At 40.5% G+C, this 57,671-nt stretch carries 53 protein-coding genes, 1 riboswitch and 1 other annotated feature (2 of these 55 cut by a window edge); of the genes, 15 read left to right on the forward strand and 38 right to left on the reverse strand.

Annotated elements, in window-relative coordinates; all coding sequences use genetic code 11:
- From pyk to dnaE, 7 genes are all read right to left on the reverse strand, one after another.
- Nucleotides 1-1,722 carry the 5' portion of a pyruvate kinase gene (gene pyk / locus AKG34_RS17550; protein ID WP_053347275.1) on the reverse strand. It extends 39 nt beyond the left edge of the window, so only the first 1,722 of its 1,761 coding nucleotides appear in the window; the start codon lies at nucleotides 1,720-1,722; the stop codon falls past the left edge of the window.
- Between the two features lie 140 nt (nucleotides 1,723-1,862).
- The gene (pfkA, locus tag AKG34_RS17555) at nucleotides 1,863-2,822 is read right to left on the reverse strand and encodes a 6-phosphofructokinase (protein WP_053347276.1); all 960 of its coding nucleotides are present in this window, start codon (nucleotides 2,820-2,822) and stop codon (nucleotides 1,863-1,865) included.
- A gap of 270 nt (nucleotides 2,823-3,092) precedes the next feature.
- Nucleotides 3,093-4,091, reverse strand: coding sequence for an acetyl-CoA carboxylase carboxyl transferase subunit alpha (gene accA / locus AKG34_RS17560; RefSeq protein WP_053347277.1), 999 nt, complete (start codon nucleotides 4,089-4,091; stop codon nucleotides 3,093-3,095).
- Nucleotides 4,088-4,951, reverse strand: a complete 864-nt coding sequence (gene accD, locus AKG34_RS17565) for an acetyl-CoA carboxylase, carboxyltransferase subunit beta (RefSeq protein ID WP_053347278.1) — start codon at nucleotides 4,949-4,951, stop codon at nucleotides 4,088-4,090. Before accD ends, accA begins: the two co-directional genes overlap by 4 nt.
- 90 nt (nucleotides 4,952-5,041) lie before the next feature.
- Nucleotides 5,042-5,671, reverse strand: coding sequence for a FadR/GntR family transcriptional regulator (locus tag AKG34_RS17570; RefSeq protein WP_083450830.1), 630 nt, complete (start codon nucleotides 5,669-5,671; stop codon nucleotides 5,042-5,044).
- Between the two features lie 5 nt (nucleotides 5,672-5,676).
- Nucleotides 5,677-6,918 carry an NADP-dependent malic enzyme gene (locus tag AKG34_RS17575; RefSeq protein WP_053347279.1) on the reverse strand — a complete coding sequence of 414 codons (1,242 nt, stop codon included), beginning with the start codon at nucleotides 6,916-6,918 and terminating at the stop codon, nucleotides 5,677-5,679.
- Between the two features lie 111 nt (nucleotides 6,919-7,029).
- A complete protein-coding gene (gene dnaE / locus AKG34_RS17580; protein ID WP_407946265.1) occupies nucleotides 7,030-10,389 on the reverse strand; it encodes a DNA polymerase III subunit alpha in 3,360 nt (1,119 codons plus the stop codon).
- A 181-nt stretch (nucleotides 10,390-10,570) separates the two neighbouring features.
- On the opposite strand from dnaE, the gene AKG34_RS17585 reads away from it, so the two are divergent.
- Both AKG34_RS17585 and ytrI read left to right on the forward strand, forming a co-directional pair.
- Complete coding sequence (locus AKG34_RS17585; protein WP_053347281.1) at nucleotides 10,571-10,906, forward strand: sporulation membrane protein YtrH; 336 nt, start codon at nucleotides 10,571-10,573, stop codon at nucleotides 10,904-10,906.
- Nucleotides 10,903-11,409 carry a sporulation membrane protein YtrI gene (gene ytrI, locus AKG34_RS17590; protein ID WP_053347282.1) on the forward strand — a complete coding sequence of 169 codons (507 nt, stop codon included), beginning with the start codon at nucleotides 10,903-10,905 and terminating at the stop codon, nucleotides 11,407-11,409. The genes AKG34_RS17585 and ytrI overlap by 4 nt, the downstream gene beginning before the upstream one ends.
- Before the next feature lie 154 nt (nucleotides 11,410-11,563).
- Here ytrI and AKG34_RS17595 read toward each other — a convergent pair whose 3' ends face one another.
- Entirely contained in the window at nucleotides 11,564-12,502 is a 939-nt protein-coding gene (locus tag AKG34_RS17595) for a DHH family phosphoesterase (RefSeq protein WP_053347283.1), read from the reverse strand.
- 169 nt (nucleotides 12,503-12,671) lie between these two features.
- Between AKG34_RS17595 and AKG34_RS17600 the strand changes: the two genes are divergently transcribed.
- A complete protein-coding gene (locus tag AKG34_RS17600) occupies nucleotides 12,672-12,974 on the forward strand; it encodes a YtpI family protein (RefSeq protein WP_053347284.1) in 303 nt (100 codons plus the stop codon).
- A 32-nt stretch (nucleotides 12,975-13,006) separates the two neighbouring features.
- Here the strand turns inward: AKG34_RS17600 and AKG34_RS17605 are convergent, their stop codons facing one another.
- From AKG34_RS17605 to AKG34_RS17610, 3 genes are all read right to left on the reverse strand, one after another.
- Nucleotides 13,007-14,326, reverse strand: a complete 1,320-nt coding sequence (locus AKG34_RS17605) for a DRTGG domain-containing protein (protein WP_053348150.1) — start codon at nucleotides 14,324-14,326, stop codon at nucleotides 13,007-13,009.
- Between the two features lie 71 nt (nucleotides 14,327-14,397).
- The gene (locus AKG34_RS27140; RefSeq protein ID WP_082527709.1) at nucleotides 14,398-14,622 is read right to left on the reverse strand and encodes a hypothetical protein; all 225 of its coding nucleotides are present in this window, start codon (nucleotides 14,620-14,622) and stop codon (nucleotides 14,398-14,400) included.
- 289 nt (nucleotides 14,623-14,911) lie between these two features.
- Nucleotides 14,912-15,592, reverse strand: coding sequence for a metal-dependent hydrolase (locus AKG34_RS17610; RefSeq protein ID WP_053347285.1), 681 nt, complete (start codon nucleotides 15,590-15,592; stop codon nucleotides 14,912-14,914).
- A gap of 120 nt (nucleotides 15,593-15,712) precedes the next feature.
- On the opposite strand from AKG34_RS17610, the gene AKG34_RS17615 reads away from it, so the two are divergent.
- Both AKG34_RS17615 and AKG34_RS17620 read left to right on the forward strand, forming a co-directional pair.
- Nucleotides 15,713-16,810, forward strand: a complete 1,098-nt coding sequence (locus AKG34_RS17615) for a M24 family metallopeptidase (RefSeq protein WP_053347286.1) — start codon at nucleotides 15,713-15,715, stop codon at nucleotides 16,808-16,810.
- 96 nt (nucleotides 16,811-16,906) lie between these two features.
- Nucleotides 16,907-17,362: a universal stress protein gene (locus AKG34_RS17620; RefSeq protein ID WP_053347287.1), complete on the forward strand. Its 456-nt coding sequence runs from the start codon at nucleotides 16,907-16,909 to the stop codon at nucleotides 17,360-17,362.
- Nucleotides 17,363-17,412: 50 nt separating this feature from the next.
- Here AKG34_RS17620 and argH read toward each other — a convergent pair whose 3' ends face one another.
- Both argH and AKG34_RS17630 read right to left on the reverse strand, forming a co-directional pair.
- Nucleotides 17,413-18,792: an argininosuccinate lyase gene (gene argH / locus AKG34_RS17625; RefSeq protein ID WP_053347288.1), complete on the reverse strand. Its 1,380-nt coding sequence runs from the start codon at nucleotides 18,790-18,792 to the stop codon at nucleotides 17,413-17,415.
- Nucleotides 18,789-19,994 (reverse strand): argininosuccinate synthase, encoded by a 1,206-nt coding sequence (locus tag AKG34_RS17630; protein WP_053347289.1) that lies wholly within the window; start codon nucleotides 19,992-19,994, stop codon nucleotides 18,789-18,791. The genes argH and AKG34_RS17630 overlap by 4 nt, the downstream gene beginning before the upstream one ends.
- A gap of 216 nt (nucleotides 19,995-20,210) precedes the next feature.
- On the opposite strand from AKG34_RS17630, the gene AKG34_RS17635 reads away from it, so the two are divergent.
- Complete coding sequence (locus AKG34_RS17635; protein ID WP_053347290.1) at nucleotides 20,211-20,525, forward strand: hypothetical protein; 315 nt, start codon at nucleotides 20,211-20,213, stop codon at nucleotides 20,523-20,525.
- Nucleotides 20,526-20,582: 57 nt separating this feature from the next.
- On the opposite strand, the gene AKG34_RS17640 is transcribed toward AKG34_RS17635, so the two are convergent.
- The 9 genes from AKG34_RS17640 to sppA form a co-directional block, all read right to left on the reverse strand.
- A complete protein-coding gene (locus tag AKG34_RS17640; RefSeq protein ID WP_053347291.1) occupies nucleotides 20,583-21,095 on the reverse strand; it encodes a MogA/MoaB family molybdenum cofactor biosynthesis protein in 513 nt (170 codons plus the stop codon).
- The gene (locus AKG34_RS17645) at nucleotides 21,092-21,934 is read right to left on the reverse strand and encodes an EcsC family protein (protein ID WP_053347292.1); all 843 of its coding nucleotides are present in this window, start codon (nucleotides 21,932-21,934) and stop codon (nucleotides 21,092-21,094) included. The genes AKG34_RS17640 and AKG34_RS17645 overlap by 4 nt, the downstream gene beginning before the upstream one ends.
- Before the next feature lie 248 nt (nucleotides 21,935-22,182).
- Nucleotides 22,183-23,397, reverse strand: a complete 1,215-nt coding sequence (locus AKG34_RS17650; protein ID WP_053347293.1) for an acetate kinase — start codon at nucleotides 23,395-23,397, stop codon at nucleotides 22,183-22,185.
- Between the two features lie 180 nt (nucleotides 23,398-23,577).
- The gene (locus AKG34_RS17655; RefSeq protein WP_053347294.1) at nucleotides 23,578-24,564 is read right to left on the reverse strand and encodes a class I SAM-dependent methyltransferase; all 987 of its coding nucleotides are present in this window, start codon (nucleotides 24,562-24,564) and stop codon (nucleotides 23,578-23,580) included.
- Between the two features lie 425 nt (nucleotides 24,565-24,989).
- On the reverse strand, nucleotides 24,990-25,490 hold the full coding sequence (gene tpx, locus AKG34_RS17660) for a thiol peroxidase (RefSeq protein ID WP_053347295.1): 501 nt from the start codon (nucleotides 25,488-25,490) through the stop codon (nucleotides 24,990-24,992).
- Between the two features lie 183 nt (nucleotides 25,491-25,673).
- Nucleotides 25,674-26,138, reverse strand: coding sequence for a GerW family sporulation protein (ytfJ, locus tag AKG34_RS17665; protein WP_053347296.1), 465 nt, complete (start codon nucleotides 26,136-26,138; stop codon nucleotides 25,674-25,676).
- A 15-nt stretch (nucleotides 26,139-26,153) separates the two neighbouring features.
- A complete protein-coding gene (locus AKG34_RS17670; RefSeq protein WP_053347297.1) occupies nucleotides 26,154-26,846 on the reverse strand; it encodes a DUF2953 domain-containing protein in 693 nt (230 codons plus the stop codon).
- Nucleotides 26,847-26,946: 100 nt separating this feature from the next.
- Entirely contained in the window at nucleotides 26,947-27,489 is a 543-nt protein-coding gene (locus AKG34_RS17675; RefSeq protein ID WP_083450831.1) for an RDD family protein, read from the reverse strand.
- Between the two features lie 12 nt (nucleotides 27,490-27,501).
- The gene (gene sppA / locus AKG34_RS17680; protein ID WP_053347298.1) at nucleotides 27,502-28,503 is read right to left on the reverse strand and encodes a signal peptide peptidase SppA; all 1,002 of its coding nucleotides are present in this window, start codon (nucleotides 28,501-28,503) and stop codon (nucleotides 27,502-27,504) included.
- Between the two features lie 205 nt (nucleotides 28,504-28,708).
- On the opposite strand from sppA, the gene AKG34_RS17685 reads away from it, so the two are divergent.
- Nucleotides 28,709-29,509 carry an NAD kinase gene (locus AKG34_RS17685; RefSeq protein WP_053347299.1) on the forward strand — a complete coding sequence of 267 codons (801 nt, stop codon included), beginning with the start codon at nucleotides 28,709-28,711 and terminating at the stop codon, nucleotides 29,507-29,509.
- A gap of 41 nt (nucleotides 29,510-29,550) precedes the next feature.
- Here AKG34_RS17685 and AKG34_RS17690 read toward each other — a convergent pair whose 3' ends face one another.
- The 5 genes from AKG34_RS17690 to AKG34_RS17710 are packed head-to-tail and all read right to left on the reverse strand — an operon-like array spanning nucleotide 29,551 to nucleotide 33,146.
- A complete protein-coding gene (locus AKG34_RS17690; protein WP_053347300.1) occupies nucleotides 29,551-30,321 on the reverse strand; it encodes a TatD family hydrolase in 771 nt (256 codons plus the stop codon).
- Between the two features lie 18 nt (nucleotides 30,322-30,339).
- Nucleotides 30,340-31,083, reverse strand: a complete 744-nt coding sequence (locus AKG34_RS17695; protein ID WP_053347301.1) for an ABC transporter ATP-binding protein — start codon at nucleotides 31,081-31,083, stop codon at nucleotides 30,340-30,342.
- Nucleotides 31,067-31,849, reverse strand: a complete 783-nt coding sequence (locus AKG34_RS17700) for an ABC transporter permease (RefSeq protein WP_053347302.1) — start codon at nucleotides 31,847-31,849, stop codon at nucleotides 31,067-31,069. Before AKG34_RS17700 ends, AKG34_RS17695 begins: the two co-directional genes overlap by 17 nt.
- Entirely contained in the window at nucleotides 31,846-32,130 is a 285-nt protein-coding gene (locus AKG34_RS17705) for a thiamine-binding protein (protein ID WP_053347303.1), read from the reverse strand. Before AKG34_RS17705 ends, AKG34_RS17700 begins: the two co-directional genes overlap by 4 nt.
- A gap of 11 nt (nucleotides 32,131-32,141) precedes the next feature.
- Nucleotides 32,142-33,146 (reverse strand): ABC transporter substrate-binding protein, encoded by a 1,005-nt coding sequence (locus tag AKG34_RS17710; protein WP_053347304.1) that lies wholly within the window; start codon nucleotides 33,144-33,146, stop codon nucleotides 32,142-32,144.
- Nucleotides 33,147-33,277: 131 nt separating this feature from the next.
- Nucleotides 33,278-33,387: riboswitch (TPP riboswitch) on the reverse strand.
- Nucleotides 33,388-33,605: 218 nt separating this feature from the next.
- Between AKG34_RS17710 and AKG34_RS17715 the strand changes: the two genes are divergently transcribed.
- Nucleotides 33,606-34,433: a protein-glutamine gamma-glutamyltransferase gene (locus AKG34_RS17715; RefSeq protein ID WP_083450832.1), complete on the forward strand. Its 828-nt coding sequence runs from the start codon at nucleotides 33,606-33,608 to the stop codon at nucleotides 34,431-34,433.
- A 161-nt stretch (nucleotides 34,434-34,594) separates the two neighbouring features.
- Here the strand turns inward: AKG34_RS17715 and rarD are convergent, their stop codons facing one another.
- The 7 genes from rarD to ezrA form a co-directional block, all read right to left on the reverse strand.
- A complete protein-coding gene (rarD, locus tag AKG34_RS17720; RefSeq protein ID WP_053347305.1) occupies nucleotides 34,595-35,524 on the reverse strand; it encodes an EamA family transporter RarD in 930 nt (309 codons plus the stop codon).
- Between the two features lie 79 nt (nucleotides 35,525-35,603).
- Nucleotides 35,604-37,205, reverse strand: coding sequence for an amidohydrolase (locus AKG34_RS17725; protein WP_053347306.1), 1,602 nt, complete (start codon nucleotides 37,203-37,205; stop codon nucleotides 35,604-35,606).
- A gap of 144 nt (nucleotides 37,206-37,349) precedes the next feature.
- A complete protein-coding gene (mbcS, locus tag AKG34_RS17730) occupies nucleotides 37,350-38,933 on the reverse strand; it encodes an acyl-CoA synthetase MbcS (RefSeq protein WP_053347307.1) in 1,584 nt (527 codons plus the stop codon).
- 134 nt (nucleotides 38,934-39,067) lie between these two features.
- Nucleotides 39,068-39,274, reverse strand: coding sequence for an alpha/beta-type small acid-soluble spore protein (locus tag AKG34_RS17735; protein ID WP_053347308.1), 207 nt, complete (start codon nucleotides 39,272-39,274; stop codon nucleotides 39,068-39,070).
- Nucleotides 39,275-39,356: 82 nt separating this feature from the next.
- Complete coding sequence (gene thiI, locus AKG34_RS17740; protein ID WP_053347309.1) at nucleotides 39,357-40,568, reverse strand: tRNA uracil 4-sulfurtransferase ThiI; 1,212 nt, start codon at nucleotides 40,566-40,568, stop codon at nucleotides 39,357-39,359.
- Nucleotides 40,565-41,713, reverse strand: a complete 1,149-nt coding sequence (locus AKG34_RS17745) for a cysteine desulfurase family protein (protein WP_053347310.1) — start codon at nucleotides 41,711-41,713, stop codon at nucleotides 40,565-40,567. Before AKG34_RS17745 ends, thiI begins: the two co-directional genes overlap by 4 nt.
- Nucleotides 41,714-42,047: 334 nt before the next feature.
- A complete protein-coding gene (ezrA, locus tag AKG34_RS17750; RefSeq protein WP_053347311.1) occupies nucleotides 42,048-43,742 on the reverse strand; it encodes a septation ring formation regulator EzrA in 1,695 nt (564 codons plus the stop codon).
- Nucleotides 43,743-43,910: 168 nt separating this feature from the next.
- Here ezrA and hisJ point away from each other — a divergent pair, with 168 nt between their 5' ends.
- Complete coding sequence (hisJ, locus tag AKG34_RS17755) at nucleotides 43,911-44,714, forward strand: histidinol-phosphatase HisJ (protein ID WP_053347312.1); 804 nt, start codon at nucleotides 43,911-43,913, stop codon at nucleotides 44,712-44,714.
- Nucleotides 44,715-44,728: 14 nt separating this feature from the next.
- On the opposite strand, the gene refZ is transcribed toward hisJ, so the two are convergent.
- On the reverse strand, nucleotides 44,729-45,373 hold the full coding sequence (refZ, locus tag AKG34_RS17760; protein ID WP_053347313.1) for a forespore capture DNA-binding protein RefZ: 645 nt from the start codon (nucleotides 45,371-45,373) through the stop codon (nucleotides 44,729-44,731).
- 153 nt (nucleotides 45,374-45,526) lie between these two features.
- On the opposite strand from refZ, the gene AKG34_RS17765 reads away from it, so the two are divergent.
- Nucleotides 45,527-46,006 (forward strand): free L-methionine (R)-S-oxide reductase MsrC, encoded by a 480-nt coding sequence (locus tag AKG34_RS17765; protein WP_053347314.1) that lies wholly within the window; start codon nucleotides 45,527-45,529, stop codon nucleotides 46,004-46,006.
- Nucleotides 46,007-46,047: 41 nt separating this feature from the next.
- Here the strand turns inward: AKG34_RS17765 and AKG34_RS17770 are convergent, their stop codons facing one another.
- Nucleotides 46,048-47,922, reverse strand: a complete 1,875-nt coding sequence (locus AKG34_RS17770; protein WP_053347315.1) for a sensor domain-containing diguanylate cyclase — start codon at nucleotides 47,920-47,922, stop codon at nucleotides 46,048-46,050.
- A gap of 486 nt (nucleotides 47,923-48,408) precedes the next feature.
- On the opposite strand from AKG34_RS17770, the gene rpsD reads away from it, so the two are divergent.
- Nucleotides 48,409-49,011, forward strand: a complete 603-nt coding sequence (rpsD, locus tag AKG34_RS17775) for a 30S ribosomal protein S4 (RefSeq protein WP_053347316.1) — start codon at nucleotides 48,409-48,411, stop codon at nucleotides 49,009-49,011.
- A 105-nt stretch (nucleotides 49,012-49,116) separates the two neighbouring features.
- Here rpsD and tyrS read toward each other — a convergent pair whose 3' ends face one another.
- Nucleotides 49,117-50,373, reverse strand: coding sequence for a tyrosine--tRNA ligase (tyrS, locus tag AKG34_RS17780; protein WP_053347317.1), 1,257 nt, complete (start codon nucleotides 50,371-50,373; stop codon nucleotides 49,117-49,119).
- Nucleotides 50,374-50,443: 70 nt separating this feature from the next.
- Nucleotides 50,444-50,660: a binding site (T-box leader), on the reverse strand.
- A gap of 146 nt (nucleotides 50,661-50,806) precedes the next feature.
- Between tyrS and AKG34_RS17785 the strand changes: the two genes are divergently transcribed.
- On the forward strand, nucleotides 50,807-53,818 hold the full coding sequence (locus AKG34_RS17785; RefSeq protein ID WP_083450833.1) for a transglycosylase domain-containing protein: 3,012 nt from the start codon (nucleotides 50,807-50,809) through the stop codon (nucleotides 53,816-53,818).
- 197 nt (nucleotides 53,819-54,015) lie between these two features.
- On the opposite strand, the gene acsA is transcribed toward AKG34_RS17785, so the two are convergent.
- Nucleotides 54,016-55,734 carry an acetate--CoA ligase gene (gene acsA / locus AKG34_RS17790; protein WP_053347318.1) on the reverse strand — a complete coding sequence of 573 codons (1,719 nt, stop codon included), beginning with the start codon at nucleotides 55,732-55,734 and terminating at the stop codon, nucleotides 54,016-54,018.
- 350 nt (nucleotides 55,735-56,084) lie between these two features.
- On the opposite strand from acsA, the gene AKG34_RS17795 reads away from it, so the two are divergent.
- The 3 genes in view from AKG34_RS17795 to AKG34_RS17805 are tightly spaced (at most 27 nt apart) and all read left to right on the forward strand, a layout consistent with a single transcriptional unit that may run on beyond the window.
- A complete protein-coding gene (locus AKG34_RS17795) occupies nucleotides 56,085-56,717 on the forward strand; it encodes a GNAT family N-acetyltransferase (RefSeq protein WP_053347319.1) in 633 nt (210 codons plus the stop codon).
- Nucleotides 56,718-56,744: 27 nt separating this feature from the next.
- A complete protein-coding gene (locus AKG34_RS17800; protein WP_053347320.1) occupies nucleotides 56,745-57,395 on the forward strand; it encodes an acetoin utilization AcuB family protein in 651 nt (216 codons plus the stop codon).
- Nucleotides 57,388-57,671, forward strand: the start of a protein-coding gene (locus AKG34_RS17805) for an acetoin utilization protein AcuC (RefSeq protein ID WP_053347321.1). It continues 898 nt past the right edge of the window; only the first 284 of its 1,182 coding nucleotides appear in the window; its start codon is at nucleotides 57,388-57,390; the stop codon falls past the right edge of the window. Before AKG34_RS17800 ends, AKG34_RS17805 begins: the two co-directional genes overlap by 8 nt.

A 57,671-nucleotide genomic window follows, 5' to 3' on the forward strand; every position in this document is an offset into this window, starting at 1 on the left:
ACTAGCATCGACCGTAATTCTTTGTTTATCCTTAAAGATTTTGGTCGCATCTTCTGCTCCAACGATAACCGGAATGCCCAAAGTGACTCCCACAACAGCTGCATGGCTTGTCAAACCGCCTTCTTCAGTAATCAATGCAGCACACTTTTGAATTGCCGGCATCATATCCCGATCAGAACCAATTGTAACTAATACAGATCCTTCAGTTACTTTTTCCAAAGCTTCCTTGGAATTCCTAGCTATAACCACTTCACCTTTCGCAGATTTCCTGCCGATTCCTTGAGCCTTCAAAAGAACCTCTCCTAATACATGAATTTTCATCAAGTTAGTCGTTCCTGTTTCACCTACAGGCACACCAGCTGTAATGACGACTAAGTCTCCATGGGATACTAATCCGGAATGCAGACTTTCATCGATTGCCGTTTGGAGCATTTCATCCGTGGTCGTCGCTTTTGGTCCAATCTGCGGGTAAACTCCCCAGGCCAATGCAAGTCTTCTTGAAACATGATCATTAGATGTAACAGCGATAATCGGTGCCTTAGGACGATATTTAGAAATCATCCGTGCCGTATGACCGCTCTCGGTAGGCGTAATGATTGCGCCGACATTTAGATTAAGCGCCGTATGGGCAACAGACTGGCCAATAGCATCCGTGACATTATGACGATTCACTTTGCTTCTTACTGATAATATTTCCCGATAATCAAGGGCTGTTTCTGCACGAGAAGCAATGTTATGCATCGTTTGAACGGCCTCAACAGGGTAGGTCCCAGCTGCTGTTTCACCGGAAAGCATGATGGCATCAGTTCCATCAAAAATGGCATTGGCCACGTCACTTGCTTCTGCACGGGTCGGCCGTGGGTTACGCTGCATCGAATCGAGCATTTGCGTAGCTGTAATAACTGGTTTCCCGGCATTGTTACATTTTTTGATCATTTGTTTTTGGACTAGTGGCACTTCTTCTGCAGGAATTTCCACTCCTAGGTCTCCGCGAGCTACCATCAAACCATCTGACACTTCCAGGATTTCATCAAGACGGTCGACGCCTTCTTGATTTTCAATTTTAGGGATGATTTGAATATGTTCCGCTCCATTCTGTTGCAGAAGTTCACGCACTTCTAGGACGTCAGATGCCCTACGAACAAAAGAGGCAGCAACAAAGTCAATTCCCTGTTCAATTCCAAATAGGATGTCCTGTTCGTCTTTTTCCGTGATGCCTGGTAGGTTAACTGAAACACCTGGCACATTTACACCTTTTTTGTTTTTAAGTGTTCCACTGTTTAAAATTTTCGTATGGATTTCTTTTTTGACTTCATCCACCTTTAACACTTCAAGACCAATTAAACCATCATCTAACAAAATTCTGGATCCCGGATGGACATCATAGAGAAGTCCCTCATACGTAATAGAAAATTTTTCAGGCGTTCCAAGGACTTCATTCATAGAAATACTGACTTCATCACCAGCAGTCAACTCGATAGCATCGTTCTCCATATTATTCGTCCTTATTTCCGGACCTTTTGTATCTAAAAGGATAGCAACCTGTTTCCCTGATTTCTCTCCCGCTTCCCTAATGTTACGGATTCTAGCGGCATGCTCCTCATGATTGCCATGAGAAAAATTCAGCCGAGCTACATTCATTCCTGCTTCTATTAATTGAACCAACTTTTCTATACTTTCACTTGCGGGGCCAATTGTACAAACAATCTTGGTTTTTCGCATGGTGTCAACCTCCTCTAAGAAAAACTCGCCGACTGTCCACCTTTTGGCAGACATGGCGTAGTAGTTATAAGCTTACTTTTTCAAATATTTGAATACTTTCTCAGCACTGATTTCTTTCAATAAACCTAAATCTGTACCAATTAAATTGATAACTCTGCGGATAGATCGTACATTTTCTTGTCAATTGTATGCTGTTTCGCAAGTGCTTCGATGATATCATAATCAACTAGTATATTTTGTTCTATCCCGACAGCCTTGCCGCCTTTGCCTTCAAGAAGCAATTCTACAGCACGTGCTCCGAGTCGGCTTGCCAACACTCGATCAATTGCTGTGGGAGATCCGCCGCGCTGAACATGGCCAAGCACTGTAACACGCGTTTCAAAACCTGCTTTTGCTTCAATTTGTCTGGAAATATCAACGGCGCTTCCAACACCTTCAGCGACAATAATGATACTATGCTTTTTCCCCCGGTCATGTCCGCGGTTCAACTTACCAATCAACTCTTCCATATCATATTTATATTCAGGACATAGAATCGTTTCTGCTCCGCCAGCAAGACCTGCCCAAAGAGCAATATCGCCCGCATTTCTTCCCATTACTTCAACCACATAAGTTCTTTCATGAGAAGTTGCTGTATCTCGAATTTTATCGATTGCATCGATTACCGTGTTTAGAGCCGTATCAAAACCAATTGTAAAATCTGTACCTGGAATATCATTATCAATCGTTCCAGGAACCCCGATACATGGAAAGCCTCTTTCAGTTAATGCCTTCGCTCCCCGATAGGAACCATCTCCACCTATAATAACAATGCCCTCAATACCAAACTTATTCAATTGTTCAATAGCTTTTAGCTGACCTTCCTCAGTCTTAAATTCCGGACAGCGAGCCGTATGTAGCATTGTGCCGCCGCGATGAATGATATCACCGACCGATCCAAGTTCAAGTTGCCTTATATCTCCATTTATCAGACCTTGATAGCCATGATAAATTCCGAAGACCTCCATCTCATGAAAAATCGCTTTCCGGACAACAGCTCGGACTGCCGGGTTCATACCTGGAGAATCTCCTCCACTGGTTAATACACCTATTCTTTTCATTATTGTCACCTCTCTACAGCACTAATCAAAATTAAGTTCACATTAACTTTCGTTATTACATTGTACCCTTTTTCTACCTTCAATAAGCAATCACTTTTTCACTTTTGCTTACTTGATGTTCTAAGCCTAACCGATTCTCTTCAGAAATTGAAGTAAAATGGCGTAAAAGTTTGGATTCTTCACTCAAACATATATATATGTATGCTTCCCTAGTAAGGCTGAAAAAAACGTGTTGCCCTTGGCAGCACGTTTTTTCCAGTTGATAAATGCTTATGAATGCTGTCCAACTTCCTTAGGTTTCCCCTCTGGTTGTTTTTCAAATTCATATTCACCAATTTTCTTAAATTTCATATAACGTTGATTGATCAGTTCATCGCTATCCAAAGGAAGCAACTCATTAAATGAACGTTTCAGAATATCCTTAATGGCTTCAGCCTGTACATTAGCATCTCGATGGGCGCCGCCTTTCACTTCAGGAATAATCTCATCAATGACCCCTAAGCGATTTAAGTCAGGAGCCGTGATTTGCATTGATTCCGCGGCCCGTTTAGCCTGGGAAGCATCCTTCCAAAGCAAAGCAGCAGCCCCTTCAGGAGAGATTACTGAGTACGTTGAATTCTCTAACATGAAAATTCGATCTCCAACTCCTAGAGCCAAAGCACCACCACTGCCCCCTTCACCGATGACAATACTGATAACCGGCACCTTCAGTCCTGCCATTTCAAAAAGGTTTTTCGCGATGGCTTCACTTTGTCCGCGCTCTTCTGCCGCTTTACCAGGGAAAGCCCCCTTCGTATCTATGAAACAAATAATCGGACGATTAAATTTTTCAGCCTGTTTCATTAGACGCAAAGCTTTTCGATAGCCTTCTGGATGGGGCATACCAAAGTTACGACGGATATTTTCCTTCGTATCCTTCCCACGCTGATGACCGATGACGGTCACAGCTCGACCTTCAAATTCGGCGATACCAGCCACAATTGCCTCATCATCTCCATAATAACGATCACCATGAAACTCGATGAAGTCATTAAATAAAAGAGGAATGTAATCAAGAGTTGTTGGACGAGCCGGATGTCGAGCGATCTGTACACGATCCCATGGTTTTAAATGATTATAAATATCGACTTCTAACTTCTCGAGACGTTTTTCCAAAGTTTCGATTTCAACCGTCAGGTCTACATCAGCATCCTTCGTTATTTCCTTCAGCTCTTTAATCTTACTTCGAAGCTCTGTAACAGGACGTTCAAATTCTAATTCGTAAATCATAACCATTCACCACCCGGGGCATGGATTTTAAGGATTGTTGTCAAGGTTTCTTTTAATTCCGTACGTTTAACTACCGCATCTAATTGCCCGTGCTTCATCAAAAATTCAGACGTTTGGAAATCCTCTGGAAGATCTTCGTGGATCGTCTGTTCAATGATTCGACGTCCCGCAAAGCCAATTAGGGCTCCAGGTTCAGCAAGGTTAATATCCCCAAGGGACGCAAAACTTGCTGAAACTCCGCCTGTAGTAGGATGTGTCATCATCGAAATAATCAGACCGCCTTCATTACTGAACATCTTTAGAGCAGCACTGGTCTTAGCCATCTGCATCAAGCTAAGAACACCTTCCTGCATCCGCGCGCCGCCTGATGCTGTAAATATGATAAACGGAATCCTCAATTCTCCAGCCCGTTCAATCGCCCGGGTAATTTTTTCCCCAACGACAGAGCCCATGCTTCCCATCCTAAAATTGGAATCCATGATAGCCGTGGAAACTTGGTAGCCATTAATGCTTCCTACCCCTGTGACCACTGCCTCATTAATCTTGGCTTTCTTTTTATCCTTTTCCAGCTTCTCCAGATAATCCGGGAACTGAAGTGGGTTAACTGAAATCATTTCTTTATCAAATTCATTAAAACTACCGGCATCAAATAAATATTCAATCCGCTCATGAGAGGACATTGAATGATGGAATCCGCAATGCAGACAGACTTTCTGGTTTTTCACTAATTCTTTTGTATACATGATTTTTTTACAGCTGGGGCATTTAGTCATAATTCCTTCTGGTACATCTTGTTTCTCACGATCTAAAGGAACCGTTGCATATTTCTTCTTAGACTTCGCAAATAGCTCTTTAAGCAAGCTTAATCCTCCCTTTACCACCAATTATCTATATTATGATACTTGGCCCAAACTATATCAAAAATAAAATTAGTATCGTGTAAAAAGGTGTCACTCGTCCTTCGACATATTTCTAATTCTAATTAGATACGTTTCAATGGCTTTTTCTTCATCTCGTTCGAGCAAATATGTAAGTAATGCAAGATAATCTTCCTTTTTTGTATTACCCAGTACCGGCTCTGATGTTCTAGCATAACTGTTGACAATGCGCCAAATTCTTTCAAGCAATCGATTGCGATTTAATATGGCAATTCTTAAGAAGAAATCATCATCAAGAAACTCGTCATCTTTGACCCAGACGATTAATTGTTTGATTTCTTCAGCTGTAGCGAAAAAGGCTACAATCCGTAAACAGTCAATTTCAATCAATCTTTTCGTCTCAGCTAAATCTTCTTGTACCTTTTTGTCTTGCAAAAAAAAGGTTCCCAGAAGCTCTACTAACTTATGCTCCTGGAAATCCCTGATAAACGTCCCTTCACCACGTCTTGTTTCTATCAATCCTAATAGCTCTAAGGCACGCAATGCTTCACGGACAGAGGAACGTCCCACATTCAGTCGATCCGATAACTCCCGTTCAGAAGGGATTTTATCTCCTGGTATAAGGCTGTCCGCTTCAATCATGCTACGTAGGCTCTCAACAACATCGAGATAAATTTTGGATGAAGAAGTACGATCCGCCAAAATAATTATTCCTCACTTTTTCCAATGATCGCTAATTTTCTTGTTTTTTCTTTAATTTCTTCTGGATCCACTTTAATTCTCGCCACTCCTGTTTCCATCGCTGCCTTGGCCACAGCCGCCGCAACGGCAGGTGCTACTCTTTCATCAAAAGGAGCAGGAATAACGTAGTCTTCGTGAATCTCATGTTCTTGTATTAAACCGGCAATTGCCTGAACAGCAGCTACCTTCATTTTTTCATTGATATGGGTCGCACGTACATCTAAAGCCCCACGGAAGATTCCAGGGAAGGCAAGAACGTTATTGACCTGGTTTGGAAAATCGGAACGTCCTGTCCCAACTACCTTGGCACCAGCTGCTTTCGCTTCCTCCGGCATGATTTCCGGATCAGGATTAGCCATAGCGAAAATGATTGCATCCCGGTTCATGGTGGAAACCATTTCTTTGGTTAACGCGCCAGCTGCAGAAACACCGATAAAGACATCCGCATCTTGAATAACTACTTCTAGAGGTCCTTCAACCCTATTTCTATTGGTTACTTTGGCCACTTGTGCTTTTATCTCATTCATGCCTGTCGGACGGCCCTCATAAATAGCACCTTTCGTGTCACACATAATAATGTCACGTACTCCATAGCTATAAAGCAATTTAATGATTGCAATGCCAGCAGCACCGGCTCCATTTGCTACCACTTTAATTTCTGATATTGATTTATTTACAAGGCGTAAAGCATTTACAAGACCGGCAACAGTTACAATTGCTGTCCCGTGCTGATCATCATGAAAAACAGGGATATTCATTTCTTTCTTAAGCCGTTCTTCAATTTCAAAACAATTCGGTGCAGCAATGTCCTCTAAGTTTACTCCGCCGAATGTAGGCTCAAGTAATTTAACAGTCTCTACAATTTTATCCACTTCTGTCGTTTTTAAACAAATTGGAAAAGCGTCGACTCCTGCAAAACTCTTAAATAAAACGGCTTTACCTTCCATAACTGGCAAAGCAGCTTCTGGTCCAATGTTTCCTAGTCCCAACACAGCCGTTCCATCAGAAATGACAGCCACAGTATTCCCTTTCATCGTATAGTCATAAACTGTCTCAGGCTTCTCGTAAATTTCTTTACACGGTTCCGCGACACCAGGAGAATAAGCCAAGCTTAAATCTTCGGCATTCCTAACCGGTACCTTTGAAACTGTTTCTAACTTTCCTTGATTCAAGCGATGCATATGTAATGCTTCTTCTCTTAACGTCATAATTTCACTCCTAGAACGAATTGGTCAAACCGAATATATATGCTGAAATCTAGTGGTCAGACCACAGCGGCCTATTTTCAATATAACATAACTATTAAAGTTGTAAAACAGTTATTCTCTCTTATAGACTACATTCCCTTTTCCAACCATGTCAATTAATGCCTGTATTAGACTGTCTGTAGGATTGACCCAATCCCAATAAGATAGCTGTACATAGCGATTTTCCCGCTGATAAAAAAGCATGACCTTCGTTTCACCACTATGTTGCATTAAAATTTTTTTTATTTTTTGAAGAGTATCCTTTGTTTGCTTTTCAGCTTCAATTTTCAAGAATAGTGTTCCATTTATCCCCTGTTTCATCTTTTTCACTTGTTCAAGCGGGTATACATGCTGGATAATGAGCTGGGTTTTCCCATCTCGCTCTTCCAATGTCCCTTTAAGCATAACAAGCTGCCCGTGATTCAAGACCGCAGAATGATTTTTATACACATTTGGGAACACGACTGCTTCAATGTCCCCTTCTTCATCACTAACGGTTAAAAAGGCCATAACATCGCCTTTTTTTGTTCTAATGGTTTTAACCGCCGTTATATATACTCCGAGTAGGACTTTTGACTCTTTTTTATTAATTGCTTCGTCAATGGTTAAGCAACCGAAATACTGAAAAAGATCTCTGTAGCTTGTCACTGGATGATTTGAAAGATATAGTCCCAGGACACTTTTTTCCAAGGAAAGTTTGTCTTCAACGGGAATAGGGTCGACATAGTTATATTTTGGTTTGAGTGAAAACTCCCCATCCGAAAACATATCAAATAAATCATCATCTGGATTAACCAATTCGGTATGGCTGATTGCTACGTCCAAACTCGCTAATAATGTAGCACGGTCTTCACCGAATTCATCAAATGCACCTGAATGGACAAGCGCCTCCAACACTTTTCGATTGACAATTTTCCCGGAAACTCGCAAACAGAAATCGAATAAATCAGCGAATTTCTTTTGGCGCCTGGCCGCAAATATTTCTTTTAAAACTGTACCGCCTATTCCTTTGATGGCTCCAAGGCTAAAACGGATCCCTTCCTTTTCTGATAAAAACGGGAAGCCGCTTTGATTAATAGAAGGAGGCAGAACCTTAATCCCTTTCTTTTTGGCCTCACGGGCATATTGGGAAATCTTATCATCATTCCCGACGACCGATGTCATAAGGGCTGCCATAAAATATTCTGGATAATAGGTTTTTAAGTAACCTAGTTGATAGGCTATGACACTATAAGCCACTGCATGACTCCGGTTGAATCCATAGTTAGCAAAGCGAACAATTAACGTATAAATTTCTTCAGCCGTTTTCTCAGTATATCCTTGGTTCAAAGCACCACTTACAAAATGCTGCCGCTCCTGGTCTAGAACTTCCTTCTTCTTCTTCGAGACAGCCCGGCGTAATAGGTCAGCTTCCCCAAGTGAGAATCCGGCAAGGCGAGATGCAATTTGCATAATTTGTTCTTGATAAACGATGACTCCGTATGTAGGTTCAAGGATATCCTGCAAATCTGGGTGCAGGTAGTCAATTGGCGTTAATCCATGTTTCCGCTCGATAAACAGAGGAATGTTTTCCATTGGACCTGGACGGTACAAAGCATTGACCGCGACAATATCCTCAAAACGGTTCGGTTTCAGCTTGATTAAAACCTTCCGGATACCATCAGATTCAAATTGAAATACACCCGTTGTTTCGCCTCGACCTAACAGAGATAACGTTTCAGAATCTTCCATCGGTATGTTAGCTAAATCCAGCTTTTTCCCAGTTCCTTTTTTGATGTTTTTTAAAATATTATCAATGAGCGTTAAATTGCGAAGTCCTAGAAAATCCATTTTAAGAAGACCTAGTTCCTCGAGGATGTCCATCGGATATTGGGTCAGGTGGATGCCCTCATGCCCTCCTTGAATCGGGATATGCTCGGTCAAAGCCTGGTCACTGATGACCACGCCGGCCGCATGGGTCGAAGTATGACGTGGCAGCCCTTCAAGCAATAATGCTGTTTGAAATAGCCTCTGATTTATGTCACTTTCATTAACGAATTCCTGAAGACGCTTGGATTCTTTGAAAGCTTCAGGAAGCGTGATGCCAAGCCGACTCGGAATCATTTTCGATACAGCTTCCTGTTCCTTCGGATTCAAGCCGAACACACGTCCAGTGTCACGCAGCGCAGCTTTGGCAGCTAATGTTCCGAATGTAATGATTTGTGCTACATGAAATTCCCCATATTTTTTCGCGACATAGGTAATCACTTCTTCACGGCGATTATCAGGAAAATCAATATCGATATCCGGCATCGACACTCGCTCCGGATTCAGAAAACGCTCGAACAGCAGGGAATGTTCAATCGGATCGACATCCGTTATTGATAATACGTAAGCAACCATCGAACCTGCGGCAGATCCCCTTCCAGGGCCGGTCAAAATCTGATTGTCCTTGGCGAATTTCATGAAGTCCCATACGATTAAAAAGTAATCGCTGAATTTCATCTTATTAATAATATCCAGCTCATACCGAAGGCGCTCTTCGTAATGGGCGGATGGCTCAGACAGTCTTTTCTTTAATCCTTGGAAACAGACAGCTTCAAGCATTTCTTCAGCCGTAACTCCAGCTTCAGTAGGGTACTTAGGCAGCAGGGAACGATGAAACGGAATATCGAGATTGCATTGCGTGGCAATATGGAGCGTATTTTCGAGTGCATCCGGCCTGTCATGGAATAATTCTGCCATCTCAGCTCGACTTTTTAAATAATACTGATTGGATGCAAGCACCGTCCGTGTCTCATCTGCGAGCTTGTCACCATTTCCGATGGCCAGCAGCACTTCTTGAGCGAGGGCATCACTTTCATTCAAATAATAGACTGGATTCGTCGCTACAATCTTTATCTCTAATTCTTTCGCCAACAGACTGATGGCTTCGTTTTGTTTCTCCTCTTCTGCAATTGAAAGTCTTTGAAGGGAAAAATAAAAGTTATCATGTCCAAAAATCTGCAGGTATTGTTCAGCAGCCTTTTGAGCCTCTTCCGGCTTTTCTTCCCTCAGAAGCGCTTCTACTTGCCCCTCAGCTCCTGGAGAGATGGCTATCAATCCCCGTGAATAGGCTTTAAGCCAGTTCATTGGAAGTCCTGACGGAGATTTTGTTTTTATGGCACTGCTTATTTTAAGCAGATTTTGATATCCTTGAAGATTTTTTGCTAATAAAAGAAGGTGATGTGCTGCTTCCTGTTCATCAAGAACATCTGCAAGAATACCGATAATCGGCTTTATCCCCTGTCTCTTACATTCTTTATAAAAATAGACCGAACCGTACATAACATTTCGATCGGTTAAAGCAAGACTTGTACAGCCATCCGCTTTCGCTTTGGCCACTAGTTCACTGATTTTCACCGTACTTGTCAGCAGGCTGTATCCGCTCTGAATATGGAGATGAGTATACACGTTTTTTCTCCCACCTTTGTAAGGCATGTTTCTTTTCATTATAGTGTTTATTTCAAAAAAAGAAAATATGTTCTCATTGCCAGTATCTTTTTATCCCATGATTTTGCCCCACTATCATATTACCTCTGTACTTCCCATATAAATAGAGTAGAAGAATATAAAGCCAAAAGGATGATGATATATGAATGAAGCCTTTGTTCCGGCATTTATCAACAGCTTTTTTATATCGCTTGGAGTTTTACTTGGCGGGTCGATAATCGGAGGGCTGGCTGCTTTTTTCACGGGACAAGCTCCGATGACGACTGTGTTTCGATTATCAGATAGCCTGCGTATTTGGGCGATTGTTGCTGCCATCGGAGGTACTTTTGATATGGTCTATAATTTCGAACGCGGTATTTTCCACGGGGAAACGAAAGATATTGTCAAACAGGTTCTACTTATTATTTCTGCTCTTGGCGGAGCACAGACAGGAGCGCTGATCATCAACTGGTTCACTCAGGAGCATATATCCTCATGAGGATTCCTCCATTTCACCGGTCCCCCACCTGGCAGCGTTTTTTTGCCGGGGCTGCACTTGGCGGATTGATCAGCTGGGTGATTTTCTTTTATATGTATGGGGTCCAGCAAGAAACACAGATTAGAATCATTCACGACCAAAGAGAAGAGATCAAGGATCTGAACGAAAAAATTGGGATCTGGGAGCAGGAGTATAAAAAATTAAATCAGCAAAACGAAGAGATTTTAACGATTCAAGAAGTGGAAGTAACCATTACGAATGGAAAAATATACAGTCTCGATCAACTTAGTGTCGCTGAAGCAGAGGATGTGATAGAGGACGACCTTTCCTCCCTTCTCGCCAAGGATATCGTAAGCGTATATAACGGAAAAATGCTACTAAAAAAATCAATTGAAAATAAAATCGTGGACATCAATAAAAAGCGTTATAAGCTTGAAGTCGTGGAAATCATGTTTTATACGAAAATGAATATTGAAATCAAACTAAAGAGGACTACTTCTTAATAGGAAGACGAAAATGATTCCGTGCGTCTGTTTGGTAGGTGAATGATGAATCCAATTTTAACTATCCACCAAAATAAAGACCAAATCCATATGTGATTTGGTCTTTAAATGTTATTCAATTATTGCTTTGAAATATAAAACTGTTTACTGTTTTTTATTCTGCTTTATTCAACTCTTCTAAATCAGCAAGGATATTGTCCACTTCATCCCAAGAATAGATGGAAGCCCCTGCTGCAAGCGGATGGCCTCCGCCGTTATATTTCCGGGCAATCGTATTGATGATTGGCCCTTTAGAGCGGAAACGAACCCGAATTTCTTTTTCCTCTTCAATGAAAAAGACCCATGATTTCACGTTTTTAATCGAACCAAGCGAGGAGACAAGCTGAGATGCTTCAGAAGTCGACGCATGAAATTTTTCAAGGATATCTTTCGTGATGATCATTTTCCCTGTGCCATATGGCAGGATTTCGAAATGCTGCAGCACATAGCCATTTAACCGGACGATGCTTTCATTAACGTCATACATCTCCTGATATAACTGCGGACGGGAAAATGAATAGTGAATAAGCTCACTAGCAAAAGCAAATGTTTTTTCAGTCGTGCTTTGGAATAGGAAACGCCCTGTATCGCCAACGATACCTGCATACAAAAGACGGGCTGCTTCATCACTCATCTTCAAGCCTTGGTCTTTGCCGAACAGATATAATTCATAAATCATTTCACTCGTAGAACTTGAAGATGTATCGACCCAACGCATATCGCCATATGGATCTTCGTTAGGATGATGATCAATCTTAATTAATTTATCTCCCGTCGTGTAACGTCTATCACAAATCCGGTCTGTATTTGCGGTATCACACACGATGACCAAAGCACCTTGATACGTTTCATCTGAAATCACATCGAGCCTTCTTAAATAATTCAATGATGGTTCTTCTTGCCCAACCGTGAAAATTTGTTTTTCAGGGAAAGATGCTTTCAGAATTTCCGCCAGTCCCCCTTGGGAACCATAAGCATCCGGATCCGGACGGACATGACGATGGATAATAATAGTATCGTAACGCTTAATATCTGCTAAAATCTCAGCTTTCATATAATTCTCCTTCTATATATGTATTATCGTGCTTAATATAAAGATGATATATTTTATTTAATCAAAAAAATAGAGAAATAGGAAGAGTCATCTTGTTTACGGTGGCATTCTTTTAAGTTTCCCGCTACAATAATAAGGTACATATGTTAAATTGGGGGAATTATTAACAATGCCTATTCTTGTCACCTTGATTGTTCTTTCACTAGGAGTCTATTTGTTTTATAAAATTAAATCGGTGCGTACAAAAATGCCTATGGAGAAAAAGTGGATTTCTGGAAAGTCTTCCATTGCCCTCGGTGCTTTTGTCTCTCTATTCGGAGTCAATCAGCTTTTTCTATTCCACACGACAACAACTTATATCATCTCTGCCGTTTTCATCTTCGTTGGAGTATTCAGCATCTGGGGAGGCTATAAAATGTATAAATTTTACCTTCCACATGCGATTGAAGAAGCTGCAAATCAAAAAGGATAATCGAATTCGATTATCCTTTTTGATTTATTTTTTTACGAACGATCGAGCAATTGGCAAGTAAGCATCGCCTTACCGACAAGTTTGCCTTGGTTAAACACCTCGACATCTACTTTTCCGAATTTACGTCCCACATCAAGCACTCGCGGATGGATTTCAAGCGTACTGTCAATCTGGACTGGCTTGATGAAGTAAATTGTCATATTTTCAACGACTAAGTCTCCACGCTTATAGCTTCTAAGTGCCCGGTTTGCTGAATCGGTAACCAAAGTCGTGAAAACCCCGCTTGAAATGGTACCAAGATAATTGGTCATTTGCGGAGTGACGCCATAGTTATACACTTCCTCGCCCTTCCCGCGATTCGAAGTCATAACAAGCTGACTCGTAATTGTATCGTCAATCGTTTCGCCCACCTGCGGCTGCCTTTGACTCATTTGCAGTGCCTTCAATACATCCTGCCTGCTCACTATTCCCTTTAGAATATGACTGTCGTTTACGACTGGAATCAACTCGATGCCTTCCCACACCATCATATGGGCAGAAGACGCGACACTCATCTTATCGCCTACGGTCATCGGATTTTTCGTCATCACCTTTTCAATGAGCGTTAACTCTTCCTGACCCATAATATCTTTTGATGTGACCATACCTTGAACCTTCATATTCTCATCCACAACAGGGAAACGGCTGTGCCCTGATTCCTGATTAAGTTCATGCCAAGTCTGAACCCGGTCACCTACTGTTAAAAAGGTCGTTTCTTGAACAGGAGTCAAAATATCCTCTACCAACAAAATTTCCTTTTTAATCAATTGGTCATAAATCGCCCTGTTGATCATGGTTGCTACGGTAAATGTATCGTAACTCGTAGAAATGACTGGCATTTCCAATTCATCGGCTAATTTTTTAACAGGTTCTTCAGTATCGAAACCACCGGTAATCAGCACCGCGGCACCCGCTTTTAACGCGTGCTCATGGGCCTGGGTACGGTTCCCTACAATCAGCAGATTTCCTGCACCTGTATATCTCATCATGGCATCTAGCTTCATAGCCCCAATAACAAATTTATTTAATGTCTTATGAAGACCCGTTTTCCCACCTAGAACTTGTCCGTCTACAATATTAACAACCTCAGCGAACGTGAGCTTTTCAATATTTTCTTTTTTCTTTTTCTCAATACGAATCGTACCAACCCGCTCAATGGAACTTACATAGCCTTGATTCTCTGCCTCTTTAATTGCTCGATACGCCGTACCTTCACTTACATTCAATGCTTTAGCAATTTGGCGGACGGAAATCTTCTCCCCAACAGGCAGTCCATCGATATGTTTTAATATTTGTTCATGCTTTGTAGCCAAGCGCTTCACCCTTTTCACGGTATTCCTATTCTCCATTATAAGGTCAAAGAGCCTAGTTTATCAAACAACTACTAATATTGACGCAACCTTTTGTATTCCATCTTCCGTTTGACTTTGTGTTTCTTAGGAGAATATAGAATCCCCGTCAAGTTTCCGGCTACCGCCAATAACGCAAACAACAGCCAAGATCCAGCAAACAAGCTCTCCAATCCGCCGCTTTCCAGCGACAGACGTGGCACTGCATAATACAGCATCACCCCGCACAAAAGCAAACACAACAATAACCTCTGTTTCATCCAATCCCTCCTTTTTTCCATCTATTCATTTTATGCCTGCAAAAGAAAAAAAGAATCTTGACTCATATGTGAATGAACTAGATTTATTTTCTCCTTATGTTCATGACTTCTGCTCAAAATATAATATTATTATTATGAAAAATCATCCTGACCACTTCCAGTTAATTCCAGATAATTCTCTCTAGCTCCTTTTTTGATACCGATATTATCTAAACCTAATTCCTCCACCATCCATTCGGCTAATTTTCACACATATAAAAACGGGAGCCCCTTAAGGCTCCCGTTCCTCTTATAATTCGATTTCATCTCCGACTTTCATGACTAGTCCATTTTCCTCTTCAAGCAAGTCAATGAATTTGTTCGGATCCTGTTTAATGACAGGGAACGTATTGTAATGAATCGGCACTACTTGCTTGGCCTTAAGGAATTCCGCTGCAAGTGCTGCATCCTCCGGTCCCATGGTATAATTGTCGCCGATTGGCAGAAATGCCAAGTCAATTGGATGTCGTTTGCCTATCAGTTTCATGTCAGAATACACTGCTGTATCACCTGCATGATAGATTGTTTTTCCTTCTGCAGTAAGTAACACGCCGGCTGGCATCCCTAAATAGATAATTTGGCCATCTTCTGTAGTGAAACCTGTTCCATGGAACGCTGGTGTCAGCTTCACTTTTCCAAATTCAAACTCAAATGCACCACCGATGCTCATTCCGTGGGTCCGAACGCCTTGAGCTCCTAAATAGTCGGCAATTTCGGCAATGCCGATGACAAGTGCATCATGCTTCTTCGCCAATTCAACCGTGTCACCAACGTGGTCATTATGACCATGTGTTAAGATAATCACATCCGGTTTCACTTCTTCTACCTTCAAATCCGTTAATTCATTTCCTGTAATAAACGGGTCAAATAAAATTGTTTTTCCTTTCGTTTCAACTTTTACAATTGCATGACCATGAAAAGATACTTTCATTTCTGATGCTCCCTTCTGATACCCACTATTTTATTAATCAATAATTTCTTAAGGCTTTGCCATTTACTATTTTTTCATATATTGCTAAGGTAATTATATCTTATTAATGGAGGTATAGTCATGAATGAACGTTTGAATGAATTACAAAATTGGCTGCAAACCAATGAAATTGAAGCAGCCTTCCTTACATCTCCAGATAGCATCTTCTATTGCAGCGGTTTTTTAAGCAATCCGCATGAAAGACTTCTTGCACTTGCCATTTTTGGCAACGCCGAACCATTCCTGGTCTGTCCGCAAATGGAAGTTTCGGATGCTAAACAAGCTGGATGGAATGGAGACATCATTGGTTACACCGATATTGAAAATCCATGGGAAAAAGTTCAGCAAGCAGTTAGCAAACGTGGACTAACCATGAAAAAAATGGCCATTGAAAAAGAACATATGAATGTAGAACGCTATGAAAAAGTTCAGCACTACTTTACTGCACCAAAACTCGTTTCAGCTGAAGAAAAACTTCAAAGGATGAGGATGATCAAGTCAGAAGGTGAAATGGTCAAAATCCGTGAAGCATGTCGTCTCGCTGACGTTGCAATTGAAGTGGGTGTCAATGAAATCCATGAGGGTAAAACGGAAATGGAGATTCTAGCAGCTATTGAATTCGAAATGAAAAAGGCTGGAGTGAGCCAAATGTCATTCTCTACCATGGTCCTGACAGGTAAAAATGGCGCTTCTCCTCATGGCACACCAGGCATTACGAAAGTTCAGCGTGGCGACCTTGTCCTCTTTGACTTAGGCGTCGTCTTTGAAGGATACTGCTCTGACATCACTAGAACGGTTGCTTATGGTGACATCAATGATAAACAAGCAGATATCTATGAAACGGTTAGAAAAGCTCAAGAGGCTGCGGTTACAGCCAGTAAGCCTGGTGTTTCCTGTTCGGAGATTGACTTGACAGCCAGAAATATTATCAGAAATCAAGGATACGGTGAATACTTCCCGCACCGCCTTGGTCACGGACTCGGCATCAGCATCCATGAATACCCGTCCTTAACGGAAACAAATTCACTCGAACTGCAAGCAGGAATGGTTTATACGATTGAACCAGGTATATATGTACCAAATGTTGCAGGGGTCAGGATTGAAGATGATCTGTATATCACCGATACAGGCTGTGAAGTTTTGACGAAGTATCCAAAGAGTCTGCAAATCTTAAGATAGTACGATTGAAACATTCGCTAATTTGTTACAATTGAGACAAGATGCACCTGGTAAATCATTATATAATAGGAATGAAATAGAAGGAGGAGATTCACTATGAATAGTATAGATTATAAAAATATTCTAGTAGCAGTGGACGGTTCGGAAGAAGCAGAGTGGGCCTTAAAAAAGGCAATCTATTTAGCAAAACTCAGTGACGCGACCCTTGTGCTTGCACATATCGTGGACACAAGGAATTTCCCTACTATTGAAGCTTATGATATGACTATCCGTGATCACTCTGAAACCTTTGCCAATGAATTATTGGAAAAGTATAAAACGGAAGCCATTGCATCCGGGATTGCCAACGTTAAAACTGAAGTGGCATATGGTTCTCCTAAAGTTCAAATTCCAAGAGATTTAGCGAAAAAACATACAATCGATTTGATTGTATGCGGTGCAACAGGTCTTAATGCTGTCGAACGTTTCTTGATTGGCAGTGTGTCAGAAGGCATCGTTCGCCATTCAACCTGCGATGTAATCGTCGTGCGTACGAATATTGATAAAAAATGATAGTCAAAAAAGCTCGTTCACCGAAATTGGTGAACGAGCTTTTTTTGATGTTATTTACTAACCAGTTTTTCCGCTTTTTCAATCGCCAGCTGTACTTGCGCAAAGCCTGTACCACCAGCGCTGTTACGACGTTTAACTGCTTCGTAAGGATTTAATGCATCGTAAATATCATTTTCAAACAACTCTGAAGCTTCCTTAAATTGTTCTATGCTAAGGTCTACCAAATAGCAGCCATTTTGGACACAGAATAATACAAGTTTGCCGACAACTTCATGCGCTTTACGGAAAGGCATACCCTTTGAAGCAAGGTAATCGGCCAATTCCGTTGCATTAGAGAAGTCATTTTTTGTTGCTTTTTCCATGACATCTGCTTTCACTTTCATTGTCGAAATCATACCAGCAAAAATTTTCAGTGAGCCAACAGTAGTTTTGACCGTATCAAAAACGCCTTCTTTATCTTCTTGCATATCTTTGTTATAAGCAAGCGGCAGTCCTTTTAATACTGTCAATAATCCTGTTAAATTACCATAAACCCGTCCTGTTTTACCACGGATCAATTCCGCCATATCAGGGTTTTTCTTTTGTGGCATGATACTGCTTCCCGTTGAGAACGTATCGTCTAATTCAACAAATTGGAATTCCTGGCTTGACCAAAGAATGATTTCTTCGCTGAAACGAGATAAATGCATCATCATAGTCGCACTGTTACTCATGAATTCGATGGCAAAGTCACGGTCACTCACAGCATCCAGACTGTTTTCATAGATACCATCAAAGCCCAGTAGCTCGGCACTTAGAGCTCGGTCAATAGGGAAAGTTGTCCCAGCTAGCGCCCCTGCACCTAATGGTGAAATATTTATTCTTTTGTAGCTTTCTGTAAAGCGCTGCTTATCCCGCTCAAGCATCCAAAAATAAGCCATTAAATGATGTGCAAATGAAATCGGCTGTGCCCGTTGTAAATGTGTATAACCTGGAATAAGTGTTTCCACATTTTTCTTCGCTTGTTCCAAAATCGCTTCTTGCAAGTCATTAATGAGTTCCACAATGACTTTCGTTTGGTTACGCATGTATAAATGAAGATCTGTTGCAACTTGGTCATTACGACTTCTGCCTGTATGCAGCTTTCCGCCAACTGGTCCAATTTCGTTAATAAGCATACTTTCTAGGTTAAGATGGATATCCTCCATCTCAACCTTAAAAGTTAATTCGCCCTTTTCTGCTTTTTCCTGTAAACTTTTCAGACCTGAAATAATCTGATCTGCATCTTCTTCAGGTAAAATGCTGCACTGCTTTAACATGGTTACATGAGCCAGACTGCCTTGAAGATCTTCAAGGACAAGCTCCTGGTCAAAGGAAATAGAAGCTCCAAACTCGTCTACCCATTCTTCTGCAGACTTTGTGAATCTTCCTCCCCAAAGCTTGCTGCTCACACTGTCACCTTCTTGTTATTGACCATGCTGTTCACTTTCGTTGGAAGTCCCCATAATTTAATGAATCCAACTGCTGCATCATGATCGAATTCGTCTGCTTTTGTATAGGTCGCTAATTTTTCGTCATATAGAGAGTACTCAGATTTTCTTCCTTCAACAATCGCATGGCCTTTGAAAAGTTTCACACGAACTGTACCTGTTACATTCACTTGCGTTTCTTTCAAGAATGCAGCCAATGCTTTTTGAAGTGGAGAGAACCAAAGACCTTCATAAATCAATTCAGTCATTTTCTTCTCGATTACTGGTTTGAAGTGAGCCAATTCTTTTACAAGTGTGATATCTTCAAGCTCTTTATGTGCAGCGATTAATGTCATAGCACCTGGAGCTTCGTATACTTCACGAGATTTGATTCCTACTAATCTATTTTCTACGTGATCGATACGTCCGACCCCGTGTTTACCAGCGATTTGATTCAATTCAACAATCAAGTCAGCCAATTTATAATTTTTGTCATTTAATGTAACCGGTACACCTTGTTCAAAACCAATTTCAATGATGTCAGCAGTATCTGGCGTATTTTCAAGGCTAGTTGTCAGATCATAAGCCTCTTCTGGCGGAGCTGCCCATGGGTCTTCTAGGATTCCGCATTCGTTACTTCTTCCCCAAAGGTTTTGGTCAATCGAGAATGGACTTGCCAAGCCGATTGGAACCGGAATGCCATTTTTCGCTGCATATTCAATTTCCTCTTCACGAGACCATTTCCAGTCACGAACAGGAGCAAGAACTTTTAAATCAGGGTTTAAAGCTGAGATGGATACTTCGAAACGCACTTGGTCATTTCCTTTTCCCGTACAACCGTGCGCAACTGCTACCGCATTTTCTGCTTCAGCCACTTCTACTAGTTTCTTAGCGATTAGTGGACGTGATAGAGCTGATACTAATGGATATTTTCCTTCATATAAAGTATGGGCTTGAAGAGCCGTTAATGCGAATTCATCAGCGAATTCATCTTTCGCATCAATCACATATGAACTTACCGCACCAACAGTGATTGCTTTTTCTTTAATGAAATCTAAATCTTTTCCTTCACCGACATCCAAGCAACATGCAACAACTTCGTATCCTTGATCTTGTAACCATTTAATTGCAACGGAAGTATCTAGTCCTCCGGAATATGCTAATACAACTTTTTGATTTCCCATATTTTATCGTCCCTTTCGTATGAATAAAAATTCATTCGTTGTTATTTTTATTCAATCTATGATTAGTACTTTATCATTTTTACAAACGGAATACAAGGGGTATTTTAAAGATTCTGCTAAATAATTTGTTAATATTTTAAGGCCCTACACATAATGGATGCATCCGCTAAAATATAGTAAACTAGAGGTATGAAAAATTCGAAAAGGGGGGGAAATATGAAAGAGCTATTTACGTATGATGAACGGCTTGGCATCTCCATTCCTGACCTGTCCCGGGAGTGGGATGAATATACGAAAAGCGAGCAACAGCAAATACTCGTGCAATGGGAAAATATCCGGGGCAACATCCCAGAACGCATTAAGGAACTAGAATCCTTCATTAACCGGAAACAGCTACAGCTCTCAGACGAAAGTAATTTCGTATTATCCTGCCAGCTCAATTCTGAAATTGCCGAACTTGCTTCTATCATCAATGACTTATGGCTTTGGTATCGAGCTAATCAAGGCGTGAGTGAAAAGATGCATAATTAAGGCCGATTCCATGCAAAAAGCCACAGCTTTGAGAGCTGAGGCTTTTTTACATTTTTCTTATATATCCTTCCGAAGTTCACCAACGACATGTCCCAATTCCGGTAGAATCAATTTATTCATCGCCAGCCGAACCGCACCCGAAGATCCAGGGGTGGAAAAAACTGCCTTGTTGTTCACTACTCCGGCAATGGCCCTCGATAAAATGGCCGCCGAACCAATGTCCTCTTGATAACTAAGCATCCGGAACAATTCACCAAAACCAGGGATTTCTTTTGTCATCAATTCTTTAACTGCCTCGATTGTTACATCTCTTTTGGCAATGCCAGTGCCTCCATTAGTTAGGATGACATCTACCTGGCTGTTTTCGCAGCCAGCAGTAACCGCCCCTTGAATCGCTCCACGTTCATCTTTGACAATTTCATATTCCGTCACTTCATGCCCTTTTAATTTCAATAATTCAATCATTAGAGCGCCGCTTTTATCAGTCTCTTTATTACGTGTATCACTAATGGTTATCACCTTACAGCGAATTGCCTCCGTGATGGCTTTTTTGTGTTCCTTGACACTCATTCTTCATCAGCCTTCTTTTCCTGTAAATACCGATACTGATAGAACTTTTGGGCAAATTCACTTACATTGCGGGTCATTTGATAATTGGACCCAGCTCCGATGGCCATGCTGATAAATGGGATGCCCCGAACTAGTTTTTTTCGAAAAATAGTAATGGATACGGCCTTCAGCAACTGCTTAAGTGGCTGTTCCATCCAGGTCGGATTTGTAAGTTCTTCAATTCCCAAATAAAAATAGTCATCTTCTGCAGTCTGAACTTCCCGAATCAATTCTTCCCAAGCTGTTCCTCGAAGCCTCTTCGGCATTGCTCCTGCATTAAATACCTTTAAAGCCAGCATCATTTCAAAGGGCGTATTTACTTCAAAACCATAGGACATCGCAATCAACTGTACGGTCCTAACATTGATGACTGTCATGGCCGGGATATCACTTCCAAGTAAAAGTAGCCCGCCGGACCCGCTTATTCCGCCTTGTGCAAAAGAATATAAGCGGTGCTTAGCAATATGCTGATTCGCTATGTAATTCAACTGATCGATCGTCAAGAGATTTAGGTCACTAAGTGTCTCTATATCTTCATTAAACATCCGTGCTGATGCTAAAATCTGCTCTCTTGCATCTATTTGAACTTGTGAGCTCTGAACCATGGCATGCAAATGAAAAAGCCAGGTATCAAGCTTTTCAAAAAACTGCTGTTGGACGTTTTCTGGGAGCAGTGAAAAACCCTGCTCTAGCCATTTATCATACAAGGCTGCCAGGTCTGTTGGCTCATATTGATAAAGGTTTTCCTGCCATTCACTAATTTCATTCCAAATTGTTATTTCCCGATTCGTGAATTCCATGCATCAAGCCTCCTATGTACAGAATTGGTGGATTCTCCCTTAATTATACCATAGGTAGACTTTTCAAGAACCTTTAGATGATTGGTATGAGGATTCAGTACTCGCGGATATGTTAAATCAAAAAGATATTACGAAGGTCCATGTGAGGATTCAAATCTATTGAATAACCTTTTAACAAATAAGTTGATTGCAATCATAGAAAAATCTCCTTACCCGAAAAATTAATAGGTAAGGAGATTTTCTATGATTCAAGAAGTCACGTTTTCAATGCTTTCACTCAAAGCTATTTTTACAGTATCTCTAACAATCATGATTTCTTCATTGGTCGGAATGACCATCACTTTCACCGGGGAATACGGTGCGTTAATAAACGCTTCCACACCCAAGGTACGATTCAGATCCTCATCCCAGTATACGCCCATAAATTCGAGGCCATCCAAGATTCTTCCCCGAATGGTTTGACTGTTTTCACCGATACCCGCTGTAAAAATGATGCCGTCCACACCTCCCATTTTCGCTGTATAGGAACCTATGTACTTGTGGATCCGATCAGCAAACACTTCAAGTGCGAGTTCCGCACGCTCATTGCCTTTATCTGCTTCCACTTGGATGTCGCGCAGATCGCTGGAAAAGCCAGAAAGAGCTAGAATGCCGCTTTTCTTATTCAAGACATCCAGCACTTCATCAGCTGTTTTCCCTGTTTTTTCCATGATATAAGGAATCAATGCAGGGTCAATGTTGCCTGAACGCGTTCCCATTGTAACTCCGGCCAATGGAGTAAACCCCATCGATGTATCAATCGACTTTCCGCCCTTAATAGCCGTAATGCTTGCACCATTTCCTAAATGGCAGGATATTAAGCGGAGCTGTTCAATCGGCCGACCAATCATTTCTGCGGCACGCTGGGACACATATTTATGTGAAGTACCATGGAATCCATACTTCCTGATTCCATATTTTTCATAATATTCAAACGGTAAGCTATACATATATGAACCTGCTGACATGGTTTGATGAAAAGCAGTGTCGAATACAGCTACTGCTGGAACTTCGCTTAGTATTTGCCGGAATGCCTTAATTCCAGTGCTATTAGCAGGATTATGAAGGGGAGCTAAATCTGAAAGCTTCTCAATTTCCTCTATTACATCCTCTGTAATCAAGACTGAGTCACTAAACACCTCACCACCATGCACAACACGATGCCCGACACCATCTATCTCTTCAAATGAGCCTATGATGCGATGGTGAATCAATTTTTCTAATAAAAGCCCGACAGCTACTTCATGATTGGGTATGTGAAGCGTTTCAGAAACCTTTTTGCCTTCAACGCTTAAAGTAAACGTGGAATTTTTCAAGCCGATCCTTTCTACAAGACCTTTTGTAATTACTTGTTCACTCGGCATCTCAAAAAGCTGAAACTTCAAAGAAGAGCTGCCTGCATTAATAGCCATAATTTTAGACATCCATCCTGCTCCTTTACTCTAAGCTAGTCTACAATTCCTATGATCATCACTTCGAAACGTGCAGTATATTGTATAATCTTATCATGGTAAGCGGATACAACCAATAAAAATTTAAAAATTTAAAATAATCACTTTTCCCTAAAAATAAAAGCCAATGCCTATGGCACCAGCTTTTATTATCTATTTTTCCTCTTTAAACCAATCATCCATCTGTTGCATAACAGACCTTGTCGCTTCGAAATCCGATAACTTCGGAAGTTGTACGAGAAGGGCCTTCTTCGGTGCTTCTATATCCTCTTTTTTCTTTTGAAGAATAAGAATGCTTTTCGCAGCCTCTTCATTTTTAAACATGGAAAGCGGTAGCTGAACCATCCCTTGGATATGTGTATGTTTTTTCAAGAAATCATTCAGCTTAGGGGCTTCTTCCGAGACAAATAAGTTATTCGGAACAATGAAGAATAAATATCCGCCATCCTTCACATGCTTAACACTTTGCTCGATAAATAAATGATGCGCATAAGAATGTCCGTTTTCAGCCTTCAACTCATATTCAGTTGCACGAACATCATTCGGATAATAACCAATCGGCAAGTCACTGACCACTACATCTGAAGGATCAATGAAGAGCGGCTCTAAGCTGTCCTGATTGAAAAATTGCAGCGGGTGTTCTTGTAGATTGGCACCTGCATAAGCAAGCCTAATCAAGGTTTCATCAATCTCAACACCATATGACGCGATGGCTTTGTCCGTTAGTTGGTTCAAAATCGCAAATAGTAAGTTACCCGTTCCGACGGCAGGATCGAGCATGACTAACTCTTTTTGATTCTTCGTAAATTTACCAACTAAATAGCTGACAAACATACCTACTGCATCCGGCGTCATATGGTGATTCGGCTGTACACTCTGCTGCATACCTTTTAATATAGCTAGCTGGTACGCTTTACGAATGGCTTCCTTTTCATATTTCTCCGGTGAAAAATCCGCATATTGCTTTGCTAACCTTTTCTTCGATACTTCACTAATTTCCTCTTGTAGTACTTTCCCTTGGAAGAAATTCTCTCCGGTTTCTCCTAAGGCATCCAGATACGTACATGATAGTTCACTTTGCAATATTTGGGCTGTTTCATCAAATTCATAAAATAATTGTTCAACTGGGGTAGACTTCACTTATTTATTCCTCCTGTTTGCTTCTGTCCCTATTTTATAGGTAAGAAGAAAGAGATACAAGTCGTACGTCCTGCTTATCATTCTTCGCTTGTTTAACGTACTGTTTTCCTATTTGAAAGTCCGCATATAAGGAATCTCGCGCGAGCCATCCTTTTTTTCACCATGAGTAAATATAAGGTAAATATGTTAATTTAATAGTGTTGATGACTGGGGGGGTTGTATTTTTTTGATGATTCTAAAAAAGATTCTAAAGTGGGGATTTTATGTTTTTGTTTGTCTATACGGAATACTTCCTGTTCTATGGATTATCTTTGTGATTTCACTCTCGGATGGTTAGAATTTAAAAACCTATGAACAATTTCCTCCTTTTAAACTTTAAAACAAAAAACCGGGCACAATGAGCCCGGTTTCTAAGAAATCGTATCTTATTTTGCTGCTTTAGCTGCTTCGATTGCACCTTCGTAATTTGGATGAGTTGTACCCTCACTAACATATTCAACGAATGTGATTTCATCGTTGCTGTTCACAACGAATACAGAGCGCGCCAATAGACGAAGTTCTTGCATAACGACACCGTAAGCTTCACCGAATGAAAGGTCGCGGTGATCGGAAAGTACTTGAACATTGTCCAATCCACTTGCAGCACACCAGCGCTTTTGTGCGAAAGGAAGATCATTACTGATCGTCAGTACTTTCACATTATCCAATTTTGCAGCTTCTTCATTGAATTTACGTGTTTGTGCATCACATACACCTGTATCGACAGATGGAACTACACTGATAATGCGGACAGACCCTTTAGAGTCACTTAATGTAACGGGTGATAAATCATTAGCCAATACGGTAAAATCAGGAGCTTTGTCCCCCACTTTTAGTTCTGGTCCTACTAAAGTGACCGGGTTGTTTTTAAATGTAACTGAAGCCATTAAAAATTCCTCCTTTTTCTGCTTTATGTACAAGCCTAATAATATTTGTTTTACCGGAATTTTGCAATTAATTGAATTGAGAAAAGTGAAAATCACTATGCGTTAAACTTAAACGTTCCAAGCCTTTCAATAATTTTGTAAAAATTTACGCAAAAAGAAAACTCGGCGGATGCCGAGTCGCAGTTAGAAATCTAAATTCTGTTTAGGCTCTTGATTTTTCGTTGTAGATTGCTGACTGCTGCCTTGCTTTTGATTACTGTCTTTTTTAGAAAGCATGGACTGAATCTTATCGACTACCTGTGGCGCTAAATCCATCATTTTTTCAAGAAGATGCGTCCCTTCATCCAGATGAATCATTTTCACGCCATGTGAACCGACAATCAGAAAGGCAATTGGTGTAATGGATACTCCACCACCGCTACCTCCCCCAAAAGGCTGCTTGGAAGCGCCCTGCTGGCCTTGATGGTTTTCGTCAATCACAAATTCGCTGCCACCAGCTGCAAACCCAAACCCAACTTTGGATACGGTTAATATGACACTACCATCTGGAGTTTCCACCGGATCTCCGATAATCGTATTCACATCAACCATTTCTTTCAGATTTTCCATTGCCTCTTTCATCAACCCTTGGATTGGATGATCTGACATCTAAATTCCTCCACTCTAAAACGATTGTTTGTTGGAATCACCTGACAGCTTCGCTAATTTCTTAGACTTAAACTTCACTCTTCCGCCTTTCCAGTATCGAAGCAGTTTTATTCCAGTCACCATAGCTTGCCCGATTCTAAATTGTAATATGCAGGAAATCGACGTATTAGCCTGCTTCCTCTGAAAGTCAGGTGTAATTGAATAAGAGGGCATGATTTTAAAATTTAAATAGGTCGTTAATATGCCAATGATGGAACCTTTAAGCGCCCAGCAGCCCCCTGTTAAGACCCCGGTGTGTGCGGCATTTTTAGTACCGACCATACTATGCCAGGCAAATTCTATAACTTGAACTTTGCCTAAGAAATGACGAATGGCCCGATGAAAATTGACTATATGTTGAAGCAGTGTCTTCATGTCAGCCATTCCATCCCGTAAATCTTCCGGTGTAATTTTATCTAATCCTTCTTTTTTAGTTTCTTCCTTCATTCCTTTTTCTTTCTTTACTACTATCGATGCCGAGTCATCGTCCTTCTTGATGACAGGTACCTTGAAGGTATAATGAAAAAGTCCATACCATGCTGATGCTTTTATATGAATTATGTCATTTTTATGAACACGTTTGTAGTCAAAGTGCACTCTTATTTTCGTAAAAACAAGAAGAAGCAGCACCACAATGAGAATAGTCAAAATTAGCAAAAGCCACTTCATACATCCACGCCCTTTCAGCCTATCATTATCGGCTTGGGCAAAAAAAAATAAACCTGCAAAAGCGAAAATTACGCTCTTACAGGTTCATAATTAAAACAAATTATCTTCTAACTAAAACAACACTTGTGTCTGCAAAGACATCATGCAAAGCCTGTTTCTTTGGTAAAAGGCCCGCCAACACATAGCCAACCCACGTGATTTTTGAAATATAGCGGCCAATCAGCTCCCTGAACAATACTGTACCCCAAGAAATAGACTCTGTCTCTTCTTTCAATGCCACAACTTTCAGTCCAAAAATCATCTTACCCAACGTCTGGTTTAAGTATTTGGTCATCAATACGAAGTAAATAAAGAATACAAGTCCCGTTAAGAAAGCCTCTGCCGAAAACCAAAGATCGTCTGTACCATTATAAAACTTAAAAATAGGATGAATCAAAATCCGGTTTAAGCTCCCGATAATCAACAAATCAGCTAAATATGCCCAAAATCTCAACCAAAAACCAGCAAAGTAAACTACCCTCACATCGCCATCATCCACGATTGCCTGTGCCGGTAAAAGCTCTTGCTGAACGATTTCTTCTTCTTGCTTTGTATTAAGATTGGATGAATCGATTTGTTCATTGTTTTCATTTCGTTCCGTCATCCTTCAGCCCCCCTATTCCGCATACAAATACATTAAGCGTGGAGAATTTGAAGAGGAAAGGATTTTTGTCAAAACAGCCGTTTCCACATCATTGCCCAACATTTTTTGCGCTCCCATACTGAATAATGAACCGAAACCTGCCTCATCTGTATAACGGATTACTTGCGCGTCTTTTTTACCGATATCCGTTTTCATCGCGGCAATTACATCATCCAAATGGCCGAAATCATCAATTAAATGGTTTTCTTTCGCCTGACGTCCATCATAAATCCGGCCATCAGCGATTTTACGTACTTCCTTCTCTGTCATACCGCGCCCGTCGGCAATGATTTTAACAAATTGATCATAAGAATTATCAATCATATTTTGGAGGATTTCGCGTTCTTCATCAGTCATTTCCCGAGACGGACTCATAATATCTTTGTGTGGACCACTTTTGATTGTTTCAAACTCAACTCCATACTTTTTAGCTAGTTTCTCGTAATTATACCCATGCATAATGACCCCAAGTGAACCCGTCATTGTTTCTGGGCTAGCATAAATCTTATCAGCTGGAGCAGAAATATAATATCCGCCAGAAGCGGCCATTGAACCCATAGAAACATAGACTGGTTTTTTCACCTTTTTAATATCAAGGATCTTATCATAAATCTCAGCACTTTCCACAACACCGCCGCCAGGAGAATTTACACGCAAGATAATTCCTTTAATATCGTCATTTTCTTCAGCCATTTTCAACTTATCCATGAAGGCTCTGTGATTATATGTTGCTGAACTAAGTAATGAAGCTTCTCCAGTATCTTGGATTGTACCTTCTACATCAAATACCGCAATAACATTTGAGAAATCTTCGCCTTCTATAACTTCTTCGTAAAACTCGCTGTCGGAAGCAAATAATTCATCAATCAAATTTTCCGTATCAGCTGTAAATACAGTCGTAGCCACCCCTACTCCAATAGAGACAAAAAATAAAACGGCTGCGATTCCAAGTGCTGCCCAACGCTTTCCATTCATCTGTGTTCCCCCTTAAATATATGTATCCTTCTTACCATACGAACTGCATACAAAAATGTTTCAATCCATGATAAACTAAGACATATAAAATTGTAGCAAATAATCCTCTAATTGGAAATGCGAAGGTACACTTTGTAATATCGGCTTTCCCTTATACAGAAAAAAAGAAAGCCCTTTCATCACTATACATACTAGGGGGATCATGATGGACACTCGAAAGAATATTTATTTTTTCCATGCTTCAAATGCAGAGATGCTGAACAAGGTCGAACGTCTAGCCAAGTTGGCAAAGCAATATTCATATGAAATTGTCCAAGACTTCACAAAAGCCAACATTATCGTAAGTATTGGTGATGACGGCACCTTTTTGCAGGCAGTCCGTAAAACCGGTTTCAGAGAAGATTGTTTATATGCTGGCGTTTCTACCACAGGAAATTTGAATATGTATTGTGATTTCCACCTAGAAGATACAAACAAAATGATTGATGCCATGACTAGAGAGCAAATCGAGGTGCGCAAATACCCAACTATTGATATTCAACTAGATGACCAACCTTCCTTTTATGCCCTCAACGAACTCAGTATCCGCACTTCTATCATCAAAACGTTCATCATGGATATTTTCATTGATCAAATCCATTTTGAAACCTTCCGTGGGGACGGAATCATTATAGCGACACCGACCGGAAGCACTGCCTATAATAAATCGGTCAATGGGGCCGTTGTGGACCCGCTTCTCCCATGCTTTCAGGTAAGCGAGCTCGCTTCAATCAATAACAATACCTATCGGACCTTGGGCTCTTCATTCATCCTAAGCGGCGATAAAACATTGACTGTTCACCTTGAACAAAACGGACCAAGCTATCCAATCATTGGCTTGGACAATGAAGCCTTGAGCATTAGTTATGTCGAAAAGGTCCAGGTCCGATTAAGCGGTAAAGTCATCAAAACCGTTAAGCTGAAAGACAACTCCTTTTGGGAAAAAGTAAAACGGACTTTTTTATAAAACTCCCTAAAAAGGTACCAGATATAATATCTGGTACCTTTTTATATATGATAAAAATCTTTGGTATTTTGATAAAGGGTTTCATATACAATCTCAAATGGTAAGTTTTTAATTGAAGCAATTTGACGTGCACTGTCATGCATCATGCCCGGATGGGTCCATTCCCCTTTGAAAACCCCTTCAAACGGCCATGGGCCATCCGTTTCAAGCATCATCAGCTTAAGCGGAAAAACCGAAACTAACTCCTGTATTTCTTTTTCGTAACAAACATCAGGTGTGATGGAAATGTGGTACCCGTTTTTGACCATTCTTTCTACTGTCTGGATATCCCCTTTAAACCAATGAAAATGAGCCTTTGTAATTTGGTTTTTCTCTAATAGGTCACAAACAACAGGCGCATCATCATAGACCGCATGAAGAATAACTGGTTTTTCAAACTCTTTCGCAAAAGCAAGGAACCTATCAAGTATCTCTATGTACTCTGACGTATCTATACTGGGATTTTCTTGCCTTAAGTAATATGGCAGCCCTACCTCACCTACAGCAAACATATTGTGCCTATGTTCCCGCATCCAACTCAATAAATCATTCACTTCTTCTTCACTTGGGAGGGACTGCTCAGGATGAAAACCAAAGGCAGGCTTAATACGTGAATCTTTGATGGAAAGCTGATAATTTTTTATGGACGAGGTCAAATTCATGGAAACAGTTAGCAAGGATTCCACTTGTGCCTTTTCCATATCAGTGAGAATCTGCTTCTGCTTCCTTTCATCATACCTATCCAAATGGATATGGCTGTCGATGATCTTCATTTTATATTCCCTCCTAACTTAAGTAGTAAAAGTTGGCTTTAGTGCGGCATATAATTCTCTCTTCAAATTGAAAAATTCATCACTAAGAAGCTGCTCCTCACTTCTTGGCCTTGGAAATGGAACTACAACTTCTTTGATGACAGTTGCCGGTTTTGCTGATAACACGTATATTCTATCGGAAAGGAAAACCGCTTCATCAATGCTATGCGTAACAAAAAGCACCGACCTCCGATTTTCTTCCCAAACAGACATCAGCCATTTTTGCATTTGCAATCTTGTCAGTTCATCCAAGGCAGAAAAGGGTTCGTCCAGGCACATCAATTCCTGTGGACTTAATATACTTCGAATAAACGCAGCTCTTTGCTTCATGCCTCCAGATAATTCGTGCGGATATGCTTTCTCGTACTCTTCTAATCCGGCTTTCATCAATAGAGCTTTTGCCATTTCTTTATCTTTAACACCCGAAAGCTCGCTTCCTAGCAAAACATTTTCTAATACCGTTCTCCAAGGTAAAAGGGATGGCTGCTGAGGCATATAGCTTATATGACCCTTTAAGCCATTTATTTTTTTACTGTCCAGTGAAATGATGCCATGATGCGGCTTCAAAATGCCCCCTATTAGGTGAAACAATGTACTTTTACCACTGCCAGATGGCCCAAGGATGGTTACAAACTCTCCATCATCCACATAGAAATTTATATTCTCTAAAATATTCTGTTTACCATCGAAAGTATAGGAGACATCTTTAATTTGCAGCTTCATCCTTTTCACCCTCCTTTCTCTTCCATGAAACAAAGTATTTTTCAAGTATGGTAATGATTCCAAAAAAGAGAAGACTCAGTCCCATAATGATAAAAATGGCAACAAACACCCGATCTGTCCTAAATGAAGAGGATGCGAGCGTCATATAAACACCTATCCCCGATTTAGCCCCAAGCCACTCCGAAATAACTGCCCCCATTACACTGTAAGTGGCCGAAATTTTTAGTCCGGAGAAAATGAACGGAATCGAGTGAGGAAGTTCTAGCTTCCAAAATAGTTGCATTTTCCCTGCTCCCATCATCTTGAAATAATGCTTAAGTTCATAAGGAGTCTGGCGAAAACCGTCCAATGAAGCAACAGCGAGAGGGAAAAAACATACGAGAGAAATCACAATCAGCTTCGGCAGCATACCAAAGCCAAACCAGATGACTAGAAGCGGCGCCAAAACGATGATAGGAATATTTTGTGATAGAATGAGAAGCGGATAAACCGCATCTTTTACACCAGGAAAAAGGTGTAAGAGAGCAGCAATTACTAAGCCAATACAGCTTCCAATAAAAAAACCAGATAATGCAAGGTTAGTAGTTGATATAAGGTGTCCAAAAAGGCTATGAAACGACTCTATTCCCTCGATAAAAATGGCTGATGGAGCAGGAAGTAGCCATTTTTCAACCTTTAATAAGCCTGTTGCTACCTCCCACACTATTAGCAACAATAATAAAAGAAAGAAGGGAGCCCCCTTCTTCCAAATCTTTCTTCCGCTCATGGCCGATATTTCTCCGTTAACGTATCCATCGTGATTCCGCTAGGCTGGTACAATATTTTCACTTGGGAAATGACATTCGGCGAACCTATTTCAATCATTCTCACATTCATTTTTTCTATAACGGCCAGAAGCTCAGAAAGCTCACCTTCCATTGTTGTTTCAAGCGGGTGCACCTCGTACTTGACACCTGATTCATCGATGATTTTGATCGCTTCATCGACTAAAGGGATGACATTTTCCCCTTTAGGAATAATTTGTATACTAATTAATGAGTTTGCCATTGTAGTTCCTCCTATTGTGGTAAAAATTCATTGGTAAATGCTTTCTCAGGATCGAAATCACCTTCAAGAAGATTATTTTCAGTCATCCACTCACTATAATTCTTCCAAATTTCAAGCTTTTGTTCACCCCATCTAGGAGCATCATCCTGATACTTAGATGCAAGCCACTTCTGGCTTTTCTTCACTAGCTTTTTATCTAGATCTGGTGCAGCCTTGATTAAAATGTCTGCTGCATCATCAGGATTCTTAATCGCAAACTGGTACCCTTTCGAAGTTGCCTCTACGAACGCTTTAACAGTATCTGGATCCTCTTTAATCATCTTTTCATTTGTGGTCAAAACAGGCGTATAGTAATCGAGCTTATCTGAGTAATCAGTTAAGTAAACCATATTTAGCTTTTCATTTCGCAATTCAGCCTCAATACCTGTCCAGCCATAATAAATCCAAGCGAAATCAATATCTCTTTTCACTGAAGTGAAAAAATCCGAGTCGCCTGTATTTACTATTTCCACTTTATTTACATCCGCATTGTCTTTTGTCATGAGAGATTCGATGATAGCCTTTTCAACTGGAGACCCCCAGCCACCATACGTTTTCCCTTCAAAATCCTTAGGTGTTTTAATATTTTTAGCCACAGGAGAAGCGAATCCTGAGGTATTATGCTGGATGACAGCCGCTAACGAAACAATCGGCACGCCTTGCACGCGAGCCTGTGTAATGCCCTCCTGGTAGCTCACGCCAAATTCTGATTTCCCTGAAGCCACAAGCTTATCAGCTCCTGCCTCACCTGGCATGATAATTTCTACATCCAGGCCTTGTTCTTTAAAATACCCTTTTTCCTTCGCTACATACAATCCTGTATGGTTTGTATTCGGTGTCCAATCGAGAACAACCGAAACCTTTTTTAATTCTTTATTGTCTTCATTTTTAGCTGCTTCTTCCTTTTCAGTAGTGCCGCCAGCACCACATCCAGCTAAAAGGAATAACAAAGTTAACAGTGGCAATAATTTATTCACTATTTTTCCTCCTACACGTTATATAAGGTCCATATGCCGAAACTTTATTGGGTGCCAGTCCCCATCCAAATAATAGATAAAAAAACAAAAACGCCCGAGGATGAATTCGGACGTTAACATACAAAACAGAAAGTCAGTCATAATATGTTCCCTCCGCTGGCATCATCCAGATCAGGTTCAAAGAGTCAGCATCTTAAGGACGCAATCTCAGCCAGCAATACCGGCTCCCCTACATTTCTTGCACATATGAACTTTTCTCTCTCATTATATCAATTCATACAGAAAAGGGAATACTAATTTGCTTCTTCTAACGATTGGCCATTCTGATCATCCTCAGTAATAGGAATAAAATTTAATCAGTATTGTTCAGCAACTCATATAATAATTATTACACTGTAGATAGTTCTTGAACTACTAAAATTAATCATTTAATTTTGTGACCAAGAGGTGGATATGATTATGATAAAAATTAATCAAAAATGGTTAGATGTCAGTCAAATCCAACCAGGTATGATATCTGAAAAAGCATTAGAAATTCTCCAATTAATGTGGAGATATCCGAATATTTTTGTATATAAGACAATGGAAGATCTTAAATTCGATATAGAGATGAGGCTGCAAGTCAATAAAGCTGCCGTTTCGTTAGATAAGAGTAATCCTGAATTTACAATAATAGAGGATTCTGTATGCAATGAACAATATTGGCGACTTACAAAAGATGGAGCATTTGAGCTTAAACCAAGGGTACCCCCTCATCTGGCACTTGAGGATATTTTCATAAACGGAAGTCTTTACGCTTTCGAATGCGGGACAGCGATAGTCATTGTTTTTTTAAAAGCTGTTTTAGATACGGTTGGTCCTAAGAATTTTGACCGTCTTTTTTCAGGCCTTACTCTTTATGACTGGCACTATCCGCAGAATTTGATTCTTCGAGTTCATGAAGGGAAAGATTATGTACCAGGCGACTGTGTTTACTTCAAAAACCCAGATTACGACCCGAACACTCCAGAATGGCAAGGAGAAAATGCGATATTCCTTGGAGAAAACCTCTTTTATGGCCATGGGATTGGGATTACCAATCAACAAGGAATCATCGATGAATTAAATAGCAATAGAAAGTCGAAAGCCACCATATCAGCATTTCTAACACAGCATATTATAAGCATAAATAGTTCCCACTATAGTCAATTCAAGCCAAATATCCCCCGTAATAACCCCGTGTCGCTTCATGACTGCCTATCCAATATAATTGTTTCTGAAATAGGCTCGAGAACTTTTCTAGCGTAGGATTAACAGTTTCTCTTATTAAAGATATAGATTTTGAATCTCTTTTCGTTTATTTTAATAGCTTGTGAAACTCGACACTCACTAACAATTTTTTTCAGGGTGACGTGTATCACTATAAAAAAAACGCTTGGGAAATGGATTTCCTCAAGCGTTTTTTCTTTTTATGCACCAAAGTTTCTTTTTTCTTTAAACCTACGTGTCCCTGCCTTCCCCCATTTGGTAATGGATAGCGTATAAACAGCCAAGGCTGACCAGATGAACAAAAAGGCTAAAAGATGTGCTTTAGTAAAACTCTCATGATAGACGAATACCCCGATCAATAATGATAACGTCGGAGCGATATACTGAAAGATGCCAAGCATCGATAGCGGAATCTTCTCCGCCCCTTTCGCAAAATATAAAAGAGGTAAAGCCGTGACAACCCCACCGCCAACTAACAGTAAGCTTGTGCTACCTGCTGTAAAAAATTGTGATTCGGTTTGGGACATTAAATATATCAAGTAACCCAGAGCAAGAGGCGTTACCATCATCGTTTCGAGTGTTAGCCCGATTGCTGATTCGGCCTTAATCATTTTTTTTGCCAGACCGTATAACCCAAAGGTCATGGCCAAGACTAGAGAGACCCAGGGGATCGTACCGAAATGAATACCAAGTATTAATACACCGATTCCGGCGAGTAGGAAAGACACAATCTGTGCCCCGCTCAATTTTTCTTTTAAGACTATTACTCCTAACAAAACACTGACTAGCGGATTGATATAATAGCCGAGGCTCGTGTCGAGAATCCGTCCTGAGTTAACAGCCCAGATGAACACTCCCCAATTAGCTGTAACAAGCAGTGATGCCGTAAGCAATGCGGCGAATAATTTGGGATTACCCATTATGTTTTTGACATAATCCAGAAACGCTTGCCATTTTTTCATGAAAATCAATAAAACAAGCATGAAGACGAAAGACCATAATACCCTCTGCGCCAAAATCTCTGTTGCACCGACTCCCTGAAGAAACTTCCAGTAAATCGGGACAACTCCCCACATCATATAAGAAAGGGCTGCATAGATCGCCCCTTCTTTTTGTTCATCCACTTTCATAACCTGCCTTCTTTCTAATTACATTCCTTTATCGAAATCCTATTAATATTTTGCTTACCTATTTCATGTTTTGCAACTGTTATTTTTTATCATACATTATTCGGTCGTCAATGACCGTCATGACAGCTTCAACTTTCAGAAGATCATCTGGCTCTATAGCTAAGACATCCCGGTTAAACACGGTAAAATCGGCGTCATATCCCTTTATGATCTGACCACGCCGGTTTTCAAGACCAATCGCAGCCGCACTGCCTTTTGTATAAAGCGCGAAAGCGTCATAAAGAGAAAGCCTTTCATCCATGCCGTACACTGTTTCATCATCACTGTTAATCTTTTTCCTTGTAACAGCTGCATGAATCCCCAAAATTGGATTTAATGGTTCAATCGGTGCATCTGACCCTCCCGCACAAATGATCCCCAGCTTCAAATACGTTTTCCAGGCATAAGAGGATTCCAATAATTTTGCTGAAACCTTTTCTTCGACCCATGGAAAATCGGACGGTACGAAACCTGGTTGGATATCAAAGATGACCGGTAGTTTTGCGGCACGCTCCAAGAGTTCTGGGCGAACAATCTGTGCATGTATAAGCCGGTCCCGAAGACCCTTTTTAGGTGGAAAAGCTTCAATCGCATTCAGGACATAATCAAATGCGAGATCACCAATGGCATGAACAGCAATTGGCATATCAGCCTGCCTTGCTTTTTGCACCAATTCCTGTAGTTCCTTTTCAGTGAAAATAGCCACACCATTCGTATCCTTTTGATCTTCATAAGGCTCACTCAACAGGGCCGTATGTCCTCCTAATGAGCCATCGGTAAATATCTTCATACTATCGAATTTAATATATCGGGTGCCTTCTTGATACCGCCCACCGGATGCCAGCATCTCTTCAAATGCTTGGTGATGAACGAGCAAATTGGCACGAAAGGTCATGTTTCGGCCCTCAATGACCGATTTAAACGCCTGATAAGTCGGCATGAAGCCATTGTAGTAAAAAAGATCCTCTGTATGCCCACCAGTCAAACCAAGCTTATATGCGTCTTGTATGGCCTCTGTAAGCGCGTTTTCGATATAGCCCTGGTCAATGCCGGGAAGACGGTCTAACACAAGGTTCTGGGCCTGATTTTCTTTAAACAAACCATTTAGACGTCCATCGGGATAACGGCAGATTACTCCGCCTGACGGTTCTTCTATTTCTTCTGTAATCCCTGCTTCTAAAAGGGCACGAGAATTAACGACCAGGGCATGACGACATACCCGTTTTAAAACGATTGGATGCTCTGTAGATATGGCATCTAGTTCATCTCGTAGAATCAATTCAGAACTAGGCCATTCATTTTCATTCCAGCCCTCAGCAACAATCCACTTTCCAGCCGGTGTTATTTCGCACTTTTTCTTTACGGAACTCATGATGGATTCCCGGCTATTCATCAAAGAAAGGTCTAAACGGAGCAGTCGTTCACCATGCCCGACCAAATGAAGATGACTATCTACTAATCCCGGCAGCATAGTTTGTCCTTTTAAGTCGATTTCCCTGGAAATATTGTCAGCATATTTTTCTTTTATATAGGCAACCCTGCCGGTATCAACGATCACACCATTGTCAGTGAAGACTGCCTCCACTTGATCTTCTTCTTTTATCATCGTATAAATCGACCCATTGAACCATAACGTTCCCATCCCCGTTTTACACTCCTTATTAAATGTTTCGTAATATGCAGTAAGTGTAACATCTCATTTCATGAATTCCCATATTTTTGATTTTGAAAAATCCTCTGTTATTAAAAAAACGCCAGCCGGAGGGCTGACGGTAATGATTTTGATTTAATTATTAAGAAGTGCCTCTTCTCTTTTCCTTAAATCTACTCGTTTGATTTTGCCGGAGGTCGTTTTAGGAAGTTCTTCTAAAAATTCAATCTTCCTTGGGTATTTATACGGCGCTGTCAATTCTTTTACATGCTTTTGCAGTGTCTTGATTAAGTCTGGGCTGTTCGGATCTATTTCGTCTATTAACACGATGTACGCTTTAACCACATTTCCGCGTATTTCATCAGGACTGGCTATAACAGCACATTCTTTCACATATGGATGTTTAACGAGTGCATCTTCTACTTCAAATGGTCCAATGGTATATCCAGAGCTGATGATAATATCGTCAGAACGACCTTCAAACCAGAAATAGCCTTCTTCATCCATTTTCGCTTGATCGCCAGTTACATAGTAGTCACCACGGAATTGCTTCGCTGTTCGCTCAGGATCTTTAAAATATTCTTTAAAGAGAGCAGGTGTATTTACATGCACTGCAATATCCCCTACCACACCAGGAAGACAAGGCTTACCGGTATCATCAATGATTTCTACATGGTTGCCCGGAGTTGGTTTGCCCATTGAGCCCAGTTTAATTTCCATGCCTTTTGTTACACCTACCAACAGTGTGTTTTCAGTTTGTCCATATCCATCGCGGACTTCGATATGAAAATGGTTTTTAAAAACCTCAAACACTTTTTGGTTTAAAGGTTCCCCCGCTGATACAGCACTATGAAGATCGGATAGATTATAGTCGTCAAGGTTATCCACCTTGGCCATCAGACGGTATTCTGTTGGTGTACAGCATAGCGCATTCACTTTGTAGTCCTGCAGCAACTGTAGATATTTTTTCGCTTCAAACTTTCCGTGATAAGCAAGGCCAGTTGCTCCTGTGCCAAGAACCGCCAAAAACGGACTCCAAATCCATTTTTGCCACCCAGGTCCAGCCGTTGCCCAAACCACATCTCCTTCACTAATGCCCAGCCAGTTTGCTGCAGACGTTTTCAGATGGGCATACGCCCATCCATGTGTGTGGACGACTCCTTTGGGATTTCCTGTTGTTCCGGAAGTATACGATAAGAAGGCCATATCCTCACTCTTTGTAGCTGCCATAGGCAGCTGATCAGATTCCGCGTCAGCAAGCTCATTCAAATCAAGCCAATTCTCCATTTGTTTTCCAATTGAGAATTTAAGAAGGTTTTCCGCTCCCTTTACTTCCTCAAATTCATGAGTGTATTCATGATAACTAACAATTCCTTTTACATCACCGTGATGGATTCGAAACTCCAAATCCTTAGCACGGAGCATTTCAGAACATGGAATGACAATCATGCCGATTTTTAAAGCGGCTAAATACACTTGATAAGCTTCTACTAAACGTGGGATGATGATAAGGACGGTATCACCTTTCCCAAGCCCCTTTTTCTGGAAGGCATTCCCGATTTTATTTGCACTTTTTAATAAGTTCTCATATGTAAGTTGTTTTTTATCTCCGGATTCGCTTTCCCAAAGTACAGCAACTTTTTCTGGATTTTTTGCAAAATGTTCCATTTCACTCACTAAGTTGTAATGTTCCGGAGCTAATAAATCTTCACGTTTCATTTTCTTCCCCTCCAATTAAGAACTCTTAGTACCTACTCATTATACAAGATACTCCTCTGATATTTCTATGTATTTTTACAAATAAATAAAGAGAGCGGGTTTAGAACCCGCTCTCTGTAGCCATATTTATTAAATTATCGTTTGTATCCTCCGCCTAATTGTTGTTCAGCCATTTGAACAAGGCGTTTTGTGATTTCTCCACCAACTGAACCGTTAGCGCGAGATGTTGTGTCGGCACCAAGCTGTACGCCGAATTCTGTAGCGATTTCGTATTTCATTTGTTCTAGAGCTTGTTCTACTCCAGGTACCAATAATTCGTTTGAGCTGTTGTTGTTTGCCATGTGTTTTTCACCTCCTTGTGATTATAGAGTGTGTTAAAACACATGGCTTCATTCGTACTTATTTATTGGTAATTGTAGGATATTAAAATAAGTCTTCCATTGCTTCTTCATTATCGAATGTCTGCCCCGGTGTAACAGTCAAAATTTCTGTGTCAGACACCGCTTTTGCAATTAACGATTCGAAGTCAACAAAGCTTTCATAGTAATTGACTTTTTCACGTTTCGGTTTAGTTTTTGGACTTGCTGGCGTAAAGACCGTGCAACAATCTTCGTATGGAAGATTGGAAATTTCAAAGGTATCGAGCTCTCTGGCAATTTTGATGATTTCCGTTTTATCCATAGTAATCAACGGACGTAGAATCGGTGTATTCGTCACCTCATTGATGGCATACATGCTGCTCATCGTCTGACTCGCTACCTGTCCAAGGCTTTCACCGGTGATCAGTGCCATTGCTTCTTCTTTTTCACGGATTTGATCGGCTACTCGCATCATTAAACGACGAGTTGTCGTCATAGAATAGTTCTCTGGAATTTGTTTTTGAATTAACAGCTGAATTTCCGTAAACGGAACGATATGCACTTTCATGCTGCCATTTATCTCAGCAAGCTTGCCGGCCAAGTCAATTACCTTTTGACGTGAACGCTCACTTGTGAAAGGAGGGCTGTAAAAATGGATGGCTTCTACATCCAATCCACGTTTCATGGATAGGAATCCGGCAACAGGGCTATCAATCCCTCCTGAAAGCATCAGCATTGCCTTTCCGCTTGAACCAAATGGAAGACCACCAGCTCCCTGAATGATCTCACCCGTTAAATACACTGCTTCGCGTCTTACTTCAACAAGCAGATTCAAATCCGGATTTTTTACATCCACCTTTAAATCTTCCGTGTTGCGAAGCAAATGGCCGCCAAGTGCTCGGTTAATTTCATCGGTATTGTATGGAAAGTCTTTATCTGCTCGTTTTGTCGTGATTTTAAACGTGCCCACTTCTTCAAGAGTATGATTAAGATAATATAACGCAGCCGTTTTCATCACTTCTAAATCACGTTCAATTTTAATCGCAGGACTTAAAGACTGGATGCCAAAAATTCCTTTTAACCGTTCAATGACGGGCTTATGGTCGACCCCGTTTAAGAGAACATACATCCGTTCCCGATTGGCTGTAAGCACAACGCCCTCGATATCCTTTAAACTCCAGCGGATATGCGCCTTCATCTTGTCCACAAAGCCTTTACGGTTTCTTTTTTTCGTAGAGATTTCGCCATAGCGAATAATTATATGATCAAATTTCATTTTGCAACCCTCATTATTTTTTCTAAATTAGCGACTATTTTCTGTATCGCCGCCAGAACTTTTTCTGCTTCTTCCATTTCATTGCTATAGGTAGTACTGATTCGGATAACACTTTCGGAACGAGCTTGATTATGGAACATTGCATCTACCGTTTTGCTTACCGTTCTCTTTTTCGAAGAGCAGGCACTAGTCGTCGAAACATATATCCCATCCGCTTCCAGAGCATGAAGCAATACTTCTGATTTGAGTCCCGGAACGGAAAAATTCAAAATATGAGGTGCTCCCTCTTCAGGACTGTTAACTAGTACTCCATCTATCTCTTGCAAACCTTTATATAAATATTTATTGATTTGCTGTAGCTTATCATGATACAGCAACTGGTTGTTCATACTAATACGGAAGGCTTTTGAAAGAGCGACGATTCCCGCGACATTTTCGGTACCGCTCCTGATTTTCGTCTCTTGATTGCCACCGTGAAAAAGCGGATCAATCCGGACGCCATCACGTATGTAAAGGATACCTGTTCCCTTTAAGCCGTGAACTTTGTGACCGGATATGGTACATAAATCCACATTAGCATCACGCAGTGAAAGAGAAATCTTTCCAGCCCCCTGAACGTTATCAACATGGAAGAGTACCTGTGGGTATTCCCTCAACAATTTTCCAATTTCAACAATTGGTTGTATCGAGCCCACTTCGTTATTAACATGCATAACGGATACTAAAATGGTATCTTCTCTTAAAGCATGTTTGAGATCTGCTAATGCTACCTGACCATATTCATTTACAGGAAGATAAGTAATTTCATATCCCTGTTTCGTTAATGAATGGCATGCATCTTCTACAGAAGGATGTTCAATTGCTGTCGTGATAATATGTTTCCCTCGGTTAGCATGTGAAAAAGCGGCTCCTTTAATCGCCAGGTTGTTTCCTTCTGTACCCCCGGAAGTAAAATAAATTTCCGAGCTTTTCACCTTTAATAATTGAGCAATCTGTTTTCTTGCAGCAGAAAGCAATTTTTCTGACTGAACCCCAAGCCCGTGAAGCGAAGAGGGGTTGCCAAAATAGTCAGTTGAAACCTTTATGAAAGATTCAATCACTTCTGAATATGGTTTTGTTGTTGCACTATTATCAAAATAAATCATGGGTTCACCTTCCATGTTTTTGTATCTATGATGGTCATACTTCTATATGTCGTTTCAAATGTTGTTGTTGCGACTTCTAATATTAACATAGTTGAAATTGAAAGAGAATGTAAAACGCTGGTCAAACACCTGTGAAAACATGAAAGGCCAGTTGTATAGATATTGTCTTAATAGACATTGATTATATTTTCTTCTCAAAACTCGTTCTGCAAGAAATCTATCACGTTTCACGCTTTTTTTAGTCAATATTTTGGATAACGAATATGAAGTTATCTTAACTTTATGTGTTTCTACCATTAATAAAACACACGAAAAAACCCGCCATAGCGGGTTTTCAGGAAAGAACTTCTTCTATATTCTCTCCAATTTTTTGTAAGCTGCCTGGATCGACCTTTTCTATTGCCGCGGCTGCTGTTTCCAATGCAGCTTGATATTCATAGCTGTGGAATTTCGCTTCAGCTTCTCTTAAGCTATCGGCAACGGTAGCGTGACTGCTGCGGTAGCGATTTCCGAATTGAATCACTTTTTCCGCTAAATACATATGCTCAACTAGCTCTTGTGCCTTTTCGTAGACCTTGTTAACCTGTTTGACTGCTTTTTCTAAAAAGATATAAACAGCTGCCATTTCAAGCGGCTTTTCTTCAAGTTTGTTATGAACGTCATCTATGCTTTCTTTTGCATCAGAAAGCACCACTTTATACTCTTCAGGTAGACCAGGGATATTACTTTTTGCAATTAAACGGCTTGTATCAACCATTTTCCGTTTCAACTCCGCCAGTGAATCACGTGCATCCATTTCATCTTTTCTTAAAGCTTGTAATTTAACAGAAAATTCCTTCTGGTATTCCTGCAATTCGTTCAACTGTGCCGCAAGCCCTTGCATCTCTTCACTGATAAGCGAGCTTGCCATCACATTATCCTCCATCTTCAAGACAAGCAATTGATGGCGTTTCGAAATCTGTACAATTTGCTTTTCCATTTTCCGTTGTGCATCCAACTCATTTTCAGTTAGATGATAGGTGTGTTGAACATGTATAGTCTCAACTTTGAGTTTATCGTTTTCATATTCAAGGTCACTTATCGTTTTCCTGAGGACTTCATCATTTTTCAAGACATACTGTTTGGAAAGCACTTCTTTCTCCAGAAGGTCATAAAGTACGTCAATACTTTCACGCATCTCTTTAATCCCTTTATCAACAGCTTCAGTTTCGGCATTTTCCAATTGTGTTTTATATAGATCCAGTTCTTCTTCAAGCCGTGAAATCTCCTGCTCGAATTGGATATGACTTAACAGATACCCCTGTCCGGACATTTCCTCATATCCATCTTTTAATTCATGAAGTTGAGAATGCAGCTCGGATTGACTATCAACCAATAATTTTGGAAGCATCTCCATTTTAGCAGATAAGACTGCAAGCTTTTCCTTTATGGAAAGTACAAGCTCCCTAGCGTTCAAATAATTCCCATTTTCAGTTTCTTCTTCATATTTTTGAAGGATCTGCAGTACTTCATCCAAAGAGGCCTCTAGCTTTTCAGCAGCTTTCCCATAATTATGGCGGTGTGCAAGCAATGATTTCTTTAATTGACGGTAGGATTCTTTAATATCCTCAATTTCTATTCTATTCTTTTCCTCACTGCCTACAAGTTCATTTAATTCGTAAAGAATCTTTTTAATCATTTCTTCAATTTCATTCAGCTTGACAGTAATTTTCCGCTGTACCTCTTTTGAACGGCTGAAACGGTATTTATCAACAAGCTCCTCGGCATCGAATAAAAGCTCCTCGACTTCCGGCATATGATCCGTGATGATAGCGTCCCATTCAATACGCCAGTTTTCAAACATTTCCTCTGTTTCACCAGTCATGTTCAATTGTTTGACCTTAGAAAGCTCTTCTAGCACGGGGCGGTGCATGATGCTTATTTTCCAGGATTCCAGACGATCAATCTCTTTAAAAAATCTCTTTTTGAAAAAATAACCCCAAATAATAAAAATTAAAATTAATACAATTATCCCAAGTATGTAATCCATGGTAAGCCCCCTGTTCTAGTCCTTACAGCCTCGCTCTTTTATATATCAATTTTAAAAATGTTAAATTTAATGCTTTTATGATACCATGTTAGCAATAATTTTTGATGAGAAAAAGATTTTTTTGTGGAAAATTGCTACAAAATACCGGTTTTTTGGGAGGGAATGGCCATGAAAGCTGACAGACATGTACATACTCCGTTTTGCCCACACGGCTCTACGGACAAATTCGATGAATATATTACGCGGGGAATTGAGCTAGGATTAAAGGAAATCACATTTACAGAACATGCTCCTTTGCCACGAAATTTTCAAGATCCAACACCTGAAAAAGACAGCGGTATGGAAGCTTCCATGCTCCTAGATTACTTTCAAGAGCTCCGCGTCCTGAAAGAACACTATAAAGACAAAATCCTGATCAAAAGTGGTCTAGAGGTTGACTTTATAGAAGGTTATGAAACTGAAACAAAAGATTTTCTCAATGAAGTCGGCGAATTCCTTGATGACAGCATTCTTTCCGTCCACTTCATAAAGCAGGAAAGCAACTGGCATTGCATCGATTTCAGTGATGATGCGTTTGGTGAGATTGCCAATAAACTAGGTTCCATCGAAGCAGTTTATGACAAATATTACGATACCTTAGAGAAATCAATCACAGCTGACCTAGGCATCTATAAGCCAAAAAGGATAGGACATATTACACTTGTTCATAAATTCCAGCACCGATATCCACCTGCAAAAAGCTTTGACGACCGTGTTTACAGGGTATTGGATATGATCAATGAACAACAATATGCACTTGATTATAATGGAGCAGGGTTCGTAAAGCCGCTATGCCGTGAGCCCTATCCTCCTGAACGGTTTGCAAAGCGTGCCATAGACCTTGGCATCCCGCTTATTTATGGTTCCGATGCACACCAGGCTAAAGATTTAGGCCAGGGATTTGAATCGTTGATTCCAGAATTCAACGGGTAAATCACGTAAACACTTCAGGCCCGTCCCGCAAGCAGGGGCTGGAGGTCTTCGGCAATAAATAATGTATCTTGCAGAAAACGAGCGACTTCCTCAGCATATAAATTTGTGTAATAGGCTTCCTGTGGGAACACATGAAGGACCTCCATCGCATAATGGGTATGCAGGACCGGAGCCGATAGCAGGCCCTTTAGTTGCAGCATATACAAGGGGATAGAGACCGACTGAAAACTTCTGCTTTTAATGCCTTGTTCCAAAACATATTGAAAATAAGACTTTTCCTTTGTAAAATAAGTCGAATGAATTTCCCGGTTTAAATTTGAATCGAGTGAAGATTCTCCATATATAAATCGAGCTGCCAGGAAGTTTTCTCTTTGGAATGTAAGAATATCCTTTACCAAATTCATCAAGCATTGCTTTGGACCTTCATGATCCAGCAGCGTCATGTTCGTCTCAAGGACGAGAATATACTCTTCTAAATAGGAAGTGAAGCAGAATTCTAGCAACCCCTGCTTATTTTTAAAATAGTAGGCAATATTAGCAGCATTCACTTTCGCTTTATTCGCAATATCCCGTATGGATGTCGCATGATAGCCTTTTAAATGAAATAAATGTAAAGCAGCTTCCACAATAGCTTGTTTCGTTGGCGTCTGGCGATTCATTAGGCAATCCCTCGCTTTCTTTGAGACAAGTCTTGTGGACTATTTCTGCATTGAAGAGCTTGAATCCTTTAGTAAGTTCTCGACAATTTCTCTCCAATCAATCGGCTTGACTAGAAAGTACTGTAAAAATATGAGGAAGACAGGTGAACCCTTTTGTTTAATGTCGAAATGTATCAAGGAAAAAAAGAAAAAAACTATGAACTTGTCCAAAAACAGCTCTTTGCCTTAATAGAAGATGAACCAAACCAGATAGCCAATTTAAGTAATGCCGCTGCTTTACTGAATCAATTTCTCGTTGAGATTAACTGGGTCGGCTTCTATTTACTTGAAGAAGGCCAATTGGTGCTAGGACCCTTTCAAGGCCTTCCAGCCTGTGTCCGCATTCCAATGGGCAAAGGCGTATGCGGGACATCAGCGGCCACAAAAAAAACCTTGCGCGTCGATGATGTCCATCAGTTCCCAGGACATATTGCCTGCGATGCTGCATCACGTTCTGAAATTGTCATACCCCTTATGAAGGAGGGCAAACTAATTGGCGTTCTTGATATCGACAGCCCAATTACGAACCGATTTGACGAAGTCGATCAGCAAGGACTCGAGAAATTCGCGGACATCCTAACCAAGCGTTTATAGAGTAAAAAGGGAGCGACAATCCATGCCGCTCCCTTTTATTGTTACAGAACTCCATGTACGTGAACTTTGTTTTTCCCTGAATTCTTCGCAATATATAACGCCTCATCGGCCCTTTTAACTACCTCTTTCATGTTATCTAAATGTTCTTTTGACCAACAAGACACGCCGCAGGAAATCGTCACTCTAGGATTGGATTTCTCCCAGACCTTATCCTTTACTCGTTCGGCAATGCGAACACCTGACGCTAAAGGAACACGTGGAAGGTAAATTGCTAGCTCTTCTCCTCCCCATCTGGCCCCGATATCCGTATCACGAATATTATGTTGAATGAGATCAGCGACCTGGATCAGAATATCATCTCCAACCTGATGACCATATGTATCATTAACCCTCTTGAAGTTGTCAAGATCAATCATAATGAAAGTGCCCTCTTCATCTTCTTCCATGGATTGGGACATTTTATCATCGAGATAACTCCTTGAATACAGTCGGGTTAAATGATCGGTAATGACCATTTTTTCAAGTTCTTCACGAAGCATGGAATTGACCATCGCCAAACTTGAGTGGTGGATAAGCGACTGTAACAACTTAAACATTTCAAATGAGAAGAAATAGGCTTCCTTATGCAGAATAACAGCGAATCCCTTAACATCATTACTTTCCATCATTGGAACTGCCATTAGGGAATGATATTTAACATTCTCATTCGGACAATGAATACTTAAATCCCCGATAAACAGTGATTCCTTATCAACATCAATCTTACCTTTCAGGAAAGTTATATACATACTCGCCTCCTCTGAATCAAAAAACTCAGAGCTTCCTGTCAATAAACTCACTTTGTCATCCGGATGGAGCAGAATAAATCCTGTCTGATCAGCATGAAAGGACTTTATAATTTGCTGCTTCATATATTCCATGGTTTCACTCAAGCGCAGATTGGAATTTAAATGCTGTGATGTCTCATTTATAAGCTGTAAATCTGAAACAAGTCGTTTTGATTGTTGATACAGTTGGGCATTCTCCAAGGCACTTCCAGCAGTATTAGCCAACAATGAAATAAACTCAATTTCATTTTCAGGGAACACGAGTGTATTAGGCGCAATAACCTGAAGAACGCCATAGACCCCTTGTTTACCTTTTAAAGGAGCATATAAAATAGAGTGATTTTCAGATGAGTGATCCTCAAATTGTATGCTACCGTTTACATAAGCCTTTAGTGCAGCCACATTCTCACTATCATATTCGAGGTCCTTGATTGGCAGGTTTTCATGGCTGTCATTATCATGGGAGAGCAGCAGGTAATAATCAAAGGTTGGGTAAACAGTGTGCAACGTCGAGATAATTTCCCCTAAGACCGCGTCCATGTTCATTGAAGAATGAAATTTTTCTGTGACCTTGAAGAGTTGTTTATATCGTCTTTCCTCATCTGATATCTTAGAAATTGATAACGCAGCTTTCAAGATTGTGGTGAATTCTTTAGAAAAAGCAGCCCCTTCTTCCGGAGTAAGACTTGTAAGGGAGCCATTTTTCCGTTCTTTGAAGGCCGTTAATCCAATGACCTTACCATTATCCCAAAGTGGTATAACAGTCTGGAAATCCTTTACTTCCTGCTGCATACTTACTGTTACATCTCTATCATCTTTCTGTTCTTTCAAGATCATTTCTATATACTCTTGTACAGGAACCTGCATGTTATAATCGTGAAAACATCCGGTAGAGGTTTCTTTATAAAATTGCTGTTTCCACTCGTCAAATTTAAAGAACATTACCTCTTCCATACCTAACAGGTCTTTCGTCTCAAATAAAAAAGTCTCCAAGAATGTTTCGTAATGGAGTTCACCCTGCATATTCTGTATGTGTTTAAAGAAAAGTACTCTTAATTCATTAATCAACCGAGCTGTTTTAATCTTCATCTCTATCATCCCTATATTACAGCCTATTTTTTAAAGAACCTTTTAAGGTTTCATAATACTCCCACTTTAAAACGAAGCAAAAAAAACTAGATTTAATCGAAACTTATAGTAATAGTTCCCAGGAAACTATTTATTGAAATTCATACTTTTTACTTATTATAACGCTTTCATCGGAAAAACTCTCCCAAAAATAGTGCTTTTTTATGTAATTGTAATTTTATCCCTTGGATTATCTTTAAACTCCCTTTTAATGAAAAGCTAACTGTCCTTGACTCATTGAGCAGAATATTATACAATACTCCTTGTGTAAAATATTGCAGCCTATGTGACAGCTTTTATGTTCTCATTTTGTTCCTCCATACAGAGGTGTATCTCGTAACTCTCTGCTGCTAGGGCGAAGGTACATGAAAACAAAATGGTCATAACCGTTTATTCACACGGTTTTTATTTTACCAAAATAAAAACATTTAAAGGAGGAGTCATCCTATGGCTCGTTATACTGGCCCAAGCTGGAAACTATCCCGTCGTTTAGGAATTTCCCTAACAGGTACTGGTAAAGAATTAGAAAAACGTCCTTATGCTCCAGGACAACATGGTCCTAACCAACGTAGAAAAATTTCTGAATATGGAATTCAACTACAAGAGAAACAAAAACTTCGTCACATGTACGGAATCACTGAACGTCAATTCCGCACAATGTTCGACCGCGCTGGCAAACTTAAAGGTGTTCATGGTGAAAACTTCATGGTTCTTCTTGAATCACGTCTTGACAACCTAGTTTACCGTCTTGGTTTAGCTCGTACACGTCGTCAAGCACGTCAACTTGTTAACCACGGTCACATCACTGTAGACGGAAGTCGCGTAGACATCCCTTCTTACAAAGTGTCTCTTGGACAAACAATCTCAGTTCGTGAAAAATCACGTAACTTCTCAATCATTAAAGAATCAGTTGAAGCAACTAACTTCGTACCTGACTTCCTTACTTTTGATGCTGAGAAATTAGAAGGTACTTTCACTCGTTTACCAGAACGTTCTGAATTGCCTGCTGAAATTAACGAAGCTCTTATCGTTGAGTTCTACTCTCGTTAATAACTTCAAAAAAAACCTCATCCTTGGATGGGGTTTTTTTTGTGCACAGAACTCAACTTCCAGACAAAACAAGGCCCGGCTGAGATTCAGCAGGGCCTTGTATTCTCATTTCACTAATGTATATTTCTTCTTACCGCGACGAACAAGGATGAACTCTCCTTCAATCTTAACCTCTTCAGCCACGACATATTGCAGATCAGTCACTTTCTCTCCATTGATGGAGATTGCACCATTCTGAATATCTTCACGAGCTTGTCGCTTGGATGGAGAAATCTTCGCTTCAACAATAAAATCAACTAAGCTGATATCTTCCTTACTTTCACGTTCAAAGGTCGCAACATCTTTAAAGCCCAATTTAATTTCGGCCGCACTTAAATTTTTCACCTCACCGCTGAATAGAGCTGCAGAGATTTTGATTGCTTGGTCAAGAGCTTCCTGCCCGTGAATCAAACGTGTCATTTCTTCCCCTAAAGCTTTTTGCGCTTTACGTAAATGCGGTTCAGTCTGCACGGATTGCTCTAACTCTTCAATTACTTCACGTGATAGGAATGTGAAGAATTTCAAGTATTTCACGACATCAGCATCCGCTGTATTAATCCAGAATTGGTAAAATTCATAAGGAGTCGTTTTTTCCGGATCAAGCCAGATTGCTCCGCCTTCCGTTTTACCGAATTTCGTTCCGTCCGCTTTCGTCACGAGCGGAATCGTCATGCCGAACGCTTTTGCTTCCTCGTCATGCGATTTACGAATCATTTCAAGACCGGTCGTAATATTGCCCCACTGATCACTTCCGCCAATTTGCAACTTACAGTCATGATTATCGTATAAATGACCAAAGTCGATCCCTTGTAAAATTGTATACGCGAATTCCGTAAAAGAAATCCCTGTTTCCAAACGGGAAGCAACCGTGTCTTTTGCCAACATGTAGTTAATGCCGATGTATTTCCCGTAATCACGCAAGAACGTAACCATGTCGATTTTACCTATCCAGTCATAGTTATTGACCATAACTGCGCCATTTTCACCTTCAAATTCAAAGATTTGGGATAGCTGCCCTTTAATACAGTCGGCATTATAAAGTACTTTTTCCAACGTTTGCAGCTGGCGTTCTTCTTTTTTACCGCTTGGGTCACCGATAAGTCCAGTCGCTCCTCCTACAAGTACAAGGGGACGATGACCGTGCTGTTGGAAACGGCGCATTGTTAAGAATGGCAATAAATGTCCGATGTGCATACTATCCGCGGTTGGATCTACCCCACAGTATAAAGAAATTTTTTCTTTTTCTAAAAGGTCCTTAAAACCCTCTTCATCCGTTTGTTGATAAATAATCCCTCTCCACTCGAGTTCCTTTAGCAATTCCATTTTATAATTCCTCCTTCAAATCCGAAAATATCCCGCAAAAAGCATACAAAAACGCCCCTTCATATAAATATGAAGGGACGAATAAATTCGCGGTACCACCCAACTTGAGGACATAAAGCGTCCTCCGCTCGAGACGAATAACGGTCGTCAACCGTTTCCTGCTACTAATCATTTCACAGCAAATGCTCAAGGAAGTAATTCATCTCACTATATGTACCGATTTCCACTGACCACCGGCTCTCTAAAACAGGGATAGTTTGACTACTGGGTCCTATCATCGCGCTTTTTTAATAAATTTTATTGTTAATAAGTTTTTATCATACATAACATTCATTGTCAACATCACCCTTACAGATTCTAGAAAAATATGAAAGTTCGCCTTTCCCTTCCGTGTTATATGCTATAATATATGTGATTTCAGGGGGTATGATACATGAATAATAATCAAAAAGATAGATTTCAAACAGCATGGAAACAGCTAACCCGTTTTTTTCAAAATGAAAAAACACAAAAAAATGCAAGGGTTACATACCAAGTCATTTGGAACCTAACGTTGATCCTCATTATTGTTGGGGTTCTAGGATTCTCATTCGCCGGCGGCGTTGGAGCCGGCTATTTCGCTGCCCTCGTCAATAATGAGCCGGTACGCTCAAAGGATGATTTAAAAAAGGACATTTACAATTATGAAGAGACCTCTGAGGTATACTTTTCGGATAAAGTATACTTGGGCAAGCTCAAAAGTGACCTTGATCGTGAAGAAGTATCCATCGATAAAGTTTCCGACCATCTTAAAAATGCAGTCATCGCTACAGAAGATGAGTATTTTTATGAACATAACGGAGTTGTTCCGAAGGCTATCCTGCGTGCAATTTATCAGGAATTTTCGAATGCATCCGTTCAATCAGGTGGAAGTACTTTAACACAACAGCTCATAAAAAACCAAGTCTTAACGAACGAAGTATCATTTGAACGGAAAGCAAAAGAAATTTTACTTGCGCTCCGGGTCGAGAAGTTCTTTGAAAAAGAAGAGATTTTAGAAACCTACCTAAACGTCTCCACTTTGGGACGAAACTCTTCCGGACAGAATATCGCTGGTGTCCAGTCGGCTGCCGAAGGTATTTTCGGAGTGGAAGCTAAAGATCTATCTTTACCCCAATCTGCCTTTATTGCTGGATTACCGCAAAGTCCTTTTGGGTATACTCCATATACCCAGCAAGGGAAACTTAAAGATAATCTAGAACCCGGAATTAACCGGATGAAAACCGTATTAAAACGAATGTATAGCAATGAATACATAACAAAAGAACAATATGATAAAGCAATCGCATACGACATAACAAAAGACTTTATCGGTAAAAAGGCGTTGCCATCTGAGAAATATCCATGGCTCACCTATGAAATAGAAAAACGCTCCATTGAAATTTTGTCACTTAGCTTAGCAAAAGAAGATGGATATGAAGAAAAAGATTTAGAGAACGATGATTTAAAAAAGCAATATTTAGCACTAGCTGATCGTAAACTTCGTCAAAACGGCTATAAAATTTATACGACAATCAATAAAAAGATCTATGACAAAATGCAAGAAGTAACTAAAAACTATCCAAATTTCGGATATGATAAAACCGAACAGGTCATCGATCCAGATACGAAAGAAATGAAAACTGTAAAAGAGCCCGTTGAGGCGGGAGCTATCCTTATTGAAAATAAAACAGGGAAAATCATCAGTTTTGTCGGTGGACGTGACTTTAAACGGGAACAAACAAACCATGCAACATCATCACTACGGTCAAATGGATCAACGATGAAACCGCTATTGGTATACGGTCCAGGCATTGAGCTAGGAAAGATTTCACCTGGGAGTGTGACAGCCAACGTACCCATTACCATTCCAGGCAATACGCCGTGGCGGCCGGGAAACTATGGCGGTGGAAGCCTCACCGGCTTAACAACAGCTCGGGAAGCGTTAAAGAATTCGTATAATATTCCAGCTGCCCTATTTTACATGAAAATCATCAACCAAAATCCGGTTTCCTATTTGGAAAAAATGGGCTTTACATCTTTAACAAAAGGGGATTACTCAAATCGTGCCATGTCATTAGGTGCCTTGGACAAAGGTGTAACTGTTGAAGAAAATGTCAATGCGTTTGGCACATTTGCCAATTCAGGGGAATTCGTTGATGCTTATATGATTGACAAAATCGTATCAAAAGATGATGAGGTCATCTATGAACACAAAGCTAAACCAGTAAAAGTATTTTCACCGCAAACAGCTTATTTAACGCTTGATATGATGCGGGATGTCGTAAACAGCGGTACGGCGGCTTCGGTCAGGAACCGACTTGCTTTCTCCAGTGACTGGGCAGGTAAAACCGGGACTGGACAAAACTATTGGGATGCTTGGTTTGTCGCCACTAATCCAAATGTAACGTTCGGTACATGGATGGGTTATGACACACCGAAGTCTTTAAAAGGAACCTATAATGGTCTTGAATATAATAAACGTAATATCTATTATTGGGCAGATTTGATAAATGCCGCATACAAAGTCGATTCAAAACTCGTCGACCCTGATAAGCGGTTTGAGATGCCCGGCGGAATTGTCAGTCGTTCCTTCTGTGGCGTTTCAGGCCTTCTGCCTTCAAGTTCATGTCAAAAGGCTGGACTTGTCAAGTCTGATTTATTCATCGCCAAATATGCCCCATCTAGAGCAGATAATAGTTTCATAGATGGACAATATGTATCAGTCGGCAGCAAACGATACGCGGCTCTTCCACAAACACCGAGCGAATTCACAAGCGGCGGGTTCATGCTGAACCCTGCGTCCTTTGAAGATATCGGATTGAAATATGTGGATGATCCCGGATCCTTAATTCCCGGAGGAGAAAAATGGGGCAATGTCGTCGGGACGAAGGCGACACTTAATGATAATGGAAAAGCGCCTAATGCCCTTTCTATCACTGTAAGTAACAATAAGATTTCATGGGGGCTTCACCCTGAAGGAGATGTCGTCGGCTATCGCGTCTACAAAAATGGTAGAAAAGTGGCGAGCATCAATTCTGGGGGTAATCTTGTTTACACTGCCGGATCGGGTGGATCTTATTACGTAACAGCTGTAGACATAGTCGGTAAAGAATCAGCACCTTCGCAACATGTTGAAATCGGCGCTAAAAAGACAAGTGCAAAAGCGGAAGCTAAAGATAAAGATAAAGACAACAATTCAAAAGATTCCACTAAGAATAAAGATAATATCGCAAATGAAAAAATAGATACCGAAGAGAAAAAACCAGACTCAAAAGAAGAGAACGTTACTGCAGAAAAAGACAAAGATACAACCAACACAGATAAAGAAGATACAGGCAAAGATACAAATATAGACAAAGAAACAGACCAAAATACAGACCAAAACAAAGACACAGATAAAGCTGAAGAAGAGGAAGAAGAATAACACGCTTCTTGAAGTAACTTAGCAGGCTGCGGGGAAACGACCCGACAGCCTGTTTTTTTTATAGATTTATTATTTCCTATGCTATTTAACTTGATTAGCATAGGACCCTTAAACTTTAAACACATGAAAAAGGCATCCATGCCAATGAACATGGATGCCTTTTTTCTACTATTCTTGATTCCAGATAACTCGGCTTTTTAATCTTCCATTGATGATAAATCACCAGTTGGAAGATCAAGTTCCCAAGCTTTCAAGACCCGGCGCATGATTTTACCGCTTCGTGTTTTCGGAAGTTTATCTCGGAATTCAATTTCACGTGGTGCGGCATGTGCTGCGAGACCTAGCTTAACAAATTGACGAATTTCTTCAATTAATTCATCGTTGGCTTCGTATCCGTCACGAAGGGCAATAAACGCTTTAATAATTTCGCCCCGGACTGGATCTGGCTTCCCGATAACCCCTGCTTCAGCAACGGCTGGATGCTCAACCAACTTGCTTTCCACTTCGAAAGGACCTACTCTTTCCCCGGCTGTCATGATGACATCATCTACGCGGCCTTGGAACCAGAAATATCCTTCTTCATCCATATAAGCTGAATCCCCAGAAACATACCAATCGCCTGGCATAAAGTAAGATTCATATTTTGACTCATTATTCCAGACAGTCTTCATCATTGAAGGCCAGCCTTTTTTAATAGCAAGGTTCCCCATTCTGTGCGGAGGAAGCTCTTTACCTTGATTATCCACTATTGCCGCTTCCACACCTGGGATCGGTTTCCCCATCGAACCCGGTTTGATTTCCAGGCAAGGATAATTACAGATGAGTTGAGCACCTGTTTCCGTCATCCACCATGTGTCATGGATGCGGTGATTGAATACTTTCATCCCCCAGCGGACCACCTCCGGATTCAACGGTTCACCGACACTTAAGACATGGCGGAGAGAACTTAAATCGAATTGTTTAACGATTTCGTCTCCTGCCCCCATCAGCATCCTGAACGCAGTCGGTGCACTATACCAGACCGTAACACCAAAGTCTTGCAGAGTTTTGTACCAAGATTCAGGCTTAAATCGACCACCTACGATGACATTCGATGTACCTGTCAGCCATGGACCAAAGATACCGTAAGACGTCCCTGTCACCCATCCAGGATCCGCTGTGCACCAATACACATCTTCTTCCTGTAGATCAAGGACCCATTTTGCCGTTTGATAATGCTGAACCATCGCATTATGTACGTGGAGCACACCTTTTGGCTTCCCTGTCGAACCGGATGTATAGTGAAGAATCAGTCCATCAGCGCGGTCCACCCATTCAATCTCAAATTTTTTGTCCGCTTCTTTTAGTTTTTTATTAAAGTGATAATATTTTCCTTCTTCTTTGATATCTTCCCCCACTAAAAAAATATGCTTCAAATGGGGCAATTCATCCACCGGGACACGAGGCAAAAGCTCAGGAGTCGTTACTATCACACTTGCCTCGCTATCTTCCAGTCGATCTCTTACGGCACCCTCCATGAAAGCTTCGAACAACGGACCGACGACTGCTCCAGTTTTAATGGCACCTAGTAATGCAAAATAAAGTTCCGGGGAGCGAGGCATGAAAATGAAAACACGATCACCCTTTTCCACCTTGGCAATGTTCTTGAACACATTGGCCGCTTGGTTTGAATAATCTTTCATTTCCTTAAATGTATACTTTTCATTTCTTTTTTCATCTTTGTAATAAAGGGCGACCTTGTTTTTTCTGTATGTTTCAACATGGCGGTCAATGGCTTCATATGCGAGATTCACTTTACCTGTTTCAGACCAGGAGAATTCCTTTTCCGCTTCAGACCAGTCAAACGTCTTGTATTTTTCATCGTAATTCTTTAAATTAAAATTACCCTCAACTACTGGCAGCGCTTTCACATTCATACGACATACTCCCCCTTTTTTCAGCTTTATATTTTTTATTATAGTATAAAAATCTAATTTTCTCAATTTTTAAAATACTTATTTTTTCCATATTAGGGTAAATTCATTCGCTATAAATTTTGAAAACTTAAGGCGAATATTGCTAAAGGATGATTACGTATTGGTATCCGGAACATAATGCCATCTTGTAACAAAAGATTCAAATATGTCTCGAACTTTCAGAATTATGTCACTTGTTTTTTATGTATAATTTATGTAAACTTTCCATTTGGTTAGTTTTCAAGCATAATGAAACTTATACTTTGGGATATAAGTATAAAAGATAACTATTTTACGAGGTTGGTGAAAGAATGGAATATAGTAAGACCTATTACGCTAAGGAATTGCAGACATTAAGCGGCACAATCATCATTGAAGGCCCGCTTAATGGACAAAAAATGGCATCCTATGAGTTTCACGAAGACTTAGTCGCCTTTCGCCCACCTGCTCTGCAGCATAAAGCGTTAATCGAGATCGCAGACTTGCCTGAGGGCAGAATCTTTATAGCACGTGAAAATCAGACCATCGTTGGTTATGTAACTTATTTATATCCCGACCCCTTGGAACGCTGGTCAGAAATCAAGATGGACGACCTGATTGAGCTTGGTGCAATCGAGGTCATCCCTAAATATCGGGGTGCCTCCGTCGGGAAGAACTTAATCCGTCTCTCCATGGAAGACGATTCGGTAGAAGACTTTATCATCATTACAACTGAATACTATTGGCATTGGGATTTGAAAGGGACAGGATTGAATATTTGGGACTATCGCAAAATCATGGAAAAAATGATGAGTGCCGGCGGCTTGGTCTACTTTGCAACAGATGACCCGGAAATCAGTTCCCATCCAGCCAACTGCCTGATGGCGCGTATTGGAAAAAGAGTGCCGCCCGAATCTATCCAGAAGTTTGACCAACTACGTTTTATGAATCGATTTATGTATTAAAAAGGTGAGTAAAGAGGAGGAACAAATATGATTGTTGAAAAAATAATGAATGAAGATATTATTTCTCTCACTCCAACAGATACAATCCATAGCGCTGTCTTAATCATTAAGGAGAAACGAATTCGCCATATTCCCATTGTCGATGACAACTTTCAACTTGTGGGATTAGTCAGCGACCGTGATATAAGGGATGCTGCTCCTTCGATTTTCCGCACCTCAGAATACAAAAATGATTTACAAAAACCACTAACCAGCATCATGAAAACGGATATAATCACAGGGCATCCGCTAGATTTTGTTGAAGAAATCGGGGCTGTATTTTGTGAAAACAATATCAGCTGCCTGCCAATCGTGAAAGAAAAAAAGTTAGTAGGCATTATAACCGGTTCTGATTTGCTCCATTCTTACGTTGAATTAACGGGGGTTAATCAGCCCGGTTCCCAAATTGAAATCAAAATTCCGAATAAAGCAGGGGCGCTTTACGATATTGCCCTCATTTTCAAAAAGCGCAATTTGAATATCCTGAGTACTCTTGTTTATCCGGAAAAAACTGAAATAGATTATAAGATTCTTGTAATCCGTGTGCAGACAATGAATCCATTTATGGTGGTGGAGGATTTAAAGAAAGAAGGCTATACCGTTTTATGGCCTAGTCTACCGGGGATTTCTCATGATTGATAAATCACTGTTTGTCTATTCCGATGAACTCCTTACCTATAAATTCAGCGACGAGCATCCTTTTAATCAAAAGAGGCTTAAGCTCACGCTAGATTTGTTAAAAAAACACCATGCCATTAGTGATGATCAAATTATAAAACCTAGAATCGCTACCGATGAAGAATTAGAACTGATTCACGACCACCATTATGTAAACGCTGTCAGATTGGCGGGTGAGGGAAAACTTCCTCTTGAAAAAGCCGTAAATTATGGATTAGGAACAGAAGATACTCCAAT

Source organism: Peribacillus butanolivorans (genome assembly GCF_001273755.1).
Taxonomy (GTDB): domain Bacteria; phylum Bacillota; class Bacilli; order Bacillales; family DSM-1321; genus Peribacillus; species Peribacillus butanolivorans.

Bases quoted from the DNA above. Each gene is read 5' to 3' on its own strand.
- pfkA (WP_053347276.1), bottom strand. From the start codon at position 2,822: ATGAAAAGAATAGGTGTATTAACCAGTGGAGGAGATTCTCCAGGTATG.
- accA (WP_053347277.1), bottom strand. From the start codon at position 4,091: ATGATTTACGAATTAGAATTTGAACGTCCTGTTACAGAGCTTCGAAGT.
- AKG34_RS17575 (WP_053347279.1), bottom strand. From the start codon at position 6,918: ATGACGTTAAGAGAAGAAGCATTACATATGCATCGCTTGAATCAAGGA.
- AKG34_RS17585 (WP_053347281.1), top strand. From the start codon at position 10,571: ATGAATGAAGCCTTTGTTCCGGCATTTATCAACAGCTTTTTTATATCG.
- ytrI (WP_053347282.1), top strand. From the start codon at position 10,903: ATGAGGATTCCTCCATTTCACCGGTCCCCCACCTGGCAGCGTTTTTTT.
- AKG34_RS17595 (WP_053347283.1), bottom strand. From the start codon at position 12,502: ATGAAAGCTGAGATTTTAGCAGATATTAAGCGTTACGATACTATTATT.
- AKG34_RS17600 (WP_053347284.1), top strand. From the start codon at position 12,672: ATGCCTATTCTTGTCACCTTGATTGTTCTTTCACTAGGAGTCTATTTG.
- AKG34_RS27140 (WP_082527709.1), bottom strand. From the start codon at position 14,622: ATGAAACAGAGGTTATTGTTGTGTTTGCTTTTGTGCGGGGTGATGCTG.
- AKG34_RS17610 (WP_053347285.1), bottom strand. From the start codon at position 15,592: ATGAAAGTATCTTTTCATGGTCATGCAATTGTAAAAGTTGAAACGAAA.
- AKG34_RS17615 (WP_053347286.1), top strand. From the start codon at position 15,713: ATGAATGAACGTTTGAATGAATTACAAAATTGGCTGCAAACCAATGAA.
- AKG34_RS17620 (WP_053347287.1), top strand. From the start codon at position 16,907: ATGAATAGTATAGATTATAAAAATATTCTAGTAGCAGTGGACGGTTCG.
- AKG34_RS17630 (WP_053347289.1), bottom strand. From the start codon at position 19,994: ATGGGAAATCAAAAAGTTGTATTAGCATATTCCGGAGGACTAGATACT.
- AKG34_RS17635 (WP_053347290.1), top strand. From the start codon at position 20,211: ATGAAAGAGCTATTTACGTATGATGAACGGCTTGGCATCTCCATTCCT.
- AKG34_RS17640 (WP_053347291.1), bottom strand. From the start codon at position 21,095: ATGAGTGTCAAGGAACACAAAAAAGCCATCACGGAGGCAATTCGCTGT.
- AKG34_RS17645 (WP_053347292.1), bottom strand. From the start codon at position 21,934: ATGGAATTCACGAATCGGGAAATAACAATTTGGAATGAAATTAGTGAA.
- AKG34_RS17650 (WP_053347293.1), bottom strand. From the start codon at position 23,397: ATGTCTAAAATTATGGCTATTAATGCAGGCAGCTCTTCTTTGAAGTTT.
- tpx (WP_053347295.1), bottom strand. From the start codon at position 25,490: ATGGCTTCAGTTACATTTAAAAACAACCCGGTCACTTTAGTAGGACCA.
- ytfJ (WP_053347296.1), bottom strand. From the start codon at position 26,138: ATGTCAGATCATCCAATCCAAGGGTTGATGAAAGAGGCAATGGAAAAT.
- AKG34_RS17670 (WP_053347297.1), bottom strand. From the start codon at position 26,846: ATGAAGTGGCTTTTGCTAATTTTGACTATTCTCATTGTGGTGCTGCTT.
- AKG34_RS17675 (WP_083450831.1), bottom strand. From the start codon at position 27,489: ATGACGGAACGAAATGAAAACAATGAACAAATCGATTCATCCAATCTT.
- sppA (WP_053347298.1), bottom strand. From the start codon at position 28,503: ATGAATGGAAAGCGTTGGGCAGCACTTGGAATCGCAGCCGTTTTATTT.
- AKG34_RS17685 (WP_053347299.1), top strand. From the start codon at position 28,709: ATGGACACTCGAAAGAATATTTATTTTTTCCATGCTTCAAATGCAGAG.
- AKG34_RS17690 (WP_053347300.1), bottom strand. From the start codon at position 30,321: ATGAAGATCATCGACAGCCATATCCATTTGGATAGGTATGATGAAAGG.
- AKG34_RS17695 (WP_053347301.1), bottom strand. From the start codon at position 31,083: ATGAAGCTGCAAATTAAAGATGTCTCCTATACTTTCGATGGTAAACAG.
- AKG34_RS17700 (WP_053347302.1), bottom strand. From the start codon at position 31,849: ATGAGCGGAAGAAAGATTTGGAAGAAGGGGGCTCCCTTCTTTCTTTTA.
- AKG34_RS17705 (WP_053347303.1), bottom strand. From the start codon at position 32,130: ATGGCAAACTCATTAATTAGTATACAAATTATTCCTAAAGGGGAAAAT.
- AKG34_RS17715 (WP_083450832.1), top strand. From the start codon at position 33,606: ATGATAAAAATTAATCAAAAATGGTTAGATGTCAGTCAAATCCAACCA.
- rarD (WP_053347305.1), bottom strand. From the start codon at position 35,524: ATGAAAGTGGATGAACAAAAAGAAGGGGCGATCTATGCAGCCCTTTCT.
- AKG34_RS17725 (WP_053347306.1), bottom strand. From the start codon at position 37,205: ATGGGAACGTTATGGTTCAATGGGTCGATTTATACGATGATAAAAGAA.
- mbcS (WP_053347307.1), bottom strand. From the start codon at position 38,933: ATGAAACGTGAAGATTTATTAGCTCCGGAACATTACAACTTAGTGAGT.
- AKG34_RS17735 (WP_053347308.1), bottom strand. From the start codon at position 39,274: ATGGCAAACAACAACAGCTCAAACGAATTATTGGTACCTGGAGTAGAA.
- thiI (WP_053347309.1), bottom strand. From the start codon at position 40,568: ATGAAATTTGATCATATAATTATTCGCTATGGCGAAATCTCTACGAAA.
- AKG34_RS17745 (WP_053347310.1), bottom strand. From the start codon at position 41,713: ATGATTTATTTTGATAATAGTGCAACAACAAAACCATATTCAGAAGTG.
- ezrA (WP_053347311.1), bottom strand. From the start codon at position 43,742: ATGGATTACATACTTGGGATAATTGTATTAATTTTAATTTTTATTATT.
- hisJ (WP_053347312.1), top strand. From the start codon at position 43,911: ATGAAAGCTGACAGACATGTACATACTCCGTTTTGCCCACACGGCTCT.
- refZ (WP_053347313.1), bottom strand. From the start codon at position 45,373: ATGAATCGCCAGACGCCAACGAAACAAGCTATTGTGGAAGCTGCTTTA.
- AKG34_RS17770 (WP_053347315.1), bottom strand. From the start codon at position 47,922: ATGAAGATTAAAACAGCTCGGTTGATTAATGAATTAAGAGTACTTTTC.
- rpsD (WP_053347316.1), top strand. From the start codon at position 48,409: ATGGCTCGTTATACTGGCCCAAGCTGGAAACTATCCCGTCGTTTAGGA.
- tyrS (WP_053347317.1), bottom strand. From the start codon at position 50,373: ATGGAATTGCTAAAGGAACTCGAGTGGAGAGGGATTATTTATCAACAA.
- AKG34_RS17785 (WP_083450833.1), top strand. From the start codon at position 50,807: ATGAATAATAATCAAAAAGATAGATTTCAAACAGCATGGAAACAGCTA.
- acsA (WP_053347318.1), bottom strand. From the start codon at position 55,734: ATGAATGTGAAAGCGCTGCCAGTAGTTGAGGGTAATTTTAATTTAAAG.
- AKG34_RS17795 (WP_053347319.1), top strand. From the start codon at position 56,085: ATGGAATATAGTAAGACCTATTACGCTAAGGAATTGCAGACATTAAGC.
- AKG34_RS17800 (WP_053347320.1), top strand. From the start codon at position 56,745: ATGATTGTTGAAAAAATAATGAATGAAGATATTATTTCTCTCACTCCA.